Source organism: Kitasatospora sp. HPM-01-4 (genome assembly GCF_051374625.1).
In the GTDB taxonomy this organism is placed as follows: domain Bacteria; phylum Actinomycetota; class Actinomycetes; order Streptomycetales; family Streptomycetaceae; genus Kitasatospora.
On sequence record NZ_JBPQGP010000005.1, the window covers coordinates 576,717 to 633,365 of the forward strand.

Below are 56,649 nucleotides of genomic sequence, written 5' to 3' on the forward strand. Positions count from 1 at the left end.
GCCGCGGCGATCGGTACCGAGCTCCAGGTGGCGCCGCCCAGGCTGCCGAGCAGCCACATCATCGCCGCCCGTGCCGCCTCGCCGCGCTCGGCGCCGAAGACCATCAGCGCGGTGACGGCGGAGAAGCCGTAGGAGAGGGCGGTTCCGGTGAGCACCAGGCGCAGCGGGGTGAGGCCGTGGGCGGTGCGCGCGACGGCGTAGACCAGGGTCATCGCGGCGAGGGCGGAGAGGAAGGCGGAGGCGGACAGCGCCCAGACGCCGAGCGAGGCGAAGGCGCCCAGCAGCAGGACGGCGTTGGCGCCGACCGAGGCGCCGGAGGAGATGCCGAGCACGAAGGGGTCGGCGAGGGCGTTGCGCACCATGGCCTGGACGGCGACGCCGGTGACGGCCAGGCCCGCGCCGACGGTGGCGGCGAGGACGGCCCTGGGCAGGCGGATCTCCCAGACGATGGTGTAGGCGGCGAGCTCGTCGGCCTCGATCCGGCCTCCGGTCAGCCCGGCCTGCAGCAGGTGCAGGGTGTGGCTCAGGGGGAGTTCGGCGGCGCCGAGTCCGACCCCGCAGGCCAGGGAGACCAGCAGGGCGGCGAGGAGGCCGAGGGCCGGCGGCAGCACCCGGACCCGGCGCAGTGGGGGCGGGGCTGCGGGCCGGGGGCGCTCCTGGCCGGAGGGCGCGGGAGGGTCGGCGGCGAGCGTGGTCAAGGGGAGGGCGCCTTCGGGTCGGGCCGCGTCCTGAGGGCAGGGGCGACCCGGCGCCGGGGCGGCGCGGACGGCACGCATCCGCGCACGGCGGCGTCGTGCGGCTTCCCCCTCGCATTCCGCGGCGAGTTGACGGGAGGTCGATGCGCCGCCGAGGGCGATCGGGCTTACGGGGCCGTGGCTCCGTTCACCGTTGCGGGTCAGCGCCGGATTCTCACCGAACTTCCCCCTCGGGACGCACCGGAAGCATAGCAAGGCTCGCCTTACCTGTAAGGAGTGGGTTGCCCATGTGCCCCGGACAGACCGGTCTGGACCCTCACACGTCCGGGGGAATCCGGCCGCTCTCCCGTTGTGGTCCGGCGGGAACGGGGTACACGCACGGCCGCCCGAAGCGGTACCGGAGGGATGAGGGAGGCGGCGATGGCGGATCCCGAGGGGGTCGGTCGGCAGCGGCGGGGCGGGACATCCGGCTCGGGGCCGGTGGGCGCGGCGAGGGCGGCGGGCGGCGACCTCCGGACCGGCGTACCGGCCCGGCTGGACCGGCTGCCCTGGTCGAGCTGGCACTGGCGGATCGTCATCGGCCTGGGCACCGTGTGGATCCTCGACGGCCTCGAGGTGACGATCGTCGGCAACATGGCCGGGCGGCTGTCCGAGCGGGGCAGCGGCATCGCCATCAGTTCCGCGCAGGTCACCACCTGGGCGGCGGCGCTCTACGTGGCGGGCGCCTGCTGCGGGGCGCTGTACTTCGGCTGGCTCACCGACCGGCTGGGCCGCAAGCGGCTGTTCCTGGTGACGCTGTCGGTCTACCTCGCCGCCACGGCCGTCACCGCCCTCTCCTGGACCGCCTGGTTCTTCTTCCTGTGCCGGTTCTTCACCGGCTTCGGCATCGGCGGCGAGTACGCGGCCATCAACTCGGCGATCGACGAGCTGATCCCGGCCCGGCTGCGCGGCCGGATCGACCTGATCATCAACGGCAGCTTCTGGATCGGCGCGGCGCTCGGCGCCTTCGCCTCGATCGCACTGCTGAACACCGCGCTGTTCGCCACGGACGTGGGCTGGCGGCTCTCCTTCGCGATCGGCGTTGTACTCGGTCTGGTCATCCTGCTGGTGCGGCGGCACGTGCCGGAGAGCCCGCGCTGGCTGTTCGTCCACGGGCGGGCCGAGGAGGCGGAACGGATCGTCCGCGATGCCGAGCGGAGGGTGGAGGCCGAGACCAGCGAGCCGCTGAGCACGCCCGGGGAGACCATCGTGATCCGGCAGCGGCCGCCGCTCGGCTTCCTGACGGTCGCGCGTACGGTGCTGCGGCGCTACCCCAGGCGGACGGTGCTCGGCCTGGCCCTCTTCGTCGGCCAGGCCTTCCTCTACAACTCTGTCACCTTCGGCTACGCCGTCATCCTGACCACCTTCTTCTCCGTGCCCACCGGCGACACCGGCTACTACTTCGCGGTCATCGCGGTGGGCAACTTCCTCGGCCCGCTGCTGCTGGGCCACCTCTTCGACTCGGTGGGCCGGAAGCCGATGATCGCCGGAACGTACCTGGGTTCAGGGGTCCTGCTGTTCGGCACCGCGTACCTGTTCCAGCGCGGGTGGCTGGACGCGGTCACCATGACCGCCTGCTGGACGGCCGTGCTCTTCCTCGCCTCGGCCGGGGCGAGCGCCGCCTATCTGACGGTCAGCGAGATCTTCCCGCTGGAGACCAGGGCGCTGTGCATCGCCTTCTTCTACGCGGTCGGGACGGCGATCGGCGGGATCAGCGGCCCGCTGCTCTTCAACGGCCTGGTGAGCAGCGGCACTCCGGCCGACACCACGCTGGCGTTCTGCGTCGGCGCCGCGCTGATGGCGGCGGCGGGATGCGTCGAGGCCGCGATCGGCGTCCGCGCGGAACGCCGCAGCCTGGAGTCGCTGGCCGCACCGCTCAGCGCGGTGAGCGTCGATCGGGAGCACGGGGAACCGCGCGGGTGACCTCCGAACGCCTTGGGCCGGGCCGGAGCGCCGGGGTGCGAGGCGCCGGCCCGTGGGGCCGCAACGGGTGGGGCCGTCCACCGGTCGCGGGCCGCACGGCGTCCTGGTGCCGGGCGGGTCAGACCTCCAACTCCGCCTCGATGCGCTTGAGTTGGTGCCGCGCCATGGCCAGGTTCGCACGGTTGCGGTCGAGCGCGAGGTAGAGGAAGAGGCCCTTGCCGGAGCGGCTGGTGAGCGGCCGGATCACGTGGTACTGGGCGCTGAGGGTGATCAGGATGTCCTCGATCGTGTCGTTCAGGTTGAGCATCTCCATGACCCTGGCCTTGGCCCGGATCACGTCGGTGTTGCCGGCCGCCGCGACGTTGAGATCGAGCGTGCCGTCACCGCCCAGCGTGCCGAGCGCCATGCCGCTGCCGTAGTCCACGAGCGCGACGCCGATGGCGCCTTCGATGGAACTCATGACGTCCTTGAGGGCGGTCTCGGTGTTCGCCATCGGTTGGTCTTCCTTACGTCGTAGGTGGTGTGGGGCGGATCCGCGCCCGACCGGGCGGACGGGACAGGCCTGCCGAAGGAGGCCGGCCTGCGGGAGGGGGAAAGTCAGGAAGGAAGGCGCCCGAGCGCCGTGTCCGCGAGGGCCGCGATCCGGGCACCGGCCTTGCGCGCCTCCAGGTGCAGCCGGCCCACGTTGGCCTCGGGCCCGGCGAGCAGGGTCAGCACCACGAAGGCGCCGACCGCGTAGGTCGCGGTGTACCCGAACTCGCCCCGGGTCAGCAGCTCGCGGAAGCCACCGCGCCCGGTGGCCTCGGTCAGTCTGGCGCCGACGCCGAGCGCGGCGGCGGTGAGCGCCGCGATTCCCTCCGGTTCAAGGTCGGTGGTGTCGTGGGCGACCACCAGGCCGTCCGTGGTCGCGACCAGCCCGCCGGCCAGGTGCGGGATCCTGGCGCGCAGACCGCGGAGTTCGATCAGCACCTCGTGCTCGGATATCACGGACTGCCTCCTTCCGGTGAGTTGGCGAAACGCGCGTTTCATTCGGCGGCCACCGTGCGCGGGACGGGCCGGGCCGGACGGGGGAACGGAGCGGTCACAGACGGGCCTCCAGAGCCGCGCGGAGTCGGATCAGCAGGGCGAGTTCCGGGTTCGCCGAACCACCGTCCAGCCGGACCGGTCCGGCGGGGAGCGCGGTCGGCCGCACGACCGGCACGGCGGCCGCCGAGGCCCTCGGCTGCGCGCCGGGGCGGCCGAGGTCGTCCGGGTCGGACGGGCTCTGGACCAGCCCGGCGGCGGCGAGCCTGCGGACGTCCAGCAGCGTGGCGAACGCCGGACGGCCCAGCAGCCGGGCGATCTCCAGCGGTGTCCGCCGCCCGTCCGCGGCCTGCACGATGGCGCGCTGTGCCCGGCTCCACCGCACCGGGGCCGGATCCGCCGCGCCCGCGCTCAGCCGCAGCGGGGAACCGTCCAGTCGCGGGCACGGCCAGACCCGGTCGAGCAGCGCCCGCCGCCGGGCCACCGCGGCCCGCAGGGTCCGCACCTCGACCGAACGGATCGCACCGGTCCGCGGCCGTACGTCCGGCTGGAACCGGAACGGGCCGCTGTCCTGGGGCAAGGCGAGGAAGGCGGCGTCCGAGAGCGCGGTGAGGTGGCAGAGCTCCAGTACGCCCCGGCCCACCCAACCCGAGCCCAACAGGGCCTCCGGCAGCGGCTGTTCGCAGTTCCTGGACAGCTCCAGCAGGTCCTGCGCGGGGATCCGCCCGGAGCGGACCAGCAGGGTCGGCAGATCGAGTGCCCAGGCGCTCTCCACCTGCAGTACCGCGCCCTCGACCAGGTGGACCACGCCCGTGGTGCTCTGCACCGCCCCGGTACGGCCTTCCGCGGCGAGCGCCGCGACCACGTCGCCCAGTGTGCGGCCCGGCGCCAGGAGTTCCGGACGCCGACGGGGCATCAGGGGCGAGCGGGTCTGCGGATCCATCAGGCCAGCACCAGCCGTTCGGCGATGCCGCGCAGCCGCAGCCGGGCCATGGCCAGATTGGCGGTGCCACGGTCCAGCCTGAGATAGAGGAACGTGCCGCTCTCGAAGCCGGCCTCCACGAAGCGCAGCAGGTGGTAGCGGCCGGGCGAGGTGACGATGACGTCCTCGGCGAGGGTGGCGGCGGAGTCCGGGTCGGCGAAGGACGGGTTCTGGACGACGGCGCGGGCGAGTTCGGTGGCGTCGGCCGCGCCCGCGTCATGGTCGCCGGACGGGCCCTCCCCGGCCGCGCCGAGGGTCAGGCCACTGGTCCAGTCCACCAGGCTGACGCCCAGCGCTCCGGGTATGGTCATCGCTTCGACGAGACACTCGTCGATTCCCGCCAACTCGCTTCACCTCTTCGTACGAAGGCACGCGCGACCACCGCATGAGGACAGCCGGAACCACCGTGGTCACCTGCGGTAGCCCCGACGGCACAAAACGCTATCGTGTGCGGCAGCCGAACATGCGAGTTCCGGCAAACCCGTCTGGCATATGACCAATCTTTGACGCTGCGCCACCGTCGAATGACGTGAATCCAATGGCCCGGCAGCCGAGTTGATACCACGGCCGAGCGGTCTGGACCAGAGCCCGGGGCCGGGAGACGCCCGGCCGCAGTCGGCCGACCGGCGCTGTCGGGCGGGGCCCGGGTGTACCGACCACCGATGTCGCCGGGCCCGGGCGAGCCGCCACGGACGCCCCGGATCCGCCCGGCCGCCGGAGCTGGCCGGCCGCCGCACCCGCGAGGGGTGGGACGCTCGGTGGCCGGCGGGCGGACCGGGTGCACCCGGCCACCTGCCCGGTGCCCGCGTGCACTCGTTGGGCTCAGCCCGCCGCGCCGTCCGCGCCACGGGAACGCAGCCTGGAGCCGCGAGCAGGTACCCGGCCGAGGGATCAGCCGAGCGATCACAGGAGCCCGTCATGAACAATTCCGAGCCGCGCGCAAGCCGCCCCCCGCTCCGGCGGACGGCGGCCCGCCCCAGCACCGCGACCGGCCCCCGTACCGCGGCCGGGCTCCGCGCCGTGGTCGGCCCGAAGGTCCGGGCCGGTGCGCTGCTCGCGGTGGCCTGCGCCCTGACCGCGGGTGCGGCGGCGTGCGGTTCGGAGCACACCAAGGGCGGTATCAGCCCGACCGTGGTGTCGGCGGCCGCGGAGGCCTCCCGGCGGGCCGCCTCGGCCGCCGCGGAGGCTTCCGAGCTGGGCGGGCCCCAGGCGACCTCGGCGGCCTCGAACGCGGCGGCCCTGATCTCGCAGGCGGCCATGGCCGCCTCGGCCTCCGCCGCGTCGGCGGCGGCCGCGGTGCAGTCCCGGGCGGCGGCCTTCGAGTCCTCGGTGTCCGCCCAGGTGTCGAAGTCCAGGCAGATGGCGACCACCGCCCTGGCGGGCGTCTCCGGCAGCGGCAACGCACTCGGCGACGTGACCCTCACCGGGGTGCCGACCACCGCCTCCGACGGCTTCCCCGCGGTGGTCCTGACCGTCCACAACTCGACCTCGGCCAAGGCGAACTACGCGGCCCAGGTGGACTTCCTCGACAGCGCGGGCAAGACCGCCGAGTCGGTCGTGGTGGGCACCGAGGACGTGGCGCCGGGAGAGAACCGCACCGTCCTCGCACACGGCACCAAGCAGGCCACGGTCGCAACCGCCAAGGTGGCCAAGGCCCAGCGCTACTGAACCGGGCCCGGCCACGGCGACCAGGACCAGGCGTCGGGCGCCGCTCAGGACCAGGCGCGCTGGAACTCCTCCAGCCGCCGCGTCTCGTCGGCACTCCAGCCGGCCGGCGGGGCGATCCGCGCCCACGCGCCGGTGGGCAGCGTGCCGAACCGGTGGCCGAACCCGTCGGGGACGCTGTCGGCGGCCGCGAGGTCACAGGTCACCTGCCAGAAGGTGACCAGCGGATACCAGCGCATGGCGTCGGAGACGTCCGGGGCGCGCGGCCGGTCCAGCCAGGCCGGACGGCGCCAGATCAGACTCGGCTCCCACCAGGTCACCGGGTCGCCGCCGTTCTGCAGGTAGACCGCGCGCGGTGGCGCCCAGGGTGCCGGCGGCCGCTGGAGGTCACCGGGGCGCCGGGCGAACCTTACGGTGCGGCCGTCCTGGTAGACCGGCAGCCAGACCGGGCTGCCCGGGTCGCGGCCGTCGGTGACGGTCCGCCGGATCGGATTGTCGGGGGTCGGCCCGACCAGCAGCGCGCCGTCCACCTCGCGGGCCAGCTGGGCCACCCCGCCGGGGAAGGCCCGCTCGGTGGCGTACGAGCCGAGGCTCTCCCCCGCCACCAGCAGCCGGGGACGGGCGTCGGCCGGCAGCTGCGCCCAGCGCGTCCGGACGGCGTCGATCAGAGCCACCCCGGCATCACTGGCCTCGCCCTCGGTGAGGAAGGAGACCCAGCTGGGCAGGTACGAGTACTGCATCGCGACCAGGGCGCTGTCGCCGCCGTACATGTACTCCGGCGGCTTGGCGATCCGCTCGTTGACCCAGCCGGTCCCGGTGGTGCTGATCACCACCAGGACCCGGCGGGAGAAGGCACCGGTGCGCTCCAGCTCGCGCACCGCCAGCGCGGCCCGCTCGCGCAGGGTGCCGGCGGAGCGCAGGCCCACGTAGACCCGCACCGGGTCCTTGGCCGCCTGCCCGGTGAACCGGGTGATCTCGGCGGCGGCGGGCGCCTTCCCGATGAAGTCGCGGCCCTTGGAGCCGAGGCTGTCCCAGCTCTCCAGCGAGGCCGGGCTGCCCGAGAGGGTCGGCAGCGTCGGCCGGACGATGCCGGGCGAGGTACCGAGGTCGGTCGCCGAGGCGCCGCTCTCCACCGCGGCCAGCAGCCCTCGCAGCAGGAACCCCTGGACGAACCCGACCACCAGCACCACGGCCAGGACCAGCGCCACCGCCGCCGCCCACCGCGCCGGGAGCGCCCTGGCGGCCAGCCGGCCCAACTGCCTGGTGCCCAGCCGCAGTGCCCGGGCGACGAGCACGAACAACGCGAACAGCAGGACGGCCACCGGCAGCACCAGTGCCCACTGCCACCAGACCACCCGCGGGTCCAGCCGCACCGCCCGTCGCAGGTCACCCTGCCAGCGGACGCTCCACGCGGTGACGAACACGATCGCCGTGCCGCCCGCCCCGGCCAGCGCCGGCCAGCCCGTCCGGCGCAGCCGCTCGTCCGGGCGGAGGCCGCAGTGCCGGGCGATCAGTCCGATCAGGGCGCCGACCCCGTAGGCGATTCCCGCGGTGATCGCGCAGGCGGCGGCCTGCAGCCACCAGGGGCGCGGCAGCAGGGACGGGGTGAAGGCCAGCACATAGCCGATCACGGCGCCGACCAGCGCGCTCCAGGTCGGCGGGCGGCGCACCACCGGCCGGTGCGAGGGTTCGGGGAGGTGGCCCTGCTCGGCGGGTCCGGGCATCAGGCGGCGACCCGGCCGATGGCTGAACTGCCCATTTTCACCCCAGCTGTCGCGGTCCGTGTTCTGCGCAGTGGTCGCGGTTGTCCGCAGTGGTTCGCGGTCAGCGTCCTCCGCGGCGGATTCCGTGTTCTCCGCAGAGGATGGCGGATTCCGTGTTCTCCGCCGAGGATAGGGACGCTCAAGGCCCGCGCCGGTGAGGCACGGCGCATCGGCGTCCTGCCGAGTGGTCCGGCCGCGTCCGCCGGTGCAGCATCGTCACGTGGAAGGCACACGGCCGGCCCGCGTGCGGTGGCGGCGGCCGGCGGACGTCCGGCTCGCCCTCGGGGTCACCGTCGTGCTGCTGGTGCTGGTCAACCTCACCGTCCACCGGTGGGCGCCCGGCCGTGAGCTGCCGACGGCGGTGGCGGCGATGTGCGCTCTGCTGGCCGTCGAGTACTGGAGCGGCGGCGGCCGGGCCGAACTGGGCCTCGGTGCGGGGACGTTGGGGCGCGGCTCGCGCTGGGCGCTCGCCTGCGTCGGTGTGGTCGCGGCGGTCTATCTGGCCGCCGCCCTGCTTCCGGCGACCCGGCCGCTGTTCCAGGACACCCGCAACAGCGGCCTGAGCGGCGGGGACATCGCCTACCGGGTGCTGGTCGCGGTCCCGGTCGGCACCGTCGCGCTGGAGGAGCTGGCCTTCCGGGGCGTGCTCTACGGGCTGGGCCGCCGCCGCTGGGGGCACCGCGGGGCGACGGCGTTCTCCTCACTGCTCTTCGGCCTGTGGCACATCCTGCCCTCGCTGCACCTGGCCGGTGAGAAGCCGGCGCTCGGCACTCTGCTCGGCGGCTCCTCCGCCAGCGCGCTGCTGGCGGATGCCGGAGCGGTGCTGTTCACGGCGGTGGCCGGGGTGCTCCTGTGCGAGTTGCGCAGGCGCAGCGGCAGCCTGCTGGCCCCGGCGGGACTGCACTGGGCGGTCAACTCGCTGGGTTATGTCACCGGGTTCCTGCTCCGCTGATCCCGCGTCCGCCGACCCCGCGGGCCCGCCCGGCCGGGCGCGGCGCGTCTTCGCGTCGGCCGGCCCGGCGCCGCTAGCGGTGGCGGTGGCGGGTCCTACCGGGGCTCACCGAAGGGCTGCGGTCCGTCGGCGGGCCGCAGCAGCCCCGTCAGCACCCGGGTGAGCACCCGGTCGAAGACCGGCTCCCCGGCCCCGGGGGTGCCGGCCGCCAGCGCCCCCGCCAGATGGGGGTGCCCTCCCTCCGCGGCGACGTAGGCCAGGTAGCCGGCCTGCGCCCGCTGCCACTGCCGCAGGCCGTCGCTCGCGAGCTCCTGGGTGAGTTCCATCCGGGCCAGCAGGGCGACGGTCGCGTTGAACACGGCGACCGCCTCCAGCTTGGCCTGCGGGCCGAGGTCGAGGCCGGCCAGGGCGGCCAGGGCCTGCTCCAGATAGTCGACCGCGTTCGGGCCGAGCGGCGGCCTGGTGGTGGTGATGTCGAGCATCCAGGGGTGGCGGCGGTAGATACCCCTGGCCTGGTGGGCCAGTTGGAGCAGGTCGTCGAGCCAGTGCCGGCCGGCCAGGGCCGAGTACTCGAACTCGCCGTTGACCCCGTCGGCCATCAGCTCGATCAGTTCGTCCCGGGTGGCCACGTAGCGGTAGAGCGAGGCGGGTCCGGTGCCCAGCGCATCGGCCACCGCCCGCATCGTGACGGCCGCGAGCCCGTCGGCGTCCGCGAGCGCGATGCCGGCGGCGGCGATCCCCGCCCGGGTGAACTCGGGTGCCGGGCCGCGTCCCGCACGCGGGGGACGGAGCCAGATGCTGTCGCCGCTGCCCTCGTTCACTGCACCTCTCCACTTCTGCGAACGCCGTGTGCAGTATCTTAGGCACCAACAACTGCGAACAATGCTCGCAGTGGGAGAGGAGTCAGCCATGCCCGCAGAACCGCCGTCCACCGCAGGGCGATCGGCGCACTGGACGCCGACCCGGTACGCGCACAACGGCGCCGTGGACCTCGCCTACGACCGCCTGGAGGGCTCGCACGGCGAACCGCTGCTCCTGGTCATGGGACTGGCCGTGTCCCGCTACTGGTGGCCGGCCGGGCTCTGCCAGGCCTTCGCCGACGCGGGCTTCGCGGTGGCCCGCTACGACCAGCGCGACGCCGGCGATTCGACCCGGATGCCCGCCACCCCCACCGGCAACCCCTTCAAGGCGCTCTTCGGCAGGCGCGGCGAGGCCTACACCTCCGAGGACATGACCGATGACGCGATCGCCGTCATGGATGCGCTCGGCTGGGAGCGGGCCCATGTCCTCGGCCACTCGCTCGGCGGGCTGATCGCCCAGCGCATCGCACTGCGCCACCCCGACCGGGTGCTGAGCGTCACCTCCTCCGCCGCCCTGCCGAGCGACGTCTCCGGTCTGCGGGTGCTCCGCCACCTCAGGTACGGCCTGCTCGCCAAGCTGGTCGGGACCAGGTTCCCCGAGGGCCGCGAGGGCGACATCGAGGCCTCGCTCGCCGTCTGGCGCGGGGTGGCCTCCCCCGGCTACCCGTTCGACGAGGAGGCCGCCCGCGCCTGGGTCGAAGCCGAAGCGGACACCGGGCCGCGCGACCAGCAGGCCCAGAGCCGGCAGATCGGCGCCCAGTGGCACGGCCCCCGGCTGCGCGAACTTCGCCGGCCCACCCTCGTGCTGCACGGCGAGCAGGACCCGATCCTGCGCCTCAGCGCGGCCCGGGCCACCGCCCGGACGGTACCCGGCGCCCGCCTGCTCACCCTCCCCGGTGTCGGCCACGACCTCCCCGCCGCCCTCTGGCCGACCGTCGCCCGCGAGGTCCGCAGGACGGCCGCGCTGGCGTCACCCGGAGGGACCGGGGTGAACTGACGGGGCCTGAGCGCACGGCGCGACCGCGGGCCCACGGCGCTCTCCCGCCCCGGGGACGCGAGAACCCCGCGTCCCCGCAGCGGACTGGTCGCACCGGACCCGCACCGGCTACGGTCATCGCGCAAGCCTGTACGGACCCTCGCCGGCCACTTCACGAGTGGGCGGCCAACCGCACCGGGAGCCGATAGCCGTGCCGACGAGTTCCGCCACCGAGTCCTACCGCGCAGCGCGTGACCTGCTGCTCCGGCTGTCCGGTCAACACTCCGCCGCGGTCCGGGAGTTCGAATGGCCGGCGCTCGGGGGCCGGTTCAACTGGGCCGTCGACTGGTTCGACGCCATCGCCCGCCGCAACCACCGCACGGCGCTGTGGATCGTCGAGGAGGACGGGCGCGAGGCCCGGTACAGCTTCGACGAACTGGCCCACCGCTCGGACCAGGTGGCGCACTGGCTGGCCGCCCGGGGCGTGCGGCAGGGCGACCGGGTGCTGCTGATGCTCGGCAACCAGGTCGAGCTCTGGGAGTCGGTGCTGGCCGTGATGAAGCTGGGCGCGGTGATCATGCCGGCCACCACCGCCCTGGGCGCCGCCGATCTGGCGGACCGGATCGGGCGCGGCGGCGTCCGCCACGTGGTCGCGAACGCCGCGGACACCGCCAAGTTCGCGGCGGTGCCCGGGGGTTGCTCGCTCACGGTGGTCGGTGGAACGGCCCCCGGCTGGGCGCCCTACGCCGAGGCCTACCGGATCGCCTCGCCCGCCCCGTTCGAGACGCGGACCTCGGTGGACGACCCGCTGCTGGTGTACTTCACCTCGGGCACCACCAGCAGGCCGAAGATGGTCGAGCACACCCAGGTGTCCTACCCGGTGGGGCACTTGACGACCATGTACTGGATCGGCCTGCGCCCCGGCGACGTCCATCTCAACATCAGCTCCCCCGGCTGGGCCAAGCACGCCTGGAGCAGCTTCTTCGCGCCGTGGATCGCCGAGGCGACGATCTTCGTCTACAACTACTCGCGGTTCGACGCCGCCGCGATGGTGCGGCAGCTGCACCGGGCCGAGGTCACCACCTTCTGCGCTCCCCCGACGGTGTGGCGGATGCTGATCCAGACCGACCTGTCCGCCGGGCCGGGCTCGCTGCGCGAACTGGCCGCGGCCGGGGAGCCGCTCAACCCCGAGGTGATCGCGCAGATCGAGCGGGCCTGGGGGCTGACCGTCCGGGACGGCTTCGGGCAGACCGAGACCACCCTGGTGGTGGGCAACACCCCCGGCTCCCCGGTCAAGCCGGGATCGATGGGACGTCCGCTGCCGGGAGTTCCGGTGGTGCTGGTGGATCCGGTCAGCGGCCGGCCTGCCGAGGAGGGCGAGCTCTGCCTCGACCTCGGCGGCGAGCGCCCGCGCAACCTGATGACCGGCTACCTCGGCGACCCCGAACTCGACTCCGCGGTGACGGCGGGCGGTTACTACCGCACGGGCGACGTGGCGGTACGGGACGCCGAGGGCTACATCACCTATGTCGGCCGCAGCGACGACGTGTTCAAGGCCTCCGACTACAAGGTCTCGCCGTTCGAGCTGGAGAGCGTGCTGATCGAGCACCCTGCGGTCTCCGAGGCAGCCGTGGTGCCCGCCCCCGACCCGGTCCGGCTCGCCGTGCCGAAGGCCTACATCGCCCTCGCACCGGGCTGGGAACCCGACCGGGAGACCGCACTCGCCATCCTGCGGCACGCCCGGGAGAACCTTCCGCCGTATCTGCGGGTGCGCCGGATCGAGTTCTTCGAGCTGCCCAAGACCATCTCCGGGAAGATCCGCCGGGTCGAGCTGCGCGGGCGCGAGCAGCAGGCCGCGGACGCGGGCACGGTCCTCGGCCGGGAGTGGCGCGACGACCAGTTCACGGAACTCTGCGGCACGACGGGCTGACCCGGCGCGCACCGGGCGGAAGGCTCCGGCGTCAGTCCCGGCGCCGCAGCCGCAGCGCGAGCGCCGGGCACTGGCTCACCGCCCGGCGGGCCCCGTGCTCCTGCCAGCCGGCGACCGGCATGCTGTTCAGCTCCGGGTAGCCGTGCGGGCCGAGCCGGATCAGCTCGGGAGCCAGGACCGCGCACAGACCGTGGCCTGCGCACCGGGACCAGTCCACCTCCAGCCGCATGCCCTCCTCACGCGGAAGCGGCAGCACCCCGCGCACCGGGCGTCCGCAGCCCGGTCCCGAGAAGTGCGCGGCCACGTCGTCGGCGAACACGTCCAGCGCCGACAGCACGAAGCGGGCGGTGCCGTCGGGGTGCGCGCAGGCCCCTCGGCCCTGGGCGGCCGCGAGGGCGTACCGTGCCGCCTCCGCCGCGGCCGGATCGGCGGCCCCGGCGGCCAGGGCGCCGAGTGCCTCGGCCGCGTCGGGCAGACCCCGCTTGCACGGCCCGCACTGCCCGGCCGACTCCGCCGCCAGCCAGGCCGCCACCCGGGCCACCTCACCGAGCGGGCAGGTGTCGGCGGGGAGCGGGACGATCGCGCCGGCGCCGAGCGTCCCGCCGAGCTCGGCGAGCCCGGCACGGGAGAGCGGAGCGTCCACGGCGTCCCGGGGGCGCAGCCAGGCGCCGTGGTAACCGCCCACCAGCACCCCCGTGCCCGGCGCGGCGCCGCAGCCCGCCAGCACCGTCCCCAGCCGGGACCCGACGGGCGCCTCGACCACCAGCTGTTCGGCCTCGGGCCGGTTGACGGTCAGCAGGAGCGTCCCCGGCTCACCGGCGGTGCCGGCGGCGGCGTAGGCGTCCGGGCCGAGCCGGGCGGCGAGGGCCAGCTGCGCCCAGGTCTCGGCGTTGGACAGCAGGGTCGGACGCCCGCGCACGCCGCCCGTCCCGCCGTCGGCCGCGCGGGCCTTCAGCGGCGGCGGCACGGCGGGCAGTCCGTTGACGCCGCGGATCAGCGCTCCGGCCTGGCCGGAGACGAACCGCTCGGGCAGGCACACGGTCCGGGCCGGGCAGGGCAGATCGCGCCGCTCGGCGAGGGCGGCGGGGATCGAGACCTCTCCCGGTCCGCCCGCGGCGACACCGATCACCAGCTCCTCGGCACCGAAGGCCGCCGCGGCCAGGCAGGCGCCGTCCAGCACCAGGTGCGGGAGGCGGGCCAGCAGCATCCGGTCCTTGGCGCTGGGTGGCTCGCCCTCGGTGCCGTTCACCACGACCACGAGCGGGGCGCCGGTGCGGTCGGCACCGGCCAGCGCGGCACGCGCCTTGCGGGCGAAGGGGAAGCCCGCACCGCCGCGTCCGCGCAGGTCGATGCCGTCGGCCAGGGCCATCAGGGCGTCGCGGGTGGCGTGCGGCAGCGGCCCGTGGACGCGGGTGTGCGCGGCGAGGTCGAGGCGCTGGAGCCGGTCGAGACCGGCGGTCAGCCGGGCGGTCCCCAGATGCCGGACCGCCGGTATCTCCAGGACGGCGCTCATCGGCTGCCTCCCGACCACTGCGGGCCCTGCTGCCCGGACCTCGGCCTGGGCACCACCCGGCCCGGCTGCGCGAGGTCGGCCCAGGGTACGGGCCTGGCGCCGCCGAAGCCCCGGGCCTGCCGGGCGTGTCCCACATGCGGCACCGACAGGTCGGCGAGCGCCGCCGGGGACGGGGTCGCGGGCTGGTAGGCCTTCGCACCGCGCCTCAGCCGGCCGAGGCTGCCCCGGCGTCCGAGGAAGCCGAGGCCGCGTACCAGCAGGGCGAGTGCCAGGCCGGCGGCGCACAGGCCGTAGCCCCACAGTACCCAGGCGTGTGCCGGCCGCCCCGCCGTCAGCCCGTGCACCAGGGCGGCGGGCCAGCAGGCGTAGGCCGTGGTGTGCAGCACCCGCCAGAGCCAGGGGCGGCGGCTGCCGGCGAACCGGCCGCGCACCGCGCCGGTGGCCGCGACGAGGACCAGCAGGTCGGCGGCGAGGGTGCCCAGGCTCACCGCGAGGGCGGCGCCGCCGGTGAAGGGGAGCACCGCGGCGGACACTCCGGCGTGCCGCTCCGCGACCTTGACCGCGATGTGCGTGCCCAGGAACCCGAGCGCCGCGACGGAGGTGGCCCGGTGCACCGACTGGACGGCGACCCGCAGCCGTGGCGTGAGCACCAGCCGGTCCGTGGCGGCCAGCCCGCACACCACGGCGGCGGTCAGCGCGAGCAGGGTGAAGACCCCGGCGAAGTAGTCCAGGAAGGCCATCGCCCGGGCCGCCGCCACGGTGAGTGCTCCGTCGAGCGGGCCGCCCACCGCCCCGAGGAGTTCCGCCCCGGCCACCGCCGCCCCGCCGACCAGCAGCGCGGCCACCGCACCCCGGACCAGGTGGCGCCGGTACCGGCGGGTGGGTGCACGGCGGCTATGTCGTGGGCGGGCTGACATGAGGGACCTCCGGACGTCTGGCCCCCTGAGCTCCCGGACCCCCGCCTCCGGGCAAGCGCCGTCGGTCACGGGACCGTCGGCGCTCAGCGATGAGCCCTCATTGTTAGCGGACCGTCAAGGCCCTCGCAACAATCCGGGGTGCGCCGTAACCAGGCTCACACCGCACCGCCGCGCGCGGCTCTCGCCCGGAAACCGGCGCCCTGCCGTCCACCTCACTCGTGCGAGTGATAGTCCGTGTCCCTCCAATCGGAGCAGGGCCGCCTGCCATAGCGTTTCGCCAACGAACCTTCATCTCTGAACCGCGTCAACGGAATTGGAGCACCGAGCCAGATGACCGACGAGATCGCCCGCACCGCGGTCCATCCCGCCATCAAGATCACCCGGATCGGAAACCCGCCGGCGAAGCACCTCGCCTCCCCCGAGACCCCCGAACCCGAGCCACGGAATCCCGGTTTCCACGAGGAATCCGCCGGCGCGACCAGGCGCGCGATGGCGCCTTTCAGGATCCAGTGCCACAGCGCGGCCAATCGGATCGTATCCAAACTTGCCATCGGCGGATCCGGCACCGACCGGAACGCACACCCGGCGAACGGAATGACGGCCCGGCGCCGGTTCCAGCCCGCCGCGGATGCTTGCGGACCGGTGCCCGCCAGGCCCTCCGAATGGAATGGCGCAAGGCTCTCCGAGTGGTATGGGGCAATGCCCTCCGGACCACGCGGCAATGGGATCACCGCCGGCCCCCGCAAGGATCCGGCGACGGCCGGCCGCATCGACGGTGTCGCGCCCTGTGGCGGCGGCGTCTGATGCGCCACCGTCCGATGCACCAGCGCGTGCTGCACCAGAGTCCGCTGCGACAGGGCCTGGCGACCGAGCGGCGCTCCGACGGCGACGGCCACTACGACGTGGTGGTCGCCGGCGGCGGGCCGGCCGGCTCGGCCGCCGCCCTGACCCTCGCCCGCGCGGGCCGCAGGATCCTGCTCGCGGACGCCGGGAGCGGGCCGCCCAAGGTCGGCGAGTCCCTGCCGTCGGCGGCCCGGGCGCTGCTGCACGACCTGGGCGCCGGTGAACGGCCGGTCGCCGCAGGTCACTTGACCCGCCACGCCAACCTCTCCTGCTGGGGATCGACAGCACTGGGCCGTACGGACCTCGCCGGTGACCCGCACGGTCCCGGCTGGCACCTGGACCGTGCGCGATTCGACCACTGCCTGCGCGAGGCCGCCCGAGCCGCCGGCGCCGAGTCGGCCGAGCACACCAGGGTGAGGGTGAAGCTCCGTCTGCCGGACGGGAGTTGGCTGGTCTCGCTACGCGGTCCGGCCGGAGAACGGACGGTGCGGTGCGACTGGCTGGTGGACGCCAGCGGCCGCCGACGGGCGATCGCCTCCGTCGGCCGGGCCACCGTCCGCCGCACGGACCACCTGATCGCCGCCTGCCTGGAACTCGCCCCCGACCCCACCGGCCGGGCGGCCGAGACCACCGCACTGGTCGAGTCCGCCGAGGACGGCTGGTGGTACACCTCGCTGCTGCCCGACCGCCGGCGCCTGGTGGCCTACTTCACCGACGCCGACCTCGCCCCGCCCGCGCTCCGTGACCGCGCGGACTTCGGCCGGCTGCTGCGGCGGACCCGGCACATCGCCGCCCGGGCCGGCGTGCATCCACTGCCCGCCGGCGCACTGCCCAGACGGGCCCCCGCCCACTCCTCCCACCTCGACCGGCCCACCGGTGACGGCTGGATCGCCGTCGGGGACGCCGCCGTCGCCTTCGACCCGATCTCCTCCCAGGGCATCCTCACCGCCCTCCGTACCGGTATGGCCGGGGCCCTGGCCCTGGCCGCCCACCTCGACGGCGACGCCGGTGCCCTGGAGGAGTACCGCGCCGGCGTGGCCGCGATCCTCACCGCCTACCGGCGCGACCACCACTCGGTCTACCGCCGGGAGAGCCGCTGGAGCGACCGGGTCTTCTGGCAGCGCCGGCACCGGCCCGCGCCACACCCCGAGCCGGTCACGGACGGGCTCTCCTGACGGACCGGAGGTTCCGCGGCCCGGTCGGACGACCGGGCCGCCGGCCGGATGCCGCGGCCGTGGGTGGCGGCATCACGGCCGGTCGGGTCCGCGCGGGTAGCCGTAGGCGCCGTGGAGGCGGACGAAGTAGGCCGGTGCGAGGATGCGTTCGCGCTCCAGCCCGTCGGCGGTCCGCCGGAAGGACACCACGTCGTCCCGCCCGCCCGGTCCGATCGGCTGGACCAGGCGGCCGCCCGGCCTCAGCTGTCCGACCAGCGGCGCGGGCACCTCGGGGTAGGCGGCCGACACCAGCACCGCGTCGAACGGCGCGCGCTCCGGTACCCCCAGGCTGCCGTCGCCGACCAGCAGCTCGACGTTGCGCACGCCCTGCCGGTCCAGGTTCCGGCGTGCCTGAGCCACCAGGTCGGGCCACAGGTCGATGCTCACCACGTCGGCCGCCAGGCAGGCGAGCAGCGCCGTCTGGAACCCGAACCCGGTACCGACCTCCAGCACGTGCTCGGTACCGGTGAGGGCCAGTCCTTCGATCATCCGTGCCGACAGCGACGGCTGGGTGGTCACCTGTCCGTGCGGGATCGGCACCGGTCGGTCCCGGCCGGCCGAGTGCCGCTGCGCGGGCGGGACGAACCCACTGCGCGGGATGGCGCCGAGTGCCGCGAGCAGCCGCTCGTCCCGTACGCCCGCGGCACGCGCGGCGCGCACCAGTTCGCCGCCGTCCGCCGCTTCCACCGCGCTCACCCTCCACGGCCGGGTCAGCCCTTGACGACACCCAGTGGGACCAGGCGGGCGACGACCCGGGCGAGTCCGGCGCCCTCGGTGACGGCGGCGACCTCGTCGACGTCCTTGTACGCCTGGGGTGCCTCCTCCGCCAGGCCCCGCCAGGACGACGGGCGCACCGCGATGCCGCGGGCCTCCAGTTCGCCGCGCAGCTGCTCCCCGCGGACCATGTGCAGCGCGTGGTGACGGCTCCAGACCCGGCCCGCGCCGTGGCAGGCGGAGTTGAAGGCGTCGTTGCCCGGCAGACCGACCATCACGTACGAGGCGGTTCCCATGGTGCCGGGGACCAGCACCGGCTGGCCGGCCCCGGCGAGGTCCGCCGGCAGGCCGGGGTCGCCGGGCGGCAGGGCCCGGGTGGCGCCCTTGCGGTGGACGCACAGGCGCCGGTGTGCGCCGTCGATCCGGTGCGTCTCCAGCTTGGCCATGTTGTGGGAGATGTCGTAGACCAGGTCGAGTCCGACCCCCGCCGCCGTGGCGAAGGCGCGGCGGGCCGCCTCGGAGAGCAACTGCCGGTTGGCGCGGCCGTAGTTGGCGGCGGCCGCCATCGCACCGAGGTAGTCGCGGCCGGGCGGGGAGTCGACGGGGGTGCAGGCCAGCTGCCGGTCGGGGACGGAGATCCGGTAGCGGTGCAGCGCCCGGTCCATGGCGTGGACGTGGTCGGTGCACACCTGGTGGCCGAGGCCGCGCGAGCCGCAGTGGATCATGACGCACACCTGGCCGGCCCGCAGCCCGAACGCGGCCGCGGTGTCCGGATCGTAGACCCGGTCGACCGCCTGGACCTCCAGGAAGTGGTTGCCCGAGCCCAGACTGCCGACCTGCTGGAGCCCCCGCTCGACCGCCCTCCGGCTCACCTGGCCGGGGGCGGCCCCGTCCAGGACCCCGTAGTCCTCGCAGCGGTCCAGGTCGCGCGGCACGCCGTGGCCGTGCTCGACCGCGTACCGGGCGCCGCCGACCAGCAGTTCGTCCATCTCCTCGGGGCCCGAGAGCTTCCACAGGCCGCCGCGCCCCATGCCGCGCGGGATAGCGGTGTCGAGGATGTCCATCAGCCGCCGCAGCCGGTCGCGGCCCAGGTCCGCCCGTACCACCCCGGCGGCCAGCAGCCGCACCCCGCAGGAGATGTCGAAACCGACACCGCCCGGTGAGATGACCCCGCCCGCGTCGACGTCGGTGGCGGCGACCCCTCCGATCGGGAAGCCGTAGCCCCAGTGCACGTCGGGCATGGCGAAGGAGGCGCGGACGATACCGGGCAGCGTCGCCACGTTCGCCACCTGCTCCAGTGCCCGGTCCCCCGCCGCCTGCGGCACCAGCGCCTTCGAGGCGAACACCACCCCGGGAACGCGCATCTGCTCCCGCTGCTCGATCCGGAGGCGGTACGGACTCTCCTCCACCAGTACGACCTCCACGTCCCTCACCTCCAGTCGACCGTCAGCCGTCCGCCGCGCTCGCCCACCGCGGTGCCGAACTCGGCGCAGGCGCCGGTGAAACGCTCGCGGATCCACTCCAGTTCACCGCCGCGGGCCACCCGGGTGTAGCAGTAGTCAAGGAACAGCGGCAGCGCCTCCAGCGCCACCGGTGCCAGGTGGGCGGGGTCCGGGCCGTCCAGGGTCACCAGGAAGAGCAGTCCGTGGTCGTTGCGGAGCACGGGGTCGACGGCGTAGTCGTCGACGAAGTCGCCCATGTCGTACAGGATCCGGTCGGTCACCCCGTGGAAGACGTGGGACGAGTGCCCGGCGACCAGCGTCGCTCCCGCCGCGAGCAGCTCCTCCGCCGCGGGCGGCACATGGCGGGGCGGCCGGGTGGTCATGTTGGGCCCCCAGTGCGGGGTGACCAGCACGGCGTCGGCCTCGGCGGCGGCCCGGGCGACCAGCTCGGTAAGCCAGCCGGGGACGCCCCGGTAGAGGTCCGCGAAGGCCACCCCCGGGCGGTCGTCGCGGGCGGCGAACTCCTGTGGGTCGTCCGTGACACCGACCACGGCGAGCCGCACCCCGCAGGCTTCCAGCACCGCGAACTCGCGGGCCGCCGTCAGGTCCGCGCCGGCGCCCACCGCGCGGAGGCCCGCCTTCTCCAGCAGCTCGCGGGTGTCCGCCAGGGCGTCGAAGCCGTAGTCCAGGGCGTGGTTGTTGGCGAGCGTCACGCAGTCCACGCCGAGCTCCGCGAGGACGGTGGCGGCGGCGGGCGGGGCGCGGAAGAAGAACGCCTTGCCCGGGTCGGGCCAGCGGTGCCCGCGGCCGGAGACGCAGCACTCCAGGTTGAGCACGACCAGGTCGGCCCGCGCCAGGGCCACCCGGACCGCCTGGGAGAACAGCGTCCCGGGCCCGGGCGAACGCCGCAGCTCCTCGGCCACGCCGCGGCCGAGCATCGTGTCACCGGCCAGAGCCACCGTGAGCGCCATCGCCTCGGTCCGCCTTCCGTTCCCCGCTCAGACGTCGACGGTCACCCGGCAGCGCCAGCCGCCGGGGCCGCCCCGCAGCTGGAGGCCGTGCAGCGAGACCGCCTTGGGCACGGCGCCGACCAGCCGGGCCGCGCCGATGTCCGCCATCCGGAAGCTCACCGACAGCGAACGGCCGTCCCCGGCCGGCCGGATCCCGCCCACCTCCGCGGCGAGCGGCACCTCGCCGTCGGCGTCCATCCGGTAGATGACCTCCTCCAGGACGGAGACCAGCAGGTCCTCCTCGGTCCTCGCCGTGACCGCGTACTCGCGGTCGCCCACGGCCTCGGCGCCCGAGGTGTCGGCGAAGCCCTCCACCAGGGCCCGCACCGCCTCGCCGATACAGCCCTCGGCGCTCGGCGACCACGCCTCGACGCACAGGTCCGCCGTGTGCGGCACGGTCCGGTGGCCGCTCCCGGGGTGCTGCCGCTCAGCGGCTTCCCGACTCTCCACCATCGGCGCCTCTCCGTCCGTTCCCCGGCCCCCGGTGCGCGCCCCACCCGTTCTTCCAGCCTGGTCCCGCCCGGCGGGGCGGGCAAGCCCGGGCCTCGGCGCACCCTGTGTCCCCGTACCGCCTCGGTCCGGCGGGCCCCTCGCCCACCCCCGGTAGCAGGGTGCCGCGCCCGGACCCGGCAGCCCCGCGTCCGACCCTGGCAGCAGGCTGCCGCGCCCGTTCACCGTCGTGGTCCGGAAATCCGTTGCGGCGGCCGGCGCGGTCCGGTAGACCGATCGGGCCGGGAGCGAGGGAATGGTGGCGGTGACGCCGCGGGATGGGGGCGATCGTGCTGATCAGGGCCGCGCGAACGGACGAGGCCGGGTTCCTGGGCGAGCTGGCGCTTCGGTCCAAGGCCTACTGGGGCTACGACGAGGCGTTCCTGGCCGCCTGCCGGGACGAACTGACCGTCCCCGCCTCAAGGTTGGAGTCGACCGCGGTGGCCGAGCGGGACGGCCGCATCCTGGGCTTCGTCACCCTGGAGGGAAGCCCGCCGGCGGGGGACTTGGGCATGCTCTTCGTCGAGCCGCACGCCATCGGGCAGGGCGTCGGCCGGCGTCTGTTCGAACATGCCGCCGCGACCGCGAGAGGCCTCGGCTTCACCCGCCTCACCGTCGAGGCGGACCCCCATGCCGAGCCCTTCTACCTGGCCATGGGCGCCACCCGGATCGGGACGGCCCCATCGGGTTCCGTCCCCGGGCGAAGCCTGCCCCTGCTCGCGGTCGACCTCATGGAGCACCCGGCCGGCGACCGGGACGCCCTCCGCTGACCGTTCCGTCCACCGCGTCCCACCGTGATCGGCGACAAGGCCGGTCGCCGTCGTCCCCGAAACCGGCAACCGACGTCCCCAGCAGCCGATCTGACGCAGTGTCACCCGGCGGGCTTCGCCTCGTCCGCCTCCGGCTCTGCCGCCTGCCCGGCCGGGAAGAGGATCGCGCTCATCAGATGGGGGCTGCGGCCGGGCTCCGGCCGGTTGCCCGACCGGGCCGCGAGGACGGCGCGCACCTCGCCGATCAGCTCGGCCAGCTCGCCGGGGCTGAGCCAGAGGACGCCCTGCCGGTAGCCGACCGAGTCCGCGGTCGGGTCGGCTCCGTCCCGGTCGAGGTAGGCGTTGAACTCGGCGAGCAGGGCGGCCATGGCGGCGGTGAACCCGCGACGATGGTCCTCCAGGGACATCGCCTCGGCCGCGTCGGCGCCCACGGCCGCCCGGTCCCGGCGCAGCCGGTAGTGGCGCTCGACGACGCCGCGCACGGGTTGCTCTTCGGCGACCTCCAGCACTCCCGCCTCGGCCAGCAGGCCGACGTGCCGGTACACGGTGGTCTTGGGCACGTCGGGAAGGCCCGCGCACAGCTCGGACGTGGTGCGGGTGCGAAAACCGGACATGGCGTGCACGATGCGCAGCCGCACCGGGTGGAGGAGAAGGTCAAGCTGGTCCATCCCTTGATGTTCCCAGATCTGGTAACGTTCCCAAAGTTGGGAAAATACGAGGGAGGGGAGCCCTGGCATGCCCGCGAACACACCGGACGCACCGAACACGCCGAACACGCCGGCCGCGTCGACCGAGTCGGCCCCGTCGGCCCCGTCGGCCCGGCTGAGCGAGGGGGCGGTGAAGCCGCTGCGCACACTGGACCCGGCCGGACCGCTGGACGACCTGGAATGGCTGGACGAGGCGATCGGCGACGCCAGGGTGGTGGCGATCGGCGAAAGCGCGCACTACAACGGCGAGTTCTACCGGCTGCGCCACCGCCTGCTGCGCTACCTGGCCGAGCGGCACGGGTTCAGCGCCTATGCGATGGAGACCGGGTTCGCCGAGGGATGGCTGACCGACGACTGGGTCCGAGGCGGGGAGGGCGGGCCGGGCCACGCCCAGGCGAACGGGATCACCTCGCTGATGGGGCTGTGGACGCCGATGCGCGCCCAGCTGGAGTGGATCCGGGAGCACAACCGCACCGCCGCACACCCCGTGGGCTTCTACGGGCTCGACCTGCCCGGCTCGATGGTGTCCCTGCTGCCCGGTCTTGACCTGGTGACCGCCTACCTCGCGCAGGCCGATCCCGAGTTCCTTCCCGACCCGGCCCTCCGGGAGACGGCCTCGTCCATCGCCGCCCCCTCGTCCTTCTCCGCGCCCGCGGCCGTCGCCGCCTACGGCGAGCTCACGCCGGAGTCCCGGGACGCGCTGACGGCCGGCCTGGCCGACCTCCTCGCGCGTATGACGGGCCGGCGCCTGGAGTACCTGCGGCAGGCCACCGCCGAGGCCTACGAGCGCGCACTGCAGGTGCTGCGCGTCACGGTCACCCTCGACTCGGGGTACCGGGAGATGGCCCGCGGCGACAGGCGCGGACTGATGCTCAACCGCGATACCGCGATGGCGGACACGGTCGAGTGGATCCTCCGCCGGGAGGGCCGGATCGTGCTGGCGGCCCACAACGGCCATGTGCAGCGCCGGCCCATCGCCATGCCCGGCATGGCCTCGGTGACACCGATGGGCATGCACCTGGCCGACCGGCTGGGCGACGACTACCTGGTCATCGGCACGACGTCGGGGACCGGTCAGATGCTCAACAACGGCGACGACTTCTACACCGGCACGCTCTTCACACCGCTGGACCCGCCTCAGCCCGGCAGCCTGGACGCGCTCATGGCCGCCAGCTGTGACCGGCCCTTCGCCACCGACCTCCGGCGGCTCTCCCCCGCCGACACCGCCACCGTCCAGGCGGCCTCCCGGCAGCGCGCCGGCATCGGCGACTTCTACTTCGACCAGAACCCGCTGGACGCCTTCGACCTCGTCGTCCACCTCCCGCATGTCACCGCGGCCGAGCCCGACGACGACGCCCTCGCCCACTCGCCCCACGACGTCCAGGAGGCGTTCTCCCGGTGGCGGAAGTAACACCCCGGCGCCACCGTCGGCCCGACATCGCGGGTGCCGTCTCCAGCGGCAGTGGAGACGGCACCGGCACGAAAACGGACGAACCCGCCCGGATCGCATGCCGCAGACGACTAGTCAACCCGATGTGAGGCCACGTCAAACTTCCACATGGTCAATGTTCAGACAAGTTTTGCCTTAAGAAGGGTGAACGCGCGTAGACTGCACCGCCAGCATGTCCCTCATGAAACTCAGGGGAATCCGGCCGAGCCGGACGAGCGCGCACCGACTGTTCCGGATGGCGGCGCTCTCGGGTGCGGGGGTACTGGCAGCCGCAGGGCTGGTGGGGGGCAGCGGGGCGGACACGGCCGCCGCGAGCTCCCATGCCTTCCACCCACCGAAGATCAAGCACGTCTGGCTGATCGTCCTGGAGAACAAGTCGTACGAGGCTTCGTTCACCGGGCTCAACCAGAACAGCTACCTGTGGAAGACACTGCCGCAGCACGGTGAACTGCTGCGCCAGTACTACGGAACCGGGCACTACAGCCTGGACAACTACATCAGCCTGGCCAGCGGGCAGGCTCCGGCACCGGACACCCAGGCGGACTGCCCGCAGTACAAGGACGTCTCCCCGGGCACGCCCGCGGCCGACGGCCAGGTGCACGCGAACTCCGGCTGCGTGTACCCGAGTTCGGTTCAGACCCTGTTCAACCAGCTGGACCAGAAGCGGCTCGGTTGGAAGGCCTACATGCAGGACATGGGCAACACGCCGGGCCGTGAGGACCCCTACGGCTGCGGAATCCCGGGGAACCCCGCGGGCGGCGGTGTCCCGGACCCGGGCGGCGCCACCGAGCAGGACCAGTACGTGGCGAAGCACAACCCGACCGCCTGGTTCCACGCGACGATGGACCACCCCAAGGACTGCGCCAGGGTCGTCCCGCTGGACGGCCGCCCCGCCGAGGCCGGACACCCGGCCCTCAGCGGCCTCGCCCAGGACCTGAAGAGCGAGAAGACCACTCCCGCCTTCTCCTGGATCACGCCCGACAACTGCTCCGACGCGCACGACTCCACCTGCAAGGGCGACAACGGCTCCGGCGACCCGAACAACCACCAGGGCGGCCTGTACGCCTCCGACCTGTTCCTGCAGAAGTGGATCCCCCAGATCATGGCCTCCCCCGCCTTCCAGGACGGCGGCCTGATCGACATCACCTTCGACGAGGCGTTCCCCCCGTACAAGGCGTACGGCAACTCCACCGGCGACTACACCGGCAACACCGACCCCAAGCTCAACACCCCGACCGACACCGCGCAGTCCGTGGTGGCCTGCTGCAACGAGCTCCCGGGGCCCAACACCACCCAGCCCGGTGACCAGGCCTTCGGCCAGGACACCACTCCCGGTGGCGGTATCACCGGCTCGGTCCTGCTGTCCCGCTACATCAAGCCGGGAACCATCAGCGACCAGCCCTACAACCACTACTCCTGGCTGCGCAGCATGGAGGACCTGTTCCACATCACCCGTGGCGGCGCCGACGGCCACGGCCACCTGGGCTACGCCGGCACCCCCGGCCTGCGCCCCTTCGGCCCCGACGTCTACAACAACCCCAGCGGCCGCGCGCTGCAGCCCGCCGCGATGGGCAGCAACGGCGTCTACTCGGCCACCTCGGGCCAGCCGCAGGACCAACCCGCCGAGCTCGCACCGGACTTCACCGGGGCGAGCGCCGCGCAGGACAGCCTGAAGCCGGGAGCCGGCAGGTGAGCAACCGCTCCACCGGCCGTGGCCGCGCCCTCCGTGGGCGCGGCCACGGCCGCCGCCGTACCGCGGGCCTCCTCCTGCTGCTGGGCCTGCTCGCCGGTGCGACCGGCTGCTCGGGCTCGGAGACCTCCGACGACGTGAGCCGTCTGGGCCGGGTGCCGATCCCCAGCGCGCCGGCGTCGCCGATCGTGCCCACCGCGTCCGCCGGTCATGCCCAACTGGTCGCGATGGGCGATGCCGTGGCACTCGACCTGGGTACGAGCCAGGGCCGGATCACCGCCACCGGCCCCGAGCTGGACCTGCCGGCCCCCTCGGCCGGGGCCGCCCCGCCCGACCGCTCCAAGGGCACCGTCAAGGTGCGGCTGCACACCACCGCGGGCAGCGTCGACCTCACCGCGGACGCCCTGGTACTGAGCGACGAGCTCGGCCATGCCGTGCCGTTCACCGCGGACCGGCCCTCGGCGACCGCGACCCCGGCGCAGGACGCGGTCCTCACACTCACCGCGGTGTTCGAGGCCGGGCACTCGACACTGAGCTGGCGGGTCTCCGGCAAGCCCCTGGCGACCTGGGACTTCGAGGTCGAGCTCGACTAGGCCCGGCACAGCGCCGGCCAGGCCGCGGCCGGGTGCCCGGACGCCGCGCACCCGGCCGGCGCCCGTCCCGCCCGCGCGTCGGGCGCGTCGGGCGCGCCGCCGGGCGACCGGGCGGAGTGCGGCGGCCCGGCGCGTTGGGCCATGCCGGTGAGTGTTCCCGCACCGGTCATCCAGGCGGGTCCGCGGGCCGCCCGGGCATGGTTCAGTGGCGACCGTACGACTGCGGCACGGGCGTCGGGTGGTGGGACAGGTGGCGGGTGAGGGCGGCTTCCCTTCGCGCGGGGTGTGGCGGCGGCCGGCCCTGCGCTGGGTCGACGTGCTGGTGGCAGCGGCGCTGATCTCACTGCTGTACGGCCTGTTGCGGCTCGCGCCCGGCCTGAACGCACCGTTCCTGCCGGACCAGGCACCGCCGACGGTGTCCACGGATCCGGCGAACCTGCCGTACTACGCGGTGCGTTCGCTGCTGCGGATGTTCGCCGCGCTGGTCGCCTCGGTGCTGTTCACCTTCGCCTACGCCACCGCCGCCGCCCGGCTGCGGCGGGCGGAGAAGGTGCTGCTCCCGGTGCTGGACATCCTGCAGTCGGTGCCGGTGCTGGGCTTCCTCTCGGTCACCGTGACGGCGTTCATCAACCTGTTCCCGGGCTCCACCTTGGGCCTGGAGTGCGCCTCGATCTTCGCCATCTTCACCGCGATGGCCTGGAACATGACCTTCGCCTTCTACGCCTCCCTGACGAGCCAGCCGCGCGAGCTCGACGAGGCGTCCCGGGTGATGCGGCTGACCAAGTGGCAGCGGTTCTGGCGGCTCGACGTGCCGAGCGGAATGATCCCACTGGTCTGGAACGGGATGATGAGCTTCGGCGGTGCCTGGTTCTTCCTGGCCGCCTCCGAGTCGATCAGCGTGCTCAACCACCACTACGCACTGCCCGGGATGGGCTCCTACGCCGCCGCGGCGATCGCCGACGGCGACCTGGGCCAGGTCGGCATCGCCATCGCCGTGATGGTGGTGATGGTGATCGGCGCGAACGTCCTGTTCTGGCGGCCGATGACCGCCTGGGCCGAGCGGTTCCGGGTGGAGGAGTCGGAGGCGGCCGAGCGCCCGCGCAGCGTGGTGCTCGACGTGCTGCGCCGCTCCAGCGTGCCGGAGCTGATCGGCCGCCCGCTGCGGCCGCTCGGACTCCGACTCGACCGGGGGATGCGGGCGTTCGGGCTGGCCGAGCACCCGCTGGCCCGCCCGGCGGCCCGCGAGCGCACCGGCGACGTGTTCTTCGCCGGCGCGGTGGCCGTGCTGGTGATCCTCGGGGCCTGGCAGGCCCTGGACTACGTCCAGCGCACGGTCGGACTGGGCGAGTTCGGGCACGCCCTCGCCCTGGGCGCGGCGACCTTCGGCCGGGTGGTGGTGCTGCTGGTGGCGGCCACCGCGGTGTGGGTGCCGATCGGGGTGTGGATCGGTATGAACCCGAAGGTCACCCGGTTCGCCCAGCCGGTGGTGCAGGTCCTGGCGAGCTTCCCGGCGAACTTCCTCTTCCCGTTCGCCACCGCGGCGTTCGTGGCGCTCGGCATCTCGCTGGACTTCGGTTCGGTCCTGCTGATGGCACTGGGCGCGCAGTGGTACATCCTGTTCAACGTCATCGCCGGCGCCTCGGCGATCCCCTCCGACCTGCGCGAGGCGATGACCGGCTTCCAGGTGCGCGGGCGGCTGCGCTGGCGCTCGTTCATCCTGCCGGCCGTCTTCCCCTACTACGTCACCGGAGGGATCACCGCCGCCGGCGGCGCCTGGAACGCCTCGATCGTCGCCGAGGTCGTGGAGTACGGCTCGCACCACCTGACCGCGACCGGCCTCGGCGCCTACGTCGCCGACGCCACCGGCATCGGCGACTTCCCCCGGATCCTGGTCGGCGTGACCGTGATGAGCCTCTACGTGGTCGCCCTCAACCGCCTGCTCTGGCGCCGCCTCTACCGCATGGCCGAGACCCGCTACGCACTCTGAGACCCGCTCGCTCCCCTGACCGGAGGGCCCGATGACCACCAGCACCCGCTCCACCATCGTCGCGGCCGAGGCGGTGACCAAGACCTTCACCACACCGGACGGGCGCGCGCTTCCGGTGCTGGAGGACATCAGCCTGCGGCTGTCCGAGGGCGAGATCGTCGCCCTGCTCGGCAAGTCCGGTTCCGGCAAGTCCACCCTGCTGCGCTGCCTGGCCGGGCTGATCGCCCCCTCGGCCGGCACCGTGGCCTACCGCGGTACCCCCCTGACCGCGGCCAACCCCGGCGTGGCGATGGTGTTCCAGTCCTTCGCCCTGCTGCCCTGGCTCACCGTCCAGCAGAACGTCGAACTGAGCCTGCAGGCACGGGGCGTGGCCGAGGGCGAACGGCGTGAGCGGGCCCTGAGAGCCATCGACCTGATCGGCCTGGACGGCTTCGAGGGCGCCTACCCCAAGGAGCTCTCGGGCGGCATGCGCCAGCGGGTCGGCTTCGCCCGCGCCCTGGTGGTCGAACCGGACGCGCTCTTCATGGACGAGCCGTTCTCCGCGCTGGACGTGCTGACCGCCGAGAACCTCCGCACCGAACTGGTCGGCCTCTGGGAGGGCCACGAGGCGCCGGTGAAGTCGATCCTGATCGTCACCCACAACATCGAGGAGGCCGTGCTGCTGGCCGACCGGATCCTGGTGCTGTCCTCCAACCCCGGCCGCATCCGCGCCGAGCTCACCGTCGACCTGCCCCGCCCCCGCGACCGCCGGACCCCGCAGTTCGAGGCGCTGGTCGACACCGTCTACGGCATCCTCACCGGTCGCGCCGAGGCCACCGCCGCCGCGTCCGGGCCCGCCGCCGGCCGGCCGACCGCGACCCCGATCACCGTCCCGCTGCCCGAGGCCAGCGTCGGCGGACTCGCCGGACTGCTGGAGATCCTGGTCGGCCGGGGCGGCGAGGACGGCCTGGCGGAGATCGCCGACGAGCTCAACTTCGAGGTGGACGACCTGCTGCCGCTGGTGGACGCCGCGGTACTGCTCGGCTTCGCCAGGACCGCCAACGCCCGGATCGAAATCACCGACTCCGGACGGGAGTTCACCGTCGCCGACATCCTCACCAGCAAGCAGCTGTTCGCCCGGACCGCCGCCCGCAACGCCCCTCTGGTCCGCGCCGTCGTCCAGGCCCTCACCGCCACCGACGACCGCACCATGCGCCGGGACTTCTTCCTCGACCTGCTGCGCCGGGGCTTCGACGCCGCCGACGCCCAGCGCCAGCTGGACATCGCCATCGACTGGGGCCGCTACGGCGAGCTCTACGACTACGACGCCCACGACACCCGGTTCACGCTGGAACCGGGCGCGGAGGCGGCACTCTGAGATCCACGGCGGGCCCTCGTCCGGGGAGTCGGCCCGCCCGGCGGGCCGGGCCTCACGCCGAGGGCTGGGCCTCGACGAACTCCAGCAGGTTGCCGACCGGGTCCTGGGTGTAGAAGCGGCGGGACGGAGGCAGGCTCTCGTCCCAGACCACCAGCGCACCGAGCGAGGCCAGGCGGGCGGCGAACTCGTCGATCTCGCTGACCGCCAGCCCCGGGTGGGCCTTGGTGGTGGGCCGGAAGCTCTCCTCGATCCCCAGGTAGAGCCGGACCCGGCCGCCGTCGGCCGCGAACCAGCAGCCGCGCCGGTCGGTCAGCGGCTGCGGCTTGGGGATCTCGGCCATCTGCAGCACATCGGCGTAGAAGGCGCGCAGCAGCTCCTCGCTGCCGGGCGGCGCGGCGAGCTGGACGTGGTCAAGAGCCGTGATCATGGAACGGGCTCCTCTCGGTTCGACGAATGGTCTTGGTGGGCCGGTCGGATCCGGCCGGTCCGGACCGACCGGCGACGGGGAGCGCGGCCTGCGGCGCCGCGGGCCCTGTCGCCGGTCGGTCTCAGCGGGTTCGGGTGGGCCGGACCGACGGCAGGTCCGCTCCCGCGGCACGCCGCCGGGCGGCGCCGGCCACGGCGCGCACCCCGGCCGGAACAGCGGTGAGCACGACCGCCTCGAGCAGCAGCAGGCCGAGCACGCCGATCAGCATCGTCCCCTCCGCGGTACGCGGGTGGAGCCTGGTCCTCGTCATCATCGTGATTCCCCTGTCGGTTGGCCGTGGTGGGCGGGTTCAGCCGTCCGAGTGCCGGGCGGCCTGGTCGGCGGCGACGGCGGCCTCCCAGCGGGCCCGTATCCGCTGCGGCGGGCAGGCGGGACGCTGGGCTGCGACGGCACTCAGGACGGGGTGATCGAGCGGACTCGCGGCCAGCCGCCCGGCCACCTCGGCCAGAACGGCGCGCACGCGACGGCGCGGGGAGCTGCTGGAGACGAACTCGACCTGGTGGAACGTGGCGAAGACGGACACGTCAACTCACCTTCGTGGACGGGCCGATGGGCATGCGAAGACACACCGCGGCCGGGGCTTTCGACGGTCGGCCGACGCCGTACCGCCGCGCCCTTGGCAGGCTGCACCCGGTGACGCGAACGCAGGAGAAGCGCGCAGAACGGGCGGCTACCGCATGCCAAGGAGGAACGAGGACAGACTGGGGTAAGGGCGACTGTGGCCCGGACTACTGCAATCCATGTCTCTCGCCTCCTCCCGGCCGGGGCGCGGAAACGCGCCGAATCGACACGGCCATGAGCGGACCGGCCCGATCGGCCGGTTCACCCCGACTCGTCAGAGCTTTGGCACTCCACGGCGTGATCCGGCCCGCGAGCCGGAAGCCACTTGGGATCAACCCTTAGGTCGGGAGGATCTGTCCTGATCCGGAGCGTCTCTCGACGGGTGGGATCAGTGGCCTGTGTCCGTGAAGACGCCTCACCGAACGAGGTGCCCTCTTCAAACCACAGAGAGCATAGTCCCTCCGCCAGGACGGGCCCGAACACTTTGCCAGAACTTGACCACCGGCGCCCGTGGCGACACCCGGCGCCGATGGGAACAGCCGCCCGGCCGCAACGGCCCCCGGGAGTGTCGGCGATATGACGCACCGTCAACTGCTGTAGAACCGTGGCATGTACCACACTCCGGCCACCGCCACCCGGAACTCCGGGGCCTCTCCGGCCATCCGCCGCCCTGCGGTCCTCCGCGCCGCCCGAAGCCTGCCCCGGCCCGTCGCCCTGGTCGCCGTCGCCACCGCCGTGGCCACCGTCTGCGCGACCGGCTTCACGCCGCCGGCCGGTACCGCCGTCCCGGCGGACCGGGTCCTGCAGCACCAGTTCGCCGCTGCGGCAAGGGAGTTCGGGGTGCCGCAGCCCGTCCTGCTGGCGCTGGCCTACCAGCAGACCCGTTGGGAGTCCCACCGGGGACGGCCGAGCACCACCGGCAACTACGGCGTACTCGGCCTGACCCAGGTGGACGTGGCGGCCGTGAACGCCGCCGCCGGACACCGGGAGCCCGAGGCACGGGGACGCGGCGACGACCGGCTCCCGGGGCGTCGCACCACCGGCCCGGCCGCCCGCCTCGTGGACTCCCCGGCGCTGCACACCCTGGACGCCGCCGCCGGGTTGCTCCACCGCCCGGCCGGACAGCTGAGGAGCGACCCCGCGCAGAACCTCCGCGGCGGCGCGGCCCTGCTCGCGCGGTACCAGCGGGCCCTCGGCGCCCCCCGGTCGGCCGACCCGGGTGCCTGGTACGGCGCGGTGGCCCGGTTCGGCGCGGGCGGCGCGACGGGGCAGGACGCCACGGCCGGCCGGGTACTCGCCGACCGGGTGTTCCGGACCGTTCGCACCGGCGCCTCGCGCACCACCCCCGAGGGCCAGCGGCTCACCCTGCCCGCCGACCCGGACCTGGTGGTGGCCCGGCCCCCGGACCGGCCCGTGCCGGGAGCCGGGCGGCAGGCCGCCGAGTGCCCGGAGGACCTCGGCTGCGACTTCGTCCCCGCCGCGTACGCCCTGACCGACCCCAAGGACCCGACCTCCTACGGGAACTACAACCCGGCCAACCGTCCCGAGGACGGCCAGCGGATCCGCTGGATCGTCATCCACGACACCGAGAGCGACTACGCCGGGGCGCTCGCCGCCTTCCAGGACCCGCGCGACCAGGCCACCGCGCACTACCTGGTGCGCGCCTCCGACGGGCACACCACCCAGCTGGTGCACACCCGGGACATCGCCTGGCACTCCGGCAACAAGACCGTCAACATGCACAGCGTCGGGATCGAGCACGAGGGGTTCGCGCTCCCCGAGGACCGGCCGACCTGGTACTCGGAGCAGCTGTACCGGTCCTCGGCCGAGCTGGTGCGCTACCTCGCGGCGCGGTTCGGCGTCCCGCTGGACCGCCGGCACATCATCGGCCACGACGACGTACCGGGGCCGACCCAGGCCGACGTCCCCAAGATGCACTGGGACCCGGGAACGTTCTGGGACTGGGGCCACTACCTCGAACTGCTGGGGGCGCCGATCGGGCCCGGCGCCGACGTCCCGCCGCGGGCCGGCGACACCGTCGTGATCGCCCCGGCCTTCTCCTCCAACCAGCCCCCGGTCACCGGGGTGGCGGCCCGGCCGGAGAACTTCGTCTATCTGCGCACCCGGCCGGCCGCCGACGCACCGCTGGTCAACGGCGGCACCACCAGGGCGGACGACTGGAGCGACAAGGCGGTGACCGGTACCGAGTACGTGGTCGCCGACCAGCAGGGCGACTGGACGGCGATCTGGTACGACGGCAAGAAGTGCTGGTTCGCCAATCGGAACGGACGAGCCGCCCGGACCGAGCCCGCGCCCGCCGGCCTGCCCGACCCCGCGGGTCCTCCCGCCCGGACGGTGCTGACCCCCCGCCCCGGCCTCGCCTCGATCCCGGTGTACGGCCGGGCCTATCCCGAGGCCGCCGCATACGCCCGCCACCCGGCCATCAAACCGCTGCCGGTGGTGGCGCTGGACGCGAGCGTTCCGGCGGGGCAGGCCTACCTGGCCGTCGACGGCACACCGGCGCCCGGCGACTACTTCTACGATCGGAACATCGACGGGGACGCACCCGACGACCGGACCCTGGTGGTCGGCACGGTCACCTACTACCCGATCCGCTACAACCACCGGCTGGCGTTCCTGAAGTCCTCCGACGTCGAGGTGGTCCGTCCGCAGCACCCGCGGAGCGCCTCCCGGGGCTGAGCCCGGCCGTCCCACCCGGCGCGGCGGGTCACCGCACCGGGTCGGGCCGGCAGGCACGCGCGCCCACGTCGGTCCACCGGGCTCAGGCCGGCAGGCACGCCCGCAGTTCGGCCGCACCGACCAGGGCGATGGCATGGCCGTCGTGCAGCACGACCGCCGTCTCCAGGCCGCGCTCAGTCAGCTCGGCGAGCGCCTTCTCGGCGGGCTGACCGGTGCCGAACTGGGGCAGCGGTACCGCGAGGTGCCCCGCCACCGGGTCTCCCGGCACGGCCGCTCCGCTCGCCACGGCCTCCGCCAGCCGGTCCAGCGCCACCGAGCCCGCCAACTCGGGTGCGGTGGGCCGGCGTTCGGGGCCGACCGGGCAGGGGCCGGCGGGGAGCACGGCCCGCTCGCCGCGCTCGCGCAGCTCTCGCAGTGCCGTCAGGGCGTCGGCGACGGTGGTGCGCCCGTTCAGGTAGGGCAGCGGCCGCTCCCTGGTGGCCGCCGGCACCGCGTCGCCGACCCGGACGGTGGCCGGGTCCCCGTCCAGGAAGCCCAGCCGCAGCAGCCAGTCGTCGTCGAAGTACTTGGTGAGGTACTGGCGTCCGGAGTCCGGCAGGATCGTCACCACGACGGCCTCGGGCCCAGCCTCGGCGGCGACCCTGAGGGCCGCGGCCACCGCGGTGCCGGCCGAGCCGCCGACCAACAGCCCCTGCTCACGGGCGAGTCGGCGGGACGTCAGGATCGACTCGCGGTCCTCGATCGGCAGGACCCGGTCCACCACGTCCTGGTGGTAGGACTGCGGCCAGACGTCCTCGACGGTCTCCGGGTGCCGCCAGTGCCCGGCCGCCTCGACGAAGTACGGCCGGCCGTCGCCCCCGGAGTAGACGGAGGAGGCCGGGTCCGCTCCGATCACCTGGACGGTGCCGCCGCTGACCTCCTTGAGGTAGCGGCCGGTACCGCTGATGGTGCCGCCGGTGCCGATGCACGACACCAGGTGGGTGATCCGGCCTCCGGTCTGCCGCCAGATCTCCGGCCCGGTGGTCAGGTAGTGCGCCTGCGGGTTGGCCGGGTTGTCGTACTGCCCGGCGAGCCAGCCGCCCGGCGTCTCCTCGGCGATCCGAGCCGCCGTCTTGAGCACGTGCTCGGGATCCTCGAGCGGCAGCCCGGAGGGCCGCAGGACCACCTCGGCCCCGAACGCCCGCAGCGCCGCGACCTTCTCACTGCTCGTCCGGTCCGGGAGGACGACCACCATCCGGTAGCCCCTGCTGGCCGCGACCATGGCGAGCCCCAGACCGGTGTTGCCCGAACTGGCCTCGACCACCGTGCCACCGGGTCCCAGCAGCCCGTCCTGTTCGGCCTGCTCGATCATGCGCAGACCGATCCGGTCCTTCACGCTGCCGCCGGCACTCAGGTACTCCAACTTGCCGTAGACGACGGCACTCTGGCTCCCGCCGGAGGTGCGCAGCCGCAACAGCGGTGTGTTGCCGATCAGTTCGGTCACAGACTCATGGGCTTCCATCTTCCGCACAGTAGCGAATCCCTGCGGCCGGTGGAACGGATCTCCACCGCCCGAGGTGCGCGCCGCCCTGCCCGGCGGGGCGTTCGGATACCCACCGGCCGTACCCCGAGCTGCGACGCCGCCGCCGGACGGGGCACACTGGCCGTATGACGCCCGATGATCTCAAAGCCGCCTGCCTGGAACTGAACGGAGCGGTCGAGACCTTCCCCTTCAACGCCGAGACCTCGGTCTTCAAGGTCGGTGGCAAGATGTTCGCCCTCAGCGCACTGGACTCCCTCCCGCTCTCCGTGAGCCTGAAGTGCGACCCCGATCTCGCGCTGCGCCTGCGCGGCCGGTACCCGGCGATCACCGGCGGCTGGCACCTCAACAAGCGCCACTGGAACACCGTGCGGCTGGACGGCTCGGTACCCGACCGCCTGGTCCGCGAGATGATCGAGGACTCCTACGACCTGGTGGTCGCGAGCCTTCCCCGCGCGGAGCGCCTGCGCCTGGACTGGCCCGGAGAGCGGTCCGTCAGCCCGGCTCGCCCGGGAGCCGCCCCCGACGGCGGGTGATCCTGCTGCCGAGCCAGACCAGCGGGTCGTACTTGCGGTCGGCGACCCGCTCCTTGAGGGGGATCAGGGCGTTGTCGGTGATCCTGATGGACTCCGGGCAGACGTCGGTGCAGCACTTGGTGATGTTGCAGTAGCCGAGCCCGTGCACCTCCTGGGCCGCGGTCTGGCGGTCGGCCGCGTCAAGCGGGTGCATGTCCAGCTCGGCGATCCGCATCAGGTAGCGCGGGCCGGCGAAGGAGGACTTGTTCTCCTCGTGGTCGCGCACCACATGGCAGGTGTCCTGGCACAGGAAGCACTCGATGCACTTGCGGAACTCCTGGGAGCGGTTCACGTCCTCCTGGCTCATCCGGTACTCGCCGGGCGCCAGTCCCGCCGGTGCGGCGAAGCCCGGGATCTCCCTGGCCTTGGTGTAGTTGAAGGAGACGTCGGTGACCAGGTCCCGGATCACCGGGAAGGCCCGCAGCGGGGTGATGGTGACCGATTCGCCCGGCGGCAGCGCGGACATCCGGGTCATGCAGAGCAGCCGGGGCCGCCCGTTGATCTCGGCGCTGCAGGAACCGCACTTGCCCGCCTTGCAGTTCCACCGCACGGCGAGGTCCGGTGCCTGGGTGGCCTGCAGCCGGTGCACCAGGTCCAGTACCACCTCGCCCTCGTGCGCCTCGACCTGGTACGTGGCGAAGCCGCCGCCCGCCGCGTCGCCGCGCCACACCCGGAATTCGGCCTGGTACGTCACTGCTGCGCTCCGTTCAGCTCCTGGGGGGTCAGGTACTTGGCGAGTTCCTCGCGGGTGAACAGGGCCAGCAGCTCGGCTCGCATCGTCCCGTTCTCCCGCCTGGTGACCTCCACGCCGTCCCCGGTCGCGGTGCAGACCAGGTTGACCCGGCGCCACTCGCGGTCCATGGCCGGGTAGTCCTCCCGGGTGTGCCCGCCCCGGCTCTCCTTCCGCAACAGGGCGGCCCGGGCGACGCATTCGGAGACCAGCAGCATGTTCCGCAGGTCCAGGGCGAGGTGCCAGCCGGGGTTGAACTGCCGGTGGCCCTCGACCACCAGCCGGCCGGCCCGGGCCTTGAGCCCTTCCAGCCGCTCCAGCGCCTCCCGCATCTCCGCCTCGCGCCGGATGATGCCGACCAGGTCGTTCATCGTCTGCTGGAGTTCCTGGTGCAGGGTGTACGGGTTCTCGGCCGGCCCGCCGCGCACCCGGGTGTCGTCGAAGGGCACGACCGCCTCCCGGAGCGCGAGCTCCAACTCGGCCTCGTCGACCGGCCTTCGATCGGCCTGCCCGGCGGCGTAGGAGGCCGCGTGGTGGCCGGCGTGGCGGCCGAAGACCAGCAGGTCGGAGAGTGAGTTGCCGCCGAGGCGGTTGGAGCCGTGCATCCCGCCGGCCACCTCACCGGCGGCGAAGAGCCCCGGTACCCCGGGGGCCGCCGAGGTGTCGGGATCCACCCGCACCCCGCCCATCACATAGTGGCAGGTCGGACCGACCTCCATCGCCTCGCGGGTGATGTCGACGTCCGCCAGCTCCTTGAACTGGTGGTACATCGAGGGCAGTCGGCGGACGATCTCCTCGGCGGGCAGCCGGGTGGAGACGTCCAGGTAGACCCCGCCGTGCGGGCTCCCGCGGCCGGCCTTGACCTCGGAGTTGATCGCCCGTGCGACCTCGTCCCGGGGCAGCAGCTCGGGCGGGCGCCGGTTGTTCTCCGGGTCGGCGTACCAGCGGTCGCCCTCCTCCTCGGTCTCGGCGTACTGGCCCTTGAAGACCTCGGGGATGTAGTCGAACATGAACCGCCGGCCGTCGCTGTCGCGCAGCACCCCGCCGTCCCCGCGCACCGACTCGGTGACCAGGATGCCCTTGACCGAGGGCGGCCAGACCATGCCGGTGGGGTGGAACTGGACGAACTCCATGTCCTGCAGGCTCGCCCCGGCGAGCAGCGCGAGCGCGTGCCCGTCACCGGTGTACTCCCAGGAGTTGGAGGTCACCTTGAAGGACTTCCCGATCCCGCCGGTGGCCAGCACCACCGCCGGGGACTCGATCACGAAGAACCGACCGCTCTCCCGGTCGTAGCCGAACACGCCGGCGACCCGGCCGTCCGCCTTCAGCACACGGGTGACCGTGCACTCCTGGAAGACCTTCAGGCCCTCCTCGAAGTCACCGCCGACCTTCCGGTCGTCCTGCTGGAGCGAGACCACCTTCTGCTGCAGCGTACGGATCAGTTCCAGGCCGGTGCGGTCGCCGACGTGCGCCAGCCTCGGGTACTGGTGGCCGCCGAAGTTGCGCTGCGAGATCCGGCCGTCCTTCGTCCGGTCGAACAGCGCCCCCCAGGTCTCCAACTCCCAGACCCGGTCCGGGGCTTCCCTGGCGTGCAGTTCGGCCATCCGCCAGTTGTTGAGGAACTTCCCGCCGCGCATGGTGTCGCGGAAGTGCACCTGCCAGTCGTCGTTGCTGTTGACGTTGGCCATCGCCGCCGCGATGCCGCCCTCGGCCATCACGGTGTGCGCCTTGCCGAACAGCGACTTGCAGACCACCGCCACCCGCATGCCCTGCTCGCGCGCCTCGATCGCCGCCCGCAGCCCCGCCCCGCCGGCACCCACCACGACCACGTCGTACGAGTGCCGCTCGATCTCGGCCATGCATACGTCCTTTCAGTAGCTGTGCCCGGCTTTCGGTGGCTGTGCCCGGCTAGAAGAAGCGCGGGTCGGCGAAGGCGCCCGAGGCCACCAGGTACACGTACAGGTCGGCGAGCGCGACCGAGGCCAGTGAGCACCAGGCCAGCAGCATGTGCCGGGCGTTCAGCCGACTGACGAGGTGCCACATCCGGTACCGCACCGGGTGTTTGGAGAAGTGCTTCAGCCGGCCGCCGACGATGTGCCGGCAGGAGTGGCAGGAGAGCGTGTACACCCAGATCAGCGCGATGTTGGCGAGCAGTACGAAGCTGCCGAGCCCCGCGTGCCCCCACTCCCCCGCCGCGTTGCGGAAGCCGAGCGCCGCGTCGTAGGTCAGGATCGCGGCGAAGGGGACGGCGACGTAGAAGAAGTACCGGTGCAGGTTCTGCAGGATCAGCGGGAAGCGGCTCTCCCCGGTGTAGCGGGTGTGCGGTTCGGCGACGGCGCAGGCCGGGGGCGCCAGCCAGAACGCCCGGTAGTAGGCCTTGCGGTAGTAGTAGCAGGTGACCCGGAAGCCGAGCGGGAAGATGAGCACGATCAGCGCGGGTGACAGCCGCCACCAGTCGCCGAACAGTGCCCAGTCCGCCCCGCCGCGGATGTCCACGCAGTTGGCCGCCAGGCACGGGGAGTAGAACGGGGACACGTACGGGGCCGCGTAGTAGTGCGTGCCGTCGAACGCGCGCCAGGTCGAGTAGCCGATGAAGGCCAACAGCCCGGCCACGGTGGCCAGCTGCGGCAGCCACCAGCGGTCGGTGCGCAGCCGGCCCTGCGCGATGGCGGCGCGGCCCGGGCCTCGGACACCGGTTCCGGTGGGGCGTTCCGTTCCGGTGCTCATGCGCCCTCCCCGCTTCGCGCGTCGGCCGCTCCGCGCAATGCGCACCCTTGGACGACTCGCCCGCTCATGCCCGCACCTCGCTTCGCTCGGCGCGTGCGTCGCACCACGCGCACCTCCTGATGGTCCGCCCCCGGCCTTGGGCCGGGCGGACCCTCCTGCTGAGCTCGCTCACGACTGGACCTCCTCGGAGCCGCACACCGTAGAAGAGTCCCGGAACGTGGCACAGATCACAATATGGCGCGCCCTAGCAAAGCGGGCTTGTGATCACCTCAGCCCTGGTCCGTGCGGGCGCGCAGGAAGCGCCGCAGCCTGGTGAGCGGCCAGGCGTTGACGACCTCGTCCTTGGTCAGCCAGCCGCGCTGGGCCGTGCCGATGCCGTACCGGAGGTTGGCCAGGTGCACCGTCGAGTGCGCGTCGGTGCTGATGGCGAAGCGGACGCCGTGGCGGCGGGCCGCGAGGATCTGCTCGTCGCTCAGGTCGAGGCGCTCGGGTGAGGCGTTGACCTCCAGCGCGGTGCCGGTGCGCGCGCAGGCCGCGTACACCGCGTCCAGGTCCACGTCGATGGCCGGCCGCCGGCCGAGCAGCCGGGTGGTCGGGTGGCCGATGATGTGCACGTACGGGTTCTCGCAGGCCCGGATCAGCCGACGGGTCTGCTCGGCGCGGCCGGCCTTGAAGTGCGAGTGGATCGAGGCCACGCACAGGTCGAATCCGGCCAGGAACTCGGGCGGCCAGTCGACACCGCCGTCCGCGTCGATGTTGAGCTCGGTTCCGTGCAGCAGCTTCAACTTGCCGAATTTTCCGTCGAGTTGGCGTAGTTGCTCACGCTGGGCGAGCATCTTCTCGTCGGTCATCCGCTGCATGTACAGGTTCGGGGCGTGGTCGGTGACGGCGTAGTAGGAGTAGCCGCGTCCGGCCGCGGCCGCCAGCATCTCCTCCAGCGGTGCCAGGCCGTCGGTCAGGTCGGTGTGGGTGTGCAGGTCGCCGCGGATGTCACGCTCGGTCACCACCTGGGGCAGCTCGCCGTTCAGCCCGGCGTCGAGCTCGCCCCGGTCCTCGCGCAGGGTGGGCGGGATCCAGGGCAGGCCGAGCGCCCGGTAGACCTCCTCCTCGGTCCGCGAGACCAGCTTCTTTCCGCTCTCCACCTCGAACAGGCCGTACTCGGAGAGCTTGAGTCCGGCCTTGACGGCCCGGGCGCGCAGCCGGATGTTGTGCGCCTTGGAGCCGGTGAAGTAGACCAGTGCCGCGCCCCAGTCCTCGGGCGGGACCACCCGGAGGTCCACCTGCATGCCCTGGGTGGTGCGGATCGAGGTCTTGGTGGTGCCGTGGGCGATGACCTCCGCGGTGTACGGCAGTTCGGTGATGGCCGTCATCAGCGCGGTGGAGTCCTTGGCGGCGGCGAGGATGTCGACGTCCCCGATGGTCTCCCGCATCCGGCGCAGCGACCCGGCGTAGTCGCAGCGCACACAGCCGCGCACCTTCGAGAGCTCGGCCACCAGCCCCTCGGCCAGTTCCAGTGCGGCGTTCAGCAGGGTGCGGCCGCCGCTCTGCCGCAGCTGCTCGATGCCGTGCAGGATGTTCTCCGCCGTGCGCGCCCCGAGTCCGGGGAGGTCGTTCAGCCGCTCGTCCCTGGCCGCCTCCAGCAGTTCCGCGACGGTCGAGATGCCGAGCTGCCGGTGGATCAGTGCGGCCTTCTTCGGGCCGACGGTGGGGATGGCCATGATCTCGCGCACTCCGGCCGGGACCTTGGCGCGGAGCTCCTCCAGGGCGCCGATGTGCCCGGCGGTCAGGTACTCGGTGATCTTCTCGGCGGTGGACTTGCCGACGCCGGGGATCTCCAGCAGGGCCTTGGCGTCCAGACGGGCCAGGTCCTCGTGGTAGCCGCCGACCGCCCGGGCGGCCTTCTCGTAGGCACGCGCCCGGTAGGCGTCCCCGCCGGTCAGCAGGATGAGGTCGGAGTACTCCTGCAGCAGGGCCTCGACCTCGTCGTTCAGCCGGGCCATACGGCCAGTCTAGGCGGGTGCGGGCCGCACTCCGCATCCGGAAGGCGCCTTCCGGTGTCCGGGAGGGGGCTCCCGGGGCCCGCGCGGTCAGGCCCGGCGGCGGCGTTCCAGCCGGTTCGCGATCCCGGACAGCGCGGTGTTGATCACCACGTAGCAGGCCGCCGCGACCAGGAAGCTGGGCAGCACGCTGTGGTAGTACTCGCCGAGCACCTGGGCCTTGTGCAGCAGCTCCAGATAGCTGACCACATAGCCCAGGGTGGAGTCCTTCAGCAGCCGCACCAGCTGGCTCACCAGCGTCGGTACCAGCCTGCGCACCGCCTGGGGGATCACCACCCAGGCCATCGCCTGCCAGTACGTCATGCCGAGGCTGTACGCCGCCTCCGACTGGCCCCGGTCCAGGGCCAGCACCCCGGCCCGGAAGATCTCCGCCAGCACCGCGGCGTTGCCCAGCACGATCGGGATCACCAGCTGCCAGAACACCGGGAAGGTCAGCCCGGCCCTCGGCAGCGCGAACAGGAAGACGTAGAGCAGCAGCAGGAGCGGGACGGCGCGGAAGAGCTCCGTGTAGCCGCGGGCCAGTGCGCGCAGCGGGCGGTTCAGACTGAGCCTGAGCAGCGCGATCAGCCCGCCCAGCGGGACGGCGATCGCGGCGGCGACCGCCGTGACCAGCAGGGTCTGGCCGATCCCGCCGAGCAGGAAGTTGATGATCGGCCATGAGGTGAACATCCGCCACTGGTCGGCGGCGAGCTGCCCGTGGTCGGCGAACTGGCGGATCGCCAGGTAGAGCAGCCCCGCGAGGGCCACCAGCGAGAGGGCGGTCGCGATCCGGATCCGCCGCCGGGCCCGGGGGCCCGGAGCGTCGAAGAGCAGGTCCTCGTTCACCGCCTGATCGCCACCTTCCGTTCGATCCGCCCGGCGATCAGGCCGGAGCTCAGGGTGATCACCACGTACACGGCCGTGGTCGCGGCGAAGCTGGTCAGCGGGTTGTCGTACTTGAGGGTCACGAACTGGGCCTGCCCGGTCAGTTCGGGGACCCCGACGGCGGCGCCCAGCGAGGTGCCCAGCGCCAGGCCGATGAACACGTTGCCGAGCGGTTGCACCATCGAGCGCATGGCCTGCGGCACGACGACGTACTGCAGGGTCTCGAAGAAGGTCAGCCCGAGCGCCCTGGCCGCCTCGACCTGGCCGACCGGCACGGTCCGGATGCCGGAGCGCACCACCTCGCACACGAACGCGGCCCAGTAGAGGGCCATGGTCAGGGTGACGGTGGTGAGCAGCGGGTACAGCAGGCCGATCTCGGGCAGCCCGAACACGAACAGCACCAGCAGGACCAGCAGCGGGATGTTGCGGAACGCCGTGACGTACCCCGCGCCGGCGAGCCGCAGCGGCGGCACCGGGCTGATCCGGAACACCGCCAGGACCACGCCCAGTACCAGCGCTCCGGCGAAGGCCAGCCCGGTCATCTCCAGGGTGAGCAGCAGACCGTGGCCGAGCTGGCCCGCGACGGCACCGGTTTCGGCGGACACGCCGCTCAGCTCCCGTCCGCCGAGCCGATGGCGGGCGGGGTCGGTGCGTCGCCGGACAGCTCGGTGCCGATCGTCGCCTTCCACAGCTTGGCCCAGGTGCCGTCGGACTCGATGAGCTTCAGCCAGTCGTTGACGAAGGTCTTCATCTCGGGGGCGGCCAGCGGTACGCCGATGCCGTAGGGCTCGGTGGTGAACGGCTGGCCGACCACCTTGACGTTCTTGTCCCGGGCCGCGTCGCCGAGCAGCAGCGCCTGGTCGAGCACGTAGGCGTCGGCGCGGCCCTGCTCGACGGCCTGCTGGCACTCGGCGTTGGTCTGGAAGAGGACCACCTTGGCGCTCGGCGCGAACTGCTTGATGTCGTTGGCGGCGGTCGAGTTGGACTCGGTGCAGACCGACTTGCCGTTCAGGTCGGTCACCTTGGTGATCGTGTTGTCCGAGGCCTTGACCAGGATGGCGTCGCCCGAGGAGTAGTAGGGGCCGGCGAAGGCGACCTTCTTCGCCCGGGCCGGGGTAATGGTGTACGTGGCCAGGACCGCGTCGACCGTGCCGTTCTGCAGCAGTGCCTCGCGGGTGGTGACGTCCACCTGGACCCGGTTCACGTGCGGCTGGCCGATGATGTACTTGGCCAGCATGTCGGTCAGTCCGGCGTCGAAGCCGGTGACCTTGCCGGTGACGGGGTCCTTGAGCGAGAACAGCGCCGCCGCGTCGGTGCCGCCGACGTTCAGCGTGCCACGGCTCTTGATCTTGGCCATCAGGCTCCCGGCGGGGATCGCCGAGTCCGGTGCCACCGGGGCGCCGTCCACCACCTGCTGGTAGGTCTCACCGGAGCCGGAGGAACCGGCCGCGGGCGGCAGCTTGTCCGAGGACCCGCCGCACCCGGTCAGGCCGGTGGCCACGGCCGCCGCCAGCAGCGCGGCCGGCAGGGCACGACGGCGCTTGGTCTCAACTGTGGTCATTCGAGGGTCTCCTTGCGCACGAGAGCTGGACCGGGTCGCCAACCTACCCGCAACTCCGGCGGATCAAAGGACATCTGATGGACTGTTATGAACTTGCCCCCGGCCCGGGGCGACCTGCCCCGGGGCTAGGGTCGGCCGTCCGGCGGGTTCCCGGTGCGGGAGGAGACCGCGACGGTGCGCACCTGCCCGTCCGGGCTCAGCTCGACGATCGGGATCGCCTTGTCCATCGGATTGCCGTGGGAGTCCAGCGATATCAGGCCGCTGGCCCCGGAGACCGCCTTCGCGCCGTACAGCAGGGTCAGCATCTGCACCACGTCCTGGCCGGTGACCTGGTCACTCCCGCCGGTGGCCGCGGCCCTGATGGCGGCCACCGCGGTCAGCACCGAGTCGTGGGCCATGATGGCCTGGCCGTCGGCCAGCGACTCGTGCGGGAAGGCCCGTGGGAACTCGCCGCCGCTCACGAACGGCGCGATCGCGGTCGGCGAGTAGGACTGCGGCCGCAGCTGCCAGGCGTCCGGGTGCGCGAGTCCGGTGTAGAGCAGTTTGATGTTGCCCAGCCGCAGCGCGCTCTTCACCTCGCCGACGCCCGCGGACTGTTCGACCTGCGAGGCGTCGTCCCCGGAGATGACGGTCAACTCCTTGTCGATGCACTGCCGTTGGGAGAGCGGGGCGAGGAACCGGGGCAGGTCGACGCCCCGGCCGGCGAAGTAGACCACGTCGGGGGCGGAGAGGCACACATTGGCCATCTGCTGGGTGAAGTAGGTCGAGACGTCCGACTTGGAGGAGTCGTACTCCATCGGCTGCGCGATCAGCTGCCCCGCCGGGTAGCTCTTGCGGAACTGGTCCGCCAGGGTGCGGCTGTACAGGTCGTCGGCCTTGCGGTCCTGGACCAGCAGCACCTTGGCGTTCGGGTGGTCCTGCGTCAGGTACTTCGCGGCGGCGGCCGCCTCGTCCGAGTTGGGCGGTGCCACCCGTACGAGGCCGGGGATGTCGGCGAGGTCGTCGGCGGTGATCACCGATCCGAAGGTGGCGATGTCCTCGTGGGTGAGGCGCAGGATGGCGGCCCTGGTCGACTCCGTACTGGTGCCCAGTCCCGCGACCGCGACGATGTGGTCCGCGGCGCGGTGGGACTCGATCTGCCCGAGGGTGTAGTCCTGCTGGTCGTCGGTGCCCCCGCGGTGCGCCAGCAGCAGCCGGATCTGCGGCGAGTCCCCGTAGGAGTGGCTGTGGTTGGCCATCCACTGGGCCGTGTAGGCGCCCTCGATCTCGTGCCGGATCGAGTCGGCGGTGGAGGAGCCGCCCCGGCCGGCGGCCATCGGCAGCAGGTAGACCACCCCGACCCAGGGCGCTCCGCCCGGTTTCGCCGCGGCGTCGAGGACGCTTCTGTTCTCGTCGCGGATCAGCGCGGAGACCTGCGCCAGATCGGGAGTGAAGGAGTAGCTCCCGTCGGTCAGCCCGACGCACGACCGGTCCGCGCCGATCCTGGCCACCCCGTCGGCGCAGCGGGTGCTCGCCGGACGCAGGACGAGGTGGAGGCCTCCGCCGGCCAGGGCGAGTACGGCCACCAGCGCGGTGATCCCGAGCCACCCCCGCCACCAGGGGCGCGGCGGGTCCCAGGGCTCCGGGTCGGATGTCTCGGGCGAGGAGAGCGGCGTCATCGCGGTCGGCCTCCCGGGCTCACGGTGTGTGTGCTTCGTAGCGGGCGGCCTCGGAGCGCAGCACGGCGCTGTTCGCGTCGTCGGTGTGCCAGGCCAGGTCCCGGAACGATGCACTGATGGTGAAGTTGAGCTCCGGCCGCGCGTTGGGCAGCCGGTTGCGCGGATCGACGGCCAGCCACAGCGAGGTGACCAGCAGGGCCAGGGCCCGGTGGTGCCGGAAGGCGTCCGGGGCGAGTTCGCGGGCCAGCAGGTCCGCCCGGTGGGTGGCGGAGTCCGAGAGGTCCACCGGCTCGCGCATCGGCGCCGCGGTGATCGCGTACAGCTCGTACAGCCAGGCCTCGGTCGGCAGGGTGTGCAGTCCCGCCTCCAGGCGGGCGACGACCTCCTCGACCCGGCCGAGGGAGAGCCGGTGGTAGTAGGCGTTCGGCAGGTGCCCCTTGCGTTCGGCGTGCCAGGCGTGCAGGCGCTGGTGCGCGGTGTCCCAGTCCGGATAGGGGCCGCCGGGTGGGCGGGCGGCCAGCTCGCGGAGCAGCAGCAGCCACAGCCAGGGCTGCAGGACGAGCGAGTCGGGCAACAGGTCCGGATGGCTGGTGGGTCCGGTGGTGGGCAGGTAGTGGGAGCCCCGGCCGCCACGGGTGCCCGCGTCCTCGGTCAGCGGGGCGACCAGCCACAGGCGCTGGGCGGTCTCCTCCAGCAGCGTCTCCCGGATCCGCGGGGAGAAGTCCGCCAGCAGCGGGGAGTTGACGGCCGACTCCATGTCCCGGGAGGCGGCACAGGTGACCAGCCCGGCCAGCTGGTCGCTCTCCATGTCCTGGAGCAGGTAGCGCAGCGCCTCCTGCCGCAGCGTCGCGCGCCCGCTCCGGGGGTCCGCGTCGGTGACGCCGCCGGCCGGCGGGCCGGAGTCGAGGATGCCGCGCAGCCGGACGTCGGCGTCCGGGCGGTCGATCATCCGGGCCGCGGCCTGCTGCATCCGTATCACGCTCCACGGATGCCCGTAGGTCAGCCGGTGTACCAGCGGTGTCGCCTCCGGCAGCCTCGGCGCGATCGCCTCGGCCAGCCTGGACACCTGACCTGCCGTCAGGTCGGGTAACTGGACGGCGTACCACCAGGCGGAGTCCGCCGGGGACTGCGGGGTACCGGCCCGCCAGTCGTCGTACGAGGTCTGGTGCGGGTCGCGGATGCGCAGGCCGGCGGGCCCGGGGTCGAACGGCCCCGGCACCGCCCGCGCGCTCGACGCGCTGGCCACTGTCAGCAGCGGGTCGCAGCCGCCGCCCTCCCTGCGGGCCAGGGACTCCCGCACCTCCAGCAGCAGGGACAGGAAGCGGCTGCCGCCGCCCTGGTCGATGTTGTCCAGCACCACCAGGCAGTTGCGGTCCCGGCCCGAGCCCAGGCGCCGGTGGTAGGCGGCCCGCAGATCGGCGAGGAAGGCCTCGCACAGCAGCCGGTCCACCCGGTCCTGGTCGGCCGGATCCTCGCTCCGGCTGCGCTCGTTGAGGGCGACCAGGGCGTCCAGCGGAGCCTGTGCGCCGTCGCCGCCGTACCACTCCAGGCCGGAGCGCGAGACGGCGTTCAGCAGTCGCGGGCCGAGGCCGCGGAACAGGAGCGCGGCCATCAGCCCGGCACCCGGTACCGGAATGATGCCCAGGTCGTTGAGCAGCCCCACGCCCTCGGACAGCGCGTCCGGGATCAGCCCGGCGCTGCGCTGCCTCGCCTCGCGCATCCGCTTGTCGAGCTGCCGCCTGGCGCGGTCGGGGCTGTTGACGTCCAGGAGCAGGTCCGGATCGACGGCGACCAGGCCGTGGATCAGTCGTGGGAAGTGCAGCCCGCGGGAGGTCAGTGAGAGCCGGAAGGCGAGCCGTGCCACGACCTCGTGGGGGCGCAGTGTCCCGGTGGCGAAGTCGTGCCCGGCCTGCGGTGCGGTGGCGGCGCGGCGCGACAGGTAGCGCAGCACCGTGGTCTTGCCGCTGCCGTGCCGTCCCAGCAGCACGATGACCGGCAGGTTCCGGTCCGGGCGGCGACCGGGCGGGCCGCTCTCGCGCACCCAGCAGTCGCGGACCAGGTCCTCGATGGCCTGGACGCCCAGCGGGCGCAGCGGTCTGTCGGGCACGCTCCTGTCCCCCGTTCAGCCTTGCCGGCGTGATCACGGCGCATGGTCGCGGGCACTCATGGTGCCACGAAGTGTTCGGCTGTGTATTCGAGTTGTGCAGGATTTGCGGACTGTGAGAATTCCGGTTCGATGACGGTGCCGCCTTGTGGTCCGTACCGCCACCGGGGTCCGCCGCCGGACGGTTACCGCTCGGTCGGCCCTCCCCCCGGGTCGCCGTCCGCCGGGTCGCCGACTGCCGGGTCGGCCCGTCCACCGGGTCGGGCGCCGGAAGCGGCCGTACCGCCGGGGCCGCACCCGCCCGCCGGGCACCACGCCGTCCCGCAGAGCGCCACGCCGTCCCGCGCCGGCCGCCGGACTCCGACGGACCGCCCGCGGGCAGGGACAGACCGCGCAGAGGGCCCGGGTACGCTCTGACGGCCCAATCCGCGGCGGGGTTCGCGGCCCTCGCGATCGGCCCGTCCCGTGACCGCTCCATCCCCCGACGGATGCTTCATCAGGGCCCTCCGCTTCGAACGGGCCCCACCTCGAACAGGTCTGACCGACGCACCCGCAGGCGTGGCGCCTCCGCACTCAGGACGTAATCGGGCTAAAACAGGCATATGGCCCGAGTCCTGGGCCGCTGCTTTCGACTGCCCCCGGCGCCGACCGGGTGGCCGCCGCGGCGGTGACAGCCGTGCCCAGTTCGGAGGGAGCCGTCAGTGAGGCGTCTGCGGTCGATGGTGAACATCCGCAGCGTCGCCGGGCAGATGTTCCTGCTGCAGGTGCTGATCGTCCTGCTGCTCGTGGTCTCCGCGGTGACCACGCTGCTGCTCAAGGCGCGCAGCGACAGATTCCAGTCCGCACGCAGCCGTTCACTCGCCGTGGCCGCGACCTTCGCCCAGGGCCCCGGGCTGGCGGCCATCCTGAAGGGGCCTGACCCCTCCGCGGTGCTCCAGCCCGCCGCCGAAGCCGCACGGAAGCACGCCGGGGTCGACTTCATCGTCGTGACGAACCCGAAGGGCATCCGCTACACGGCTCCCCGGCCGGCGGACATCGGGAAGAAGTTCATCGGCAACATCGCCCCTGCGCTGGCGGGCGGCACCACCGTGGAGAGCGTCGGCGGCCCGACCGGCGAGGACGTGCAGGCGGTCGTCCCGGTGACGGACGCGAGCGGGGCGGTGGTCGGCGTGGTGTCGTCCGGACTCCAGGTCAGCGCGGTGAGCAGTGCGATCAACCGCCAGCTGCCGCTCGTCCTAGGCGCCGGTGCGGCCGCGCTCGCGCTGGCGACCGGCGGTACGGCGCTGGTGACCGGCCGGCTGCGGCGGCAGACCCACGGCCTCGGTCCCGCCGAGATGACCCGGATGTACGAGCACCACGACGCGGTGCTGCACGCGGTGCGCGAGGGCGTGGTCATCGTCGGCGGCGACTGCCGGGTCCTGCTCGTCAACGACGAGGCGCGCCGTCTGCTCGACCTGCCCCCGGAGGTGGAGGGCCGCCTGGTCGACGAGCTCGGCCTGGACTCCCGGATGGCCGATCTGCTGAGCTCCCACCGGGTCGCCACCGACGAGGTGGTGCCGATCGGGGACCGGCTGCTGGCGGTGAACAACCGGCCCACCGACCACGCCGGCGGCCCGCCCGGCAGCGTAGCAACCCTGCGGGACTCCACCGAGCTGCGGGCCCTCGCGGGGAAGGCCGAGGTGGCCCAGGGCCGGCTGCGGCTGCTGTACGAGGCGAGCGTCGCCATCGGCACCACGCTTGACGTCCGGCGCACCGCCGAGGAGCTCACCCAGGTCGCGGTCGGCCGGTTCGCCGACCACGTCACGGTCGATCTCGCCGACTCCGTCCTACGGGGTGAGGAGCCGCCGGCCGGGGCGTACGACGAGGCACCCGAGCTGCGCCGGGTGGCGGTCAGCAGCGTCCGGGACGACCACCCGCTGTACCTGGAGGGCGGGGTGCACCGCTATCCCCCGGCCACCCCGATGGCGGTCGGCTTCGTCACCGGCCGCCCGGTGCTGGTGCCCGACCTGCGCGCCACCGTCGATCCGCGCTCCCCGGGCGGCGACCGCTTCCAGGTGATGCTGGACTACGGCCTCCGGTCGCTCATCACCGTCCCGCTGCACGCCCGGGGCGTGCTGATGGGGGTGGCCAACTTCTGGCGCGGCCAGGAGAGCCAGCCCTTCGACGAGGACGACCTGTCGCTCGCCGAGGAGCTGGCGGCCCGCGCCGCGGTCTGCATCGACAACGCCCGCCGCTTCACCCGCGAGCACGCCATGGCCGTGACGCTGCAGCACAGCCTGCTGCCGCGCGGCCTGCCCGAGCAGAACGCCCTCGACCTCGCCTACCGCTACCTGCCCGCCCAGGCCGGTGTGGGCGGGGACTGGTTCGACGTCATCCCGCTGCCCGGCACCCGGATCGCCCTGGTCGTCGGCGACGTGGTCGGACACGGCCTGCACGCCGCCGCCACCATGGGCCGGCTGCGCACCGCCGTGCAGAACTTCTCCACGCTCGACCTCCCGCCGGACGAACTCCTCGGCCACCTCGACGAGCTCGTCACCCGGATCGACCAGGAGACCGCCGCGACCGAGGGCGAGCCCTCGATCACTGGCGCCACCTGCGTCTACGCCATCTACGACCCCACCACCGGCCGGTGCAGCCTCGCCCGGGCCGGCCACCCGCTGCCCGCCCTGGTCCACCCCGACGGCAGTACGGAGTTCCCCGAACTCCCCGCGGGACCACCGCTGGGCCTGGGCAGTCTGCCCTTCGAGGCCATCGAGTTGCAGCTGCCCGAGGGCAGCGGCCTGGTGCTCTACACCGACGGCCTGGTCGAGGACCGCACCCGCGACATCGGCACCGGTCTCGACATCCTCACCGCCACGCTCTCCCACCCCGGCCGGACGCCCCAGGAGACCTGCGACGCGGTCCTCGACGCGCTGCTGCCCGCCCGCCAGACCGACGACATCGCCCTGCTCGTCGCCCGCACCCGCCTGCTGCCGCCCGACCGGATCGCCGAGTGGGACGTGCCCTCCGACCCCTCCGCGGTGGCCGGGATCCGCGCCGAGGTCACCCGGCAGCTGACCCGCTGGGACCTGGACGAGGCCGCGTTCATCACGGAACTCGTCCTCAGCGAGCTGATCACCAACGCGATCCGCTACGGCACTCCGCCGATCAAGGTCCGGATGCTGTACGACCTGACCCTGATCTGCGAGGTCTCCGACACCAGCAGCACCGCGCCCCACCTGCGCTACGCGGCCGCCGAGGACGAGGGCGGCCGCGGCCTGTTCCTCATCGCCCAGCTGGCCGAACGCTGGGGCACCCGCTACACCCGCGACGGCAAGATCATCTGGGCCGAGCAGCTCCTACCCGGCGCCGGTGCCACCACCAGTGAGGCCGACCTGCTCGATGCCTTCGGAGACGACTGGTCCTGATCGGGCCGGAGTCGGCACATTCATACGAGCCGTCCGACTCACTCCCCCACCGCGCATGCCGGACGGTCAAGGCCGCCGATCGGGGCCGGTTTCTCTGCACCGCCATTTGTACCCCGCGCCACACGGCTATTTGTGGTCTGCGCCACAGCATTGTTCGTGACCCGGGTCACTCGCTTTCCGGTGGCCTGGGTCACCTTTTGTCTGGGAGCTTTCGGGTTCCACGAGTGCCCAAAACGGATGAAATGCGGCGAATAGGTTTAGATCGCCCGTGACGGTGGCCACAGCCGGCCAAGGGTCCACTACCAGGCATAGTCGCCCACTCCCACCGGCTGCGCGGCGCCCTGCCCGCCGGGGTCACCGCCTCGGGGACACCAGACGCCCCACCGGTCGACCGGTGCGGCATCGGCGCACCTCAGGGCCGTGATCACGGTGCGCGGGAGAGAGTTCGGGGGTGGGGTTTGAGGGGCGGGTCGGGGGGTACGCGGGTGCGGCCTGTGGGCGGCGGTCGGTGGTGGTGCTACGACGCCGCGTCGTGGACGGGGCGTTTCCGGGGCCTTGGAGAGCGCCGCCCGGCCCGCTAACAATGGCTTCAGTCGCCACGACGCATCGGGCTTCTCGCCCGGCTCGTGGCCGACCGGCTCGGATCACGCGGATTCAGTTCGCCTGAACCAAACGATCCAGGTGCCGGGCCACACCGGGTGCACCATCCCCCTGATTCGGGGGTTGTGCGGGTGTGTATTCCTGTCCCCTGAGTTAGGACCGCTCTTGTCTGCTTCGTTCACCGCTCGTCTGCGTAAGTCCGCTGCCCTGTTCGCCGGTGCCGCCTGTGTGGCCACCATCGGTGCCGTGGTCGCCCCGACCGCCGCGTCCGCTGCTACTCCGCAGCAGATCGCCGCGAGCATCGTCCCGGCGGACCAGCTGGCCTCCTTCAGCAACATCATTTCGCACGAGAGCGGCTGGAGCGTCACCGCGACCAACCCGAGCAGCGGTTCCTACGGTCTGGGGCAGGCTCTGCCGGCCTCCAAGATGGCCTCCGAGGGTGCGGACTGGAAGACCAACCCGACCACCCAGATCAAGTGGGCCTACAAGTACATGTGCGAGCGCTACGGCAGCCCGAACGCCGCCTGGTCCTTCTGGGCCGCCCACCACTGGTACTAAACCGACCCACGGCTCCCCGCAGCCTCACCCGAAAGGGGCCCGGTGCACACGCACCGGGCCCCTTTCGGCCTGCCCGTCCGCCTCACCGGGGAACGGACCGGACCAGCAGCAGCGCGATGTCGTCGGTGCGGTGGCCGGTCTGCTCGGCATGGCCGATCAGCTCATCGGCCACCCGCTCCAGCGGCTCGTCGCCGCAGCGGGCGAAGGTGTCGGCCAGGCCGTCCAGCACCCGGTCGATGTCGGTACCCGGCCGCTCGATCAGGCCGTCGGTGAACAGGGCCAGGACGGTCCCGACCGGCAGTCCGATCCGGGTCAGTGGGTACTCGGCGTCGGCCTCCACGTTCAGCACCAGGCCGCCCCGCAGGATCGGCACCCGCGCCCGGCCGTCACGCCCGCGCAGCAGGGGCGGCGGGTGCCCGGCGTTCGCCAGCCAGACCTCCCGCTGGGACAGGTCGACCCGCAGATAGGTACAGCTGGCCAGCAGGGTGGTCCCCAGTTCGAACAGCAGCCGGTTGGTGCGGGAGAGCACGGTACGCGGATCGGCGTCCGCCGTCGCGTAGGCGTGCACGGCGGTCCTGATCTGCCCCATCAGGGCGGCGGCGTTGACGTTGTGGCCCTCGACGTCGCCGATGACGATGGCCGCGGTGTCGCGGTCGATCCGGATGAGGTCGTAGAAGTCGCCGCCGATGTCCATACCGTCGGTGCCCGGCAGGTAGCGGGCCGCGCTCTCCAGGCCCGGGATCACCGGCAGGGCGTGCGGCAGCAGGCTCTCCTGGAGCCCCTGGGCGAGGCCGAGTTTGGTGTCGTACAGCCGGGCGCGGTCGAGGGCCTGGGCGATCAGGCCGCCCAGCGCGGTGAGTACGGCCCGTTCGTCCAGGGTGAAGAGGTGCGGCTCGGCGAAGGCCAGCACACAGGTGCCGATCAGCCGGCCCGAGACCACCAGCGGCAGGTACGCCCAGGCGGCCATGCCGTCCTGGGTCTCCCGGCGGCCCGGGTAGAGCCGTTCCAGCTCCGTACGGTTCTCGTAGAAGGCCGGTACCGGGTTGATCAGGGCCTGGACACCCGGCGTGGCGGCGGTCAGCGGGGTGCCGTCGAACTGCTCGACCAGGCCGGGCGGATAGCCGCAGTGGCCGACGATGCGCAGCCGGCCGCTCTCGGTCATCAGCACGGCCACCGCCTGGCCGCCGAAGGCCGGCACGATCTGGTCGGAGACCATGCTCACCACGTCGTGCACGCTGACCGCCTCGGTCAGCGCACTCGCGAGGTGCAGGATGTGGTACAGGACCCCGGCCCGGGTGGGTACGGCGGGACCGGCGACCGCCCGGGCGTCCGGCAGGTCCCGCTGGGCGACCTCGGCGCCGGTGATGCGTATGGTGAGCCCGGACTTGTCCGGGTAGAGCTGGAAGGACAGCCAGCGGTCCGGCGGTCGCAGTGCCACGAACGCCATGGGCTGCCCGCTTATCACCGCCGCCCGGTACCGGTCCTCGTACACGGGATCGCGGAGCCACGGCAGCAGCACCCAGGGCCGGACGCCGAGCAGCCTGTCGGTGCTCTCGCCCAGCAGTTCGGCGGCGGTCTCGGTGACGACGGTCAGCACACCGCGCTGGTCGATGGCGCAGATGCCCTCGGGCAGTCGCGCCATCATCGCGTCGAGCGCGCTGCGCCGTTCCGTGCCGACCATCAGGGGCCGCGGTCCCGGGCGGACCGGCCGGCCGGCGCGTTCCGCCCGCTCCAGTTCCTCGGCCAGGCTGCGGCCGAGCGCGGTGAGCCCTCCGCGCTCCCAGGAGGACAGCTCGCCCGGGTGGGTGGCGGGCCAGAGCAGGAACACGGCGCCGTACGTGCGCTGCCCGGCCGTGAGCGGGATGGCCGCGAGGCAGAAGGCATAGGGCAGGGCCACCGCGAGCCGCGGATACCGCCGTGCCATCTCCGGCGCGCCGCCCACCCAGACCAGGCGGTCCTCGCGCACCGCGTCGGCCACCGGGATCGGCGCGGCCAGGCCGATGCGTTCCCAGGGCCGGATGAACTGGCGTCCCGATCCGAGTGTGATCGCCAGGTGGAGCACGTGCAGGTCGTCCGAGAGCAGGTACAGCCCGCCGATGTGGGCGCCCAGTCCGATCGAGGCCGACCGCAGGATCGGCGCCAGCACCCCGAGGCCGCCCTCGACGACCGGCCTCGCCCCGCCACCGGGACGGGGCCGGGAGAGTGCGGACGACGACGTGCCCACCACCTCGATCACCTTGCCTCCAGCCGACGAGGTGCGTCCGCGACGGCTTCGTTCCCATAGTCGCGCCGACGGCGTGGAATGTCCCGCAGGGCGTGTGGCGGTCCCCGGCCCGCGCTCCGTCCGGCCGGAAGCGGTGATCGGCGCGGACTCGGACGCGTCCCGGCGGTACCCGCGCCGGGCACCGGCCGGCTTACCGGCCCCCGGCCGCACTCCGGCACTCGAAGGTCACCGTGGTTTCCCAGCAGGACTTCTGACGGCCAGTCATCTCCAGCGGGGCCCGTCCATGGGGAATGCCCGCCGGGCCCCGCGCAGAACCGAGCGGGGTACGTCGCCAGGATCCGGCGCCCGGTACACGGGCCGCGAGCGGCCTTCGGCCGCGCACGGCGTCGGTCACCAGTCGAGCGCCTCGGGGTCGTCGGTGGTGTGCATGGCCGCTTCCTCCGCCGTCGCCGCGCCGCCGCAGATCCCGACGTCCTCCGCGATCATGTCGCTGCGCGCGTCCGTGGCCGCGATCAGCCTGCCGGACCGCCGCTCGCCCACCTCCGTGTCGATCAGCTCCGCGTCGGTGCCGTAGGTGTCGCCGATCCCGTTACCCTCGGGTGTCGCGACCTCCGGCAGCTCCGCCGCCAACCGCCGTTCCAGACTCTCGCGTTCACGCTGCTCGGTCGCGGTGGTCCCGTGGCGGTTCACCGCGAGCGGGCGGTCCGGCGGGGCGTAGCCTTCGTCGAGCGCCGACTCCAGACCTCGGTCCACCAGGGTGTCCTCCGGCTCCAACGGTCCGATGTCGTCCTGTACTTCGGAGCGGTCGGGCTGGTACACCTCGTCACCCATCAACTCGTCGCCCGGCATGAGACTCTCCTTCGCTGGCCATGGCCCCCTCGCGTGGCCGGGGTGTCCGCCACCAGCCGTGCGGGCCGACGGGTGGCGGCGCTGCCAGGGCGTCCGCCGCACCCCGGCAGGGCCGCGCGGAGAGGCCGCAACCGGCACCGCCGCCACGCAGCTCCTCGACGGTGGCGGACGCCCGCCAGGCAGCGGGTGACCGCCCGTGCAACGGACGTCCCTACCAGCGTCCCACGCCCTGGCCCGGGTCGCAGGCTCGTGCCGGATCGCCCCCGTTCGCCCGCCGACCGCCGCACCATGGCGGCCGGTGCGGCGGCCGTGCGGGCGCGCGCCCGGGGGGCGATCCGCCGGGCGGCGGCCGGGGAGCGGCACCGGCCGCCGGGCCACGTCGTCACGGTGGAGGCCCGGTGTACACCCGGGCGACAGCGGTGGGCGGTGCGGTCGCAGCGGCGGACGTCGCCCGAGCCGGCCGGGGGCTTCGCCGGGAACTCGACGGCGCCGAGCGGCGGGGAATGCGACGCGACCGGTCCGGACCGGTCCGCCGGGAGCGGCGCCAGGGCCCCTACCGGTTCGGCCGCTCGACCTGGAACGCGGCGGCACTCTCGATCGCCGGGCGGAGCGCGGCGGTCACGGTCCGTACGCAGCCGGCCAGCGCCGCTGCGGACGACCACCCGCCGGAACGCCACAGCAGCAGCTCGCCGCCGCTCACCCGCCAGCTGAACGGCTCTGGCGCGGCCAGCAGTTGGTGTACCTCGGAGGCCGGCAGCATCGTCCTGACGTGGTGCGGATCTCGGGCGTAGATCCGGTAGTGGCTGTCGAAGTCGGCCACCCCGGTGGGCACCGGAGCGTCGGGGACGGGTTCGACGACCCTCACCGAGTGGAACGCCGGCTCGTGCCGCACCTCGACCTCGCCGAGCGGAACCGGCAGCTCCACCAGCGCGACTCCGTAGACATGGGTCGAGCCGTTCTCACGGCAGCTGTAGCCGGCCGATGTGAGCACCGACCGGTCGAGCTCGCCGGTCACCTGATCGACCAGCCGCCGCGACGTGCCGTAGTGGAAGGGCGGCGCGGACGGAAGCCGCTCAAGGCCGAACTCCGGCCGGGCGATGAACCCATGACGCCGGGTCAATTCATCGGCGATCGCCCTGGCACGGCGCCGGTCCAGGTACGGGCCGAGCCGCGGAGCGGTCAGCACCAGAGCGGCCAGGCCGAGGAGGAGGACGATCGGGACGATGACACGCATGGCGCCTCCACGGGTCGATACCGTGTCGACGGCGCCCCCGAGGCCAGGCGGGGCAGCCGCGACCCTCACGCCGACCAGACTTCCCGGCACACCACCACCGACAGTACCCAACCGCCGACGAAACGCGACAGGCCTTCTTCGGCCGCCCGCCGACAGGGCCGGCATCGGCGCGAAACCGCCCATGGCTCGGCGCGAAAGCACTCATGCCATCGATGCGGAGCGGTCCGCCGGCCAGGGCGCCGCGGCGCGTTCGAGACCGGGGTGGCCCGGTCCGGTGGGCGGCGCGGCTCAGCCGCACACCCGGGGTCGGGGTGGACAGTGGGGTCATGCCGACACCAGAGCCGCCACCCGGGCCGCCGCCACCGGAGCCGACACCTGGGCCGAAACGGGAGCCGGAACCCGCCGAGACGCGTTTCGAGACGCGTTTCGAGACACCGCAGCAGCGGGCGAACCGCAATCTCGTCGAGCTTCTGCAGGAACTGCGCGTGCTGCAGACGGGTGTGCAGATCCTCCTCGCCTTCCTCCTCGGCATCGCCTTCACGGAGCGCTTCACCGGGCTCGACGGCACCCAGAAGGCCGTCTACGTGACCACCTTCCTGCTGACCGTCGCCTCCGCCGCGGTCCTGTCCACACCGGTGGCACTGCACCGCGGCCTGTTCCACCGGGGCGCCAAGCGCCGCATCGTGGACCTGTCCACCCGGCTCACCCAGGTCGGCCTCGCCTTTCTCGC

Annotated in this window: 48 protein-coding genes and 1 riboswitch (2 of these 49 running past the window's edge); of the genes, 18 read left to right on the top strand and 30 right to left on the bottom strand. The window is 73.2% G+C overall.

What is annotated here, in order from left to right; translation table 11 throughout:
- Nucleotides 1-698, bottom strand: the 5' portion of a protein-coding gene (locus ACSMTC_RS02505) for a FecCD family ABC transporter permease (RefSeq protein WP_436557966.1). Its footprint begins 412 nt before the window's first position; only the first 698 of its 1,110 coding nucleotides appear in the window; the start codon lies at nt 696-698; its stop codon lies off the left edge, out of view.
- A gap of 417 nt (nt 699-1,115) precedes the next feature.
- On the opposite strand from ACSMTC_RS02505, the gene ACSMTC_RS02510 reads away from it, so the two are divergent.
- Entirely contained in the window at nt 1,116-2,657 is a 1,542-nt protein-coding gene (locus ACSMTC_RS02510) for an MFS transporter (RefSeq protein ID WP_436557967.1), read from the top strand.
- Nucleotides 2,658-2,775: 118 nt separating this feature from the next.
- Here the strand turns inward: ACSMTC_RS02510 and ACSMTC_RS02515 are convergent, their stop codons facing one another.
- The 4 genes from ACSMTC_RS02515 to ACSMTC_RS02530 all read right to left on the bottom strand — a co-directional run bounded on the left by ACSMTC_RS02515 (nt 2,776) and on the right by ACSMTC_RS02530 (nt 5,006).
- On the bottom strand, nt 2,776-3,150 hold the full coding sequence (locus ACSMTC_RS02515; protein WP_436557968.1) for a hypothetical protein: 375 nt from the start codon (nt 3,148-3,150) through the stop codon (nt 2,776-2,778).
- A gap of 104 nt (nt 3,151-3,254) precedes the next feature.
- Entirely contained in the window at nt 3,255-3,644 is a 390-nt protein-coding gene (locus tag ACSMTC_RS02520; RefSeq protein WP_436557969.1) for a roadblock/LC7 domain-containing protein, read from the bottom strand.
- Between the two features lie 94 nt (nt 3,645-3,738).
- On the bottom strand, nt 3,739-4,623 hold the full coding sequence (locus tag ACSMTC_RS02525; RefSeq protein WP_436557970.1) for a transcriptional regulator: 885 nt from the start codon (nt 4,621-4,623) through the stop codon (nt 3,739-3,741).
- Nucleotides 4,623-5,006: a hypothetical protein gene (locus ACSMTC_RS02530; protein WP_436557971.1), complete on the bottom strand. Its 384-nt coding sequence runs from the start codon at nt 5,004-5,006 to the stop codon at nt 4,623-4,625. Before ACSMTC_RS02530 ends, ACSMTC_RS02525 begins: the two co-directional genes overlap by 1 nt.
- A gap of 574 nt (nt 5,007-5,580) precedes the next feature.
- Between ACSMTC_RS02530 and ACSMTC_RS02535 the strand changes: the two genes are divergently transcribed.
- Nucleotides 5,581-6,330 carry a hypothetical protein gene (locus tag ACSMTC_RS02535; protein ID WP_436557972.1) on the top strand — a complete coding sequence of 250 codons (750 nt, stop codon included), beginning with the start codon at nt 5,581-5,583 and terminating at the stop codon, nt 6,328-6,330.
- A gap of 44 nt (nt 6,331-6,374) precedes the next feature.
- Here ACSMTC_RS02535 and ACSMTC_RS02540 read toward each other — a convergent pair whose 3' ends face one another.
- A complete protein-coding gene (locus tag ACSMTC_RS02540; protein WP_436557973.1) occupies nt 6,375-8,051 on the bottom strand; it encodes an alpha/beta hydrolase in 1,677 nt (558 codons plus the stop codon).
- 259 nt (nt 8,052-8,310) lie between these two features.
- Here ACSMTC_RS02540 and ACSMTC_RS02545 point away from each other — a divergent pair, with 259 nt between their 5' ends.
- Complete coding sequence (locus ACSMTC_RS02545) at nt 8,311-9,042, top strand: CPBP family intramembrane glutamic endopeptidase (RefSeq protein ID WP_436557974.1); 732 nt, start codon at nt 8,311-8,313, stop codon at nt 9,040-9,042.
- 95 nt (nt 9,043-9,137) lie between these two features.
- Here ACSMTC_RS02545 and ACSMTC_RS02550 read toward each other — a convergent pair whose 3' ends face one another.
- A complete protein-coding gene (locus tag ACSMTC_RS02550; RefSeq protein WP_436557975.1) occupies nt 9,138-9,863 on the bottom strand; it encodes a TetR/AcrR family transcriptional regulator C-terminal domain-containing protein in 726 nt (241 codons plus the stop codon).
- A gap of 88 nt (nt 9,864-9,951) precedes the next feature.
- Between ACSMTC_RS02550 and ACSMTC_RS02555 the strand changes: the two genes are divergently transcribed.
- A complete protein-coding gene (locus tag ACSMTC_RS02555) occupies nt 9,952-10,899 on the top strand; it encodes an alpha/beta fold hydrolase (protein WP_436557976.1) in 948 nt (315 codons plus the stop codon).
- A gap of 190 nt (nt 10,900-11,089) precedes the next feature.
- Entirely contained in the window at nt 11,090-12,808 is a 1,719-nt protein-coding gene (locus ACSMTC_RS02560) for an AMP-binding protein (RefSeq protein ID WP_436557977.1), read from the top strand.
- A 31-nt stretch (nt 12,809-12,839) separates the two neighbouring features.
- Here ACSMTC_RS02560 and ACSMTC_RS02565 read toward each other — a convergent pair whose 3' ends face one another.
- Both ACSMTC_RS02565 and ACSMTC_RS02570 read right to left on the bottom strand, forming a co-directional pair.
- Nucleotides 12,840-14,321, bottom strand: coding sequence for an NADH-ubiquinone oxidoreductase-F iron-sulfur binding region domain-containing protein (locus ACSMTC_RS02565; protein WP_436557978.1), 1,482 nt, complete (start codon nt 14,319-14,321; stop codon nt 12,840-12,842).
- Nucleotides 14,318-15,238 (bottom strand): hypothetical protein, encoded by a 921-nt coding sequence (locus tag ACSMTC_RS02570; RefSeq protein WP_436557979.1) that lies wholly within the window; start codon nt 15,236-15,238, stop codon nt 14,318-14,320. Before ACSMTC_RS02570 ends, ACSMTC_RS02565 begins: the two co-directional genes overlap by 4 nt.
- 330 nt (nt 15,239-15,568) lie before the next feature.
- On the opposite strand from ACSMTC_RS02570, the gene ACSMTC_RS02575 reads away from it, so the two are divergent.
- Nucleotides 15,569-16,042: a LodA/GoxA family CTQ-dependent oxidase gene (locus tag ACSMTC_RS02575; protein ID WP_436557980.1), complete on the top strand. Its 474-nt coding sequence runs from the start codon at nt 15,569-15,571 to the stop codon at nt 16,040-16,042.
- A gap of 26 nt (nt 16,043-16,068) precedes the next feature.
- Nucleotides 16,069-17,256, top strand: a complete 1,188-nt coding sequence (locus tag ACSMTC_RS02580) for an NAD(P)/FAD-dependent oxidoreductase (protein ID WP_436557981.1) — start codon at nt 16,069-16,071, stop codon at nt 17,254-17,256.
- A 72-nt stretch (nt 17,257-17,328) separates the two neighbouring features.
- Here the strand turns inward: ACSMTC_RS02580 and ACSMTC_RS02585 are convergent, their stop codons facing one another.
- The 4 genes from ACSMTC_RS02585 to ACSMTC_RS02600 are packed head-to-tail and all read right to left on the bottom strand — an operon-like array spanning nt 17,329 to nt 20,914.
- Nucleotides 17,329-17,982, bottom strand: a complete 654-nt coding sequence (locus ACSMTC_RS02585; protein ID WP_436557982.1) for a protein-L-isoaspartate O-methyltransferase family protein — start codon at nt 17,980-17,982, stop codon at nt 17,329-17,331.
- Between the two features lie 23 nt (nt 17,983-18,005).
- Nucleotides 18,006-19,433 carry an RtcB family protein gene (locus ACSMTC_RS02590; RefSeq protein ID WP_436557983.1) on the bottom strand — a complete coding sequence of 476 codons (1,428 nt, stop codon included), beginning with the start codon at nt 19,431-19,433 and terminating at the stop codon, nt 18,006-18,008.
- A gap of 5 nt (nt 19,434-19,438) precedes the next feature.
- The gene (locus tag ACSMTC_RS02595; protein ID WP_436557984.1) at nt 19,439-20,422 is read right to left on the bottom strand and encodes a CapA family protein; all 984 of its coding nucleotides are present in this window, start codon (nt 20,420-20,422) and stop codon (nt 19,439-19,441) included.
- A 27-nt stretch (nt 20,423-20,449) separates the two neighbouring features.
- Nucleotides 20,450-20,914 carry an archease gene (locus ACSMTC_RS02600; RefSeq protein WP_436557985.1) on the bottom strand — a complete coding sequence of 155 codons (465 nt, stop codon included), beginning with the start codon at nt 20,912-20,914 and terminating at the stop codon, nt 20,450-20,452.
- 314 nt (nt 20,915-21,228) lie between these two features.
- Between ACSMTC_RS02600 and ACSMTC_RS02605 the strand changes: the two genes are divergently transcribed.
- Complete coding sequence (locus ACSMTC_RS02605) at nt 21,229-21,720, top strand: GNAT family N-acetyltransferase (protein WP_436557986.1); 492 nt, start codon at nt 21,229-21,231, stop codon at nt 21,718-21,720.
- 101 nt (nt 21,721-21,821) lie between these two features.
- Here ACSMTC_RS02605 and ACSMTC_RS02610 read toward each other — a convergent pair whose 3' ends face one another.
- Complete coding sequence (locus ACSMTC_RS02610) at nt 21,822-22,388, bottom strand: helix-turn-helix domain-containing protein (protein ID WP_436557987.1); 567 nt, start codon at nt 22,386-22,388, stop codon at nt 21,822-21,824.
- Nucleotides 22,389-22,455: 67 nt separating this feature from the next.
- On the opposite strand from ACSMTC_RS02610, the gene ACSMTC_RS02615 reads away from it, so the two are divergent.
- The 5 genes from ACSMTC_RS02615 to ACSMTC_RS02635 all read left to right on the top strand — a co-directional run bounded on the left by ACSMTC_RS02615 (nt 22,456) and on the right by ACSMTC_RS02635 (nt 29,504).
- Nucleotides 22,456-23,838, top strand: coding sequence for an erythromycin esterase family protein (locus ACSMTC_RS02615; RefSeq protein ID WP_436557988.1), 1,383 nt, complete (start codon nt 22,456-22,458; stop codon nt 23,836-23,838).
- Between the two features lie 220 nt (nt 23,839-24,058).
- The gene (locus ACSMTC_RS02620; RefSeq protein WP_436557989.1) at nt 24,059-25,570 is read left to right on the top strand and encodes an alkaline phosphatase family protein; all 1,512 of its coding nucleotides are present in this window, start codon (nt 24,059-24,061) and stop codon (nt 25,568-25,570) included.
- On the top strand, nt 25,567-26,160 hold the full coding sequence (locus tag ACSMTC_RS02625) for a hypothetical protein (protein WP_436557990.1): 594 nt from the start codon (nt 25,567-25,569) through the stop codon (nt 26,158-26,160). Before ACSMTC_RS02620 ends, ACSMTC_RS02625 begins: the two co-directional genes overlap by 4 nt.
- A 205-nt stretch (nt 26,161-26,365) precedes the next feature.
- Nucleotides 26,366-28,147, top strand: a complete 1,782-nt coding sequence (locus tag ACSMTC_RS02630; protein ID WP_436557991.1) for an ABC transporter permease — start codon at nt 26,366-26,368, stop codon at nt 28,145-28,147.
- Nucleotides 28,148-28,178: 31 nt separating this feature from the next.
- Nucleotides 28,179-29,504 carry an ABC transporter ATP-binding protein gene (locus ACSMTC_RS02635; RefSeq protein WP_436557992.1) on the top strand — a complete coding sequence of 442 codons (1,326 nt, stop codon included), beginning with the start codon at nt 28,179-28,181 and terminating at the stop codon, nt 29,502-29,504.
- 52 nt (nt 29,505-29,556) lie between these two features.
- Here ACSMTC_RS02635 and ACSMTC_RS02640 read toward each other — a convergent pair whose 3' ends face one another.
- The 3 genes from ACSMTC_RS02640 to ACSMTC_RS02650 all read right to left on the bottom strand — a co-directional run bounded on the left by ACSMTC_RS02640 (nt 29,557) and on the right by ACSMTC_RS02650 (nt 30,514).
- Nucleotides 29,557-29,931 (bottom strand): VOC family protein, encoded by a 375-nt coding sequence (locus tag ACSMTC_RS02640; protein WP_436557993.1) that lies wholly within the window; start codon nt 29,929-29,931, stop codon nt 29,557-29,559.
- 121 nt (nt 29,932-30,052) lie between these two features.
- Entirely contained in the window at nt 30,053-30,241 is a 189-nt protein-coding gene (locus tag ACSMTC_RS02645; protein ID WP_436557994.1) for a hypothetical protein, read from the bottom strand.
- A 39-nt stretch (nt 30,242-30,280) separates the two neighbouring features.
- Nucleotides 30,281-30,514 (bottom strand): hypothetical protein, encoded by a 234-nt coding sequence (locus ACSMTC_RS02650; RefSeq protein ID WP_436557995.1) that lies wholly within the window; start codon nt 30,512-30,514, stop codon nt 30,281-30,283.
- Between the two features lie 296 nt (nt 30,515-30,810).
- A riboswitch (M-box (ykoK) riboswitch) is annotated at nt 30,811-30,986 on the bottom strand.
- Between the two features lie 175 nt (nt 30,987-31,161).
- Between ACSMTC_RS02650 and ACSMTC_RS02655 the strand changes: the two genes are divergently transcribed.
- Nucleotides 31,162-33,252, top strand: a complete 2,091-nt coding sequence (locus ACSMTC_RS02655; protein WP_436557996.1) for an N-acetylmuramoyl-L-alanine amidase — start codon at nt 31,162-31,164, stop codon at nt 33,250-33,252.
- An 82-nt stretch (nt 33,253-33,334) separates the two neighbouring features.
- Here the strand turns inward: ACSMTC_RS02655 and ACSMTC_RS02660 are convergent, their stop codons facing one another.
- On the bottom strand, nt 33,335-34,753 hold the full coding sequence (locus ACSMTC_RS02660; protein ID WP_436557997.1) for a pyridoxal-phosphate dependent enzyme: 1,419 nt from the start codon (nt 34,751-34,753) through the stop codon (nt 33,335-33,337).
- Between the two features lie 146 nt (nt 34,754-34,899).
- On the opposite strand from ACSMTC_RS02660, the gene ACSMTC_RS02665 reads away from it, so the two are divergent.
- Nucleotides 34,900-35,307, top strand: a complete 408-nt coding sequence (locus ACSMTC_RS02665) for an MmcQ/YjbR family DNA-binding protein (protein ID WP_436557998.1) — start codon at nt 34,900-34,902, stop codon at nt 35,305-35,307.
- On the opposite strand, the gene ACSMTC_RS02670 is transcribed toward ACSMTC_RS02665, so the two are convergent.
- From ACSMTC_RS02670 to ACSMTC_RS02710, 9 genes are all read right to left on the bottom strand, one after another.
- Nucleotides 35,267-36,040, bottom strand: a complete 774-nt coding sequence (locus tag ACSMTC_RS02670) for a succinate dehydrogenase/fumarate reductase iron-sulfur subunit (RefSeq protein WP_436557999.1) — start codon at nt 36,038-36,040, stop codon at nt 35,267-35,269. The genes ACSMTC_RS02665 and ACSMTC_RS02670 overlap by 41 nt on opposite strands.
- Nucleotides 36,037-37,935 (bottom strand): fumarate reductase/succinate dehydrogenase flavoprotein subunit, encoded by a 1,899-nt coding sequence (locus ACSMTC_RS02675; RefSeq protein ID WP_436558000.1) that lies wholly within the window; start codon nt 37,933-37,935, stop codon nt 36,037-36,039. Before ACSMTC_RS02675 ends, ACSMTC_RS02670 begins: the two co-directional genes overlap by 4 nt.
- 49 nt (nt 37,936-37,984) lie before the next feature.
- On the bottom strand, nt 37,985-38,803 hold the full coding sequence (locus ACSMTC_RS02680; protein WP_436558001.1) for a hypothetical protein: 819 nt from the start codon (nt 38,801-38,803) through the stop codon (nt 37,985-37,987).
- Nucleotides 38,804-39,072: 269 nt separating this feature from the next.
- On the bottom strand, nt 39,073-40,803 hold the full coding sequence (polX, locus tag ACSMTC_RS02685) for a DNA polymerase/3'-5' exonuclease PolX (RefSeq protein ID WP_436558002.1): 1,731 nt from the start codon (nt 40,801-40,803) through the stop codon (nt 39,073-39,075).
- Nucleotides 40,804-40,890: 87 nt separating this feature from the next.
- Nucleotides 40,891-41,685, bottom strand: a complete 795-nt coding sequence (locus ACSMTC_RS02690) for an amino acid ABC transporter permease (protein WP_436558003.1) — start codon at nt 41,683-41,685, stop codon at nt 40,891-40,893.
- Nucleotides 41,682-42,329 (bottom strand): amino acid ABC transporter permease, encoded by a 648-nt coding sequence (locus tag ACSMTC_RS02695; protein WP_436558004.1) that lies wholly within the window; start codon nt 42,327-42,329, stop codon nt 41,682-41,684. The genes ACSMTC_RS02690 and ACSMTC_RS02695 overlap by 4 nt, the downstream gene beginning before the upstream one ends.
- Nucleotides 42,330-42,334: 5 nt before the next feature.
- Nucleotides 42,335-43,285 carry a glutamate ABC transporter substrate-binding protein gene (locus ACSMTC_RS02700; protein ID WP_436558005.1) on the bottom strand — a complete coding sequence of 317 codons (951 nt, stop codon included), beginning with the start codon at nt 43,283-43,285 and terminating at the stop codon, nt 42,335-42,337.
- A 125-nt stretch (nt 43,286-43,410) separates the two neighbouring features.
- Nucleotides 43,411-44,943: an ABC transporter substrate-binding protein gene (locus ACSMTC_RS02705; RefSeq protein WP_436558006.1), complete on the bottom strand. Its 1,533-nt coding sequence runs from the start codon at nt 44,941-44,943 to the stop codon at nt 43,411-43,413.
- A 19-nt stretch (nt 44,944-44,962) separates the two neighbouring features.
- Nucleotides 44,963-47,050, bottom strand: coding sequence for a hypothetical protein (locus tag ACSMTC_RS02710; protein ID WP_436558007.1), 2,088 nt, complete (start codon nt 47,048-47,050; stop codon nt 44,963-44,965).
- A 716-nt stretch (nt 47,051-47,766) separates the two neighbouring features.
- On the opposite strand from ACSMTC_RS02710, the gene ACSMTC_RS02715 reads away from it, so the two are divergent.
- Both ACSMTC_RS02715 and ACSMTC_RS02720 read left to right on the top strand, forming a co-directional pair.
- Nucleotides 47,767-50,454, top strand: coding sequence for a SpoIIE family protein phosphatase (locus ACSMTC_RS02715; RefSeq protein WP_436564578.1), 2,688 nt, complete (start codon nt 47,767-47,769; stop codon nt 50,452-50,454).
- Nucleotides 50,455-51,219: 765 nt separating this feature from the next.
- Nucleotides 51,220-51,612 carry an aggregation-promoting factor C-terminal-like domain-containing protein gene (locus ACSMTC_RS02720; RefSeq protein WP_436557721.1) on the top strand — a complete coding sequence of 131 codons (393 nt, stop codon included), beginning with the start codon at nt 51,220-51,222 and terminating at the stop codon, nt 51,610-51,612.
- Nucleotides 51,613-51,694: 82 nt separating this feature from the next.
- Here the strand turns inward: ACSMTC_RS02720 and ACSMTC_RS02725 are convergent, their stop codons facing one another.
- The 3 genes from ACSMTC_RS02725 to ACSMTC_RS02735 form a co-directional block, all read right to left on the bottom strand.
- On the bottom strand, nt 51,695-53,848 hold the full coding sequence (locus ACSMTC_RS02725; RefSeq protein ID WP_436558008.1) for a SpoIIE family protein phosphatase: 2,154 nt from the start codon (nt 53,846-53,848) through the stop codon (nt 51,695-51,697).
- Nucleotides 53,849-54,226: 378 nt separating this feature from the next.
- On the bottom strand, nt 54,227-54,685 hold the full coding sequence (locus ACSMTC_RS02730; RefSeq protein WP_436558009.1) for a DUF5709 domain-containing protein: 459 nt from the start codon (nt 54,683-54,685) through the stop codon (nt 54,227-54,229).
- 553 nt (nt 54,686-55,238) lie between these two features.
- Nucleotides 55,239-55,919, bottom strand: a complete 681-nt coding sequence (locus tag ACSMTC_RS02735) for a hypothetical protein (RefSeq protein WP_436558010.1) — start codon at nt 55,917-55,919, stop codon at nt 55,239-55,241.
- 326 nt (nt 55,920-56,245) lie between these two features.
- Between ACSMTC_RS02735 and ACSMTC_RS02740 the strand changes: the two genes are divergently transcribed.
- Nucleotides 56,246-56,649, top strand: partial view of a DUF6328 family protein gene (locus tag ACSMTC_RS02740; protein WP_436558011.1) — the 5' portion only. Its footprint extends 139 nt past the window's final position; 404 of the gene's 543 nt are visible here — the first part of the coding sequence; it begins with the start codon at nt 56,246-56,248; its stop codon lies off the right edge, out of view.

Coding starts and splice junctions, on each gene's coding strand:
- ACSMTC_RS02635 (WP_436557992.1), top strand. CDS start 28,179: ATGACCACCAGCACCCGCTCCACCATCGTCGCGGCCGAGGCGGTGACC.
- ACSMTC_RS02735 (WP_436558010.1), bottom strand. CDS start 55,919: ATGCGTGTCATCGTCCCGATCGTCCTCCTCCTCGGCCTGGCCGCTCTG.
- ACSMTC_RS02675 (WP_436558000.1), bottom strand. CDS start 37,935: ATGGCCGAGATCGAGCGGCACTCGTACGACGTGGTCGTGGTGGGTGCC.
- ACSMTC_RS02660 (WP_436557997.1), bottom strand. CDS start 34,753: ATGGAAGCCCATGAGTCTGTGACCGAACTGATCGGCAACACACCGCTG.
- ACSMTC_RS02535 (WP_436557972.1), top strand. CDS start 5,581: ATGAACAATTCCGAGCCGCGCGCAAGCCGCCCCCCGCTCCGGCGGACG.
- ACSMTC_RS02525 (WP_436557970.1), bottom strand. CDS start 4,623: ATGGATCCGCAGACCCGCTCGCCCCTGATGCCCCGTCGGCGTCCGGAA.
- ACSMTC_RS02600 (WP_436557985.1), bottom strand. CDS start 20,914: ATGGTGGAGAGTCGGGAAGCCGCTGAGCGGCAGCACCCCGGGAGCGGC.
- ACSMTC_RS02515 (WP_436557968.1), bottom strand. CDS start 3,150: ATGGCGAACACCGAGACCGCCCTCAAGGACGTCATGAGTTCCATCGAA.
- ACSMTC_RS02680 (WP_436558001.1), bottom strand. CDS start 38,803: ATGAGCACCGGAACGGAACGCCCCACCGGAACCGGTGTCCGAGGCCCG.
- polX (WP_436558002.1), bottom strand. CDS start 40,803: ATGGCCCGGCTGAACGACGAGGTCGAGGCCCTGCTGCAGGAGTACTCC.
- ACSMTC_RS02665 (WP_436557998.1), top strand. CDS start 34,900: ATGACGCCCGATGATCTCAAAGCCGCCTGCCTGGAACTGAACGGAGCG.
- ACSMTC_RS02615 (WP_436557988.1), top strand. CDS start 22,456: ATGCCCGCGAACACACCGGACGCACCGAACACGCCGAACACGCCGGCC.
- ACSMTC_RS02730 (WP_436558009.1), bottom strand. CDS start 54,685: ATGCCGGGCGACGAGTTGATGGGTGACGAGGTGTACCAGCCCGACCGC.
- ACSMTC_RS02565 (WP_436557978.1), bottom strand. CDS start 14,321: ATGAGCGCCGTCCTGGAGATACCGGCGGTCCGGCATCTGGGGACCGCC.
- ACSMTC_RS02570 (WP_436557979.1), bottom strand. CDS start 15,238: ATGTCAGCCCGCCCACGACATAGCCGCCGTGCACCCACCCGCCGGTAC.
- ACSMTC_RS02595 (WP_436557984.1), bottom strand. CDS start 20,422: ATGGCGCTCACGGTGGCTCTGGCCGGTGACACGATGCTCGGCCGCGGC.
- ACSMTC_RS02645 (WP_436557994.1), bottom strand. CDS start 30,241: ATGACGAGGACCAGGCTCCACCCGCGTACCGCGGAGGGGACGATGCTG.
- ACSMTC_RS02655 (WP_436557996.1), top strand. CDS start 31,162: ATGTACCACACTCCGGCCACCGCCACCCGGAACTCCGGGGCCTCTCCG.
- ACSMTC_RS02620 (WP_436557989.1), top strand. CDS start 24,059: ATGAAACTCAGGGGAATCCGGCCGAGCCGGACGAGCGCGCACCGACTG.
- ACSMTC_RS02540 (WP_436557973.1), bottom strand. CDS start 8,051: ATGCCCGGACCCGCCGAGCAGGGCCACCTCCCCGAACCCTCGCACCGG.
- ACSMTC_RS02705 (WP_436558006.1), bottom strand. CDS start 44,943: ATGACGCCGCTCTCCTCGCCCGAGACATCCGACCCGGAGCCCTGGGAC.
- ACSMTC_RS02605 (WP_436557986.1), top strand. CDS start 21,229: ATGGGGGCGATCGTGCTGATCAGGGCCGCGCGAACGGACGAGGCCGGG.
- ACSMTC_RS02555 (WP_436557976.1), top strand. CDS start 9,952: ATGCCCGCAGAACCGCCGTCCACCGCAGGGCGATCGGCGCACTGGACG.
- ACSMTC_RS02715 (WP_436564578.1), top strand. CDS start 47,767: ATGGTGAACATCCGCAGCGTCGCCGGGCAGATGTTCCTGCTGCAGGTG.
- ACSMTC_RS02700 (WP_436558005.1), bottom strand. CDS start 43,285: ATGACCACAGTTGAGACCAAGCGCCGTCGTGCCCTGCCGGCCGCGCTG.
- ACSMTC_RS02610 (WP_436557987.1), bottom strand. CDS start 22,388: ATGGACCAGCTTGACCTTCTCCTCCACCCGGTGCGGCTGCGCATCGTG.
- ACSMTC_RS02510 (WP_436557967.1), top strand. CDS start 1,116: ATGGCGGATCCCGAGGGGGTCGGTCGGCAGCGGCGGGGCGGGACATCC.
- ACSMTC_RS02575 (WP_436557980.1), top strand. CDS start 15,569: ATGACCGACGAGATCGCCCGCACCGCGGTCCATCCCGCCATCAAGATC.
- ACSMTC_RS02640 (WP_436557993.1), bottom strand. CDS start 29,931: ATGATCACGGCTCTTGACCACGTCCAGCTCGCCGCGCCGCCCGGCAGC.